Genomic DNA, 57,671 nt, shown 5'->3' with positions numbered 1-57,671 from the left:
CCGCCAGAGCCACCCTGGCGGCGCAGCCCCCGCCTGCCGCGACTCGCCGGCGGCAGCACAGCCACGCGCCGCCAAGCAGCGCGGCGCCCCACAGCCCGGCCAGCAGCAGCAGGCCGGGTGCAGGCTCTACCGCCAGCCCGGCACGGGCCAGCTGGCGGTAGAACAGCGCCGCAGCAGCCATAGGCGCGGCGCCGGCAAGCAGAAGCGGCGCGCAGAGCTGCCGCTTCCAGAGCAGGACCGCGGCGCCGGCGAAGGCCGCGGACAACCACGCGCCGCGCGACTCGCTGAGGAGCAGCGCGGCGGCATAAGGGAACAGCGGCAGCATGCCATACACTCCAGTAGCTACGGACTGTTTGATCGCTGATGGCCTGGACTTAGCCGATTCCATCAGGGAAGCAGCAGCAAACAGGCGCTCCAGCAGGAAAACAGCCATCACTGCTCCAAACGTATTCGGATACTCGAGCAGACCTGCCAGTCTGGCGCCTGTGGCGCTGACTTCAGGCGCTGAAGTATATGCTACCGCATAGGGGAGCTTGAACCCGGCACATACTGCAAACAATGCGCTTAAACTGATGGCCATTCCCATCGCATGCCACATCGCCCCCAGAAGCCGGGCACCCTGCCGGTATCCCGCACAGAAATAGGCCAGTACGGCAAAAGAAGCATACAATCCCCAGCGGAGCAGCTCATCCAGTGTCCCCTGCGCAGATATAGGCCCCCGCAGCCCTGTCCATGCATAAAGAACAAGGATGGCCAGCGGACAGCCCAGCAGGGTCAAAGCGGCCTTTTTCACCACAGGGCCCCCGGATTCTTGACCTCTTCCGTCAGTCCTCTTGTGCAATTCAAATACAGCCAGCACCGGGGCGACAAGAAGCCCGCACAGTGCAAACCACACCGTGAGAAACGGATATATCTCCCCGGTAAAAAACAGCCCCCTCAACAGACAGGCTGCCACCCCCGCAGTAAATACCGTACCTGCACAAACATACACTATATTCAGCTCCGGGCTGTTCAGCCGCTTATTCCACCGCATTCGAATTTCTCCTGTATGAATCAAGTTACCTTTAGTATTTCCAGATTTAGTCTGAAACAAAAGATAACGTAGCTGAATATCCGGATCATCTATAGCGGGGCCATGTTAATCCATAAATTTAAAACAGGACGGTTGTTCCCTCCGGGAACCATCCGTCCTGTCATGGTATTAACTATTCATCCTATTAAAGGGTTTAACCCTCCAGGCTGCTTTTTATCGGCAGCAGATCAGTGCAGGCGCGTTCAAGATACGGTTCCGCACCAAGAAAGTCACGGAATGCACTGTATTCGCGCCATTTGGCGGCATTGTCTCCGCTTGCGCTTTTGACAGCGCGGATCAGGATGTTCTTCGGCGTATGTTCCATATCGATGAACTCCAGCAGTTGTGTCCGGTAACCCATGAGGTCCAGGAGCTTCGCCCGGATCGCGTCGGTAGCGAGGGCGGAGAAGCGTTCTTTCAGAATTCCGTGCGACAGCAGCGGATTCAGCACCTCACTTTCGATCTGGGCAAACAGCTCGTGCTGGCAGCAGGGAACTGACAGGATCACCGATGCGCCCCAGCGGACGGCTTTTTCCAGTGCAGCATCAGTAGCCGTATCGCAGGCATGAAGTGTTACGACCATATCGACCTGATCCAGCTCGTTATAGTCCGCAATATCACCAACCAGGAAGCGTAGCTTGTCGTAGCCGAGCCTTGACGCAAGCGCGCTGCAATGCTCAATGACATCGGCTTTGAGATCGAGTCCGACAATGTTCAGCTCCCGCTGCTCGCGGATGGCCAGATAATGATACAAGGCAAAGGTCAAATAGGATTTGCCGCAGCCAAAATCAACAATGGTCAATGGACGGCCAGCCGGCAGATCGTTAAGCACATCCTCCACCATCTCCAGGAACCTGTTGATCTGGCGGAACTTGTCGTATTTCTTAGCCAGCACCTTTCCTTCGCTGTTCATAATGCCCAGCTCCACCAGAAACGGCACAGGTTCTCCTTCATCCAGCACATACCGCTTGCGGCGGTTATGGGCCAAGTCCGGAGCCTCCTGCTTGCTCGGCGATTTGGTCAGAATCGAAACCTTGTACTTTTTACTGATCAACACTTGATAATCTGCCTCAATGGTACAGAGCAGTCCTTGGCGGAACGTCTCTCTCAGCAATGACATCAATTCCTCCGCAGCAGCCTCAGCCGGAATATTGCGGTGTTCAACCTTGGGACCGGTATAATAGGCAAACTGATAATTCAGCTTGCCCTTTAATTCCACAGGTTTCACCTGAACCTTGGTGTAGGGGGTCTCGCCTTTGCTGCGCAGCTGGCTAAGAGTTGCCGTAATCAGAGTACGGCCGCTTATGACTTGTTCAATCAATGCATTCAAAGATTCCACAGGGTACATCTCACTTTCGTCACGCAAAAATAAATTATAGCGTTATACATTTAGGTCATAGTTATTCATAACATGGGAGACAATTGTTCTCCTGAATTTTCTTAATGTAGTATAGCATTTTTTTAGTGGAACTGTAGCCGTCTCTCCCATTCATCCCTGCCTTCTCTAACCTCTTGTGCCGGAAGACCGCCGAGTTCCAGTTCCTCCGGGCTTTTCAGCAACAGACGGTCATACAGTTCTTTGCCTTCCCGGGCAACATTCTCCCCTTGCTCCCAGAGTCTGTAGAGGCTGTCCTCTGCTTTGGCATACCGCCCGATGGATTCCAAGTAGGTGAGCAGCAGCCGTTCTGTTTTTGCCGGAAGCCTATACGCCTGCGTTTCTATTAACAGCTCATCAATGTCAGCCGGCATCTGCAGCAATTCACGTTCTGCACCATGAAGATCGGCGTACAAAAAAAGATGCAGTGACCTCATCGCTCTGAACAAAGCCGCATCTTGGTTTCCAGCCGCAGCATAGATTTGTCCTTCTTCTTTAAGCAGCCGCGCCACACCCTGAAGCTTATCGGATTCCACAACGCCTCCAAGCAGATACATATCGATAATATCCTCTACGGACAGTGAATTCAGCAGCCGGGAATTCAGGCGGAAATGCCGGATCAGCAGCTCATCGACCTCCCACAAAGCTTCGGTTGTCTTTTTCTCCTGCTTAAGTGTCATTACCTTGGCAACCATCGCCGTCATATCCTCAATCATCCGCACGATGTAGTCTTTTCGGAACATATGGCACACTCCTTCCATAGCTGCAGCGCATGGACTGCTATGCTTCTCTTAACGGCCACCCCTTACGGCTGGGCTGCCCTTTGAATTCATCTTAAACCATTACACATCTATGCGCTACTTAACTAGCCTATGGCCGAAGAGATCAGGAATAGTGTTCCAATAACAGAGGCAGCACCCGCGTAGTCTGGCGGGTGCTGCCTCTGTAGGTTTTCTGTATGCTTAGCAAAAGGTCTTGCGGTTTGTTCCAATCTCTAGTTATGTGCGCACAGCCGCATGCACGTAATCCTTAATGATTTCCGACAAGCGTCCGGGAGCTTCATACATGCTCATATGTCCTACTCCTGGAATGGTCGCCTGGGTTACATTCGGTTTGTCCGAGGTAAACGTCCGTTCAGGGGGTACCTTACTGTCCTCTGCACCGGCTACCAGCAGCACTGGCAGCATTGTAGCTGAGATGACGTCGCGGCGGTCAGGACGCTCACGCATCGCCATCGCTGCACCCACCGCCCCTTGCGGAGGCGTTCTGTAACCGATCTCCTTCGTGCGTTCAAGCAGTTGCGGAGCGGCCCCTGGTGCAAAGAGACCTGGTACCAGACCATCCACAAACGCAAAGATTCCTTCATTCTGAATCGTGCTTACACTTTTCAGACGGTTCTCTTTGGCTTCTTCACTGTCCGGGTAGCCACTAGAGTGTATCAGCCCGAACCCTTTTAGACGGGATGCGTGACGCTGTGCAAAGGATAGAGTGATATATCCGCCAAGTGAATGCCCCAGCAGGTAACACTCCGGGATCTCAAGCGCATTAAGCAGTGACAGTACATCATCAGCCATCTGATCCACAGTATACGCCCCGAGCGGGGCGTCCGAGGCCCCATGGCCCCGCAGGTCCGGAGCGATCACCCGATAATTACTGCTAAGAGACGGGATTACCTGCTCCCAATAAGCGGAGCTTCCACAGAAACCGTGCAGCAGCACAATAACGTCACCTTTGCCCTGATCACTGTAACAAATATTGCTTCCCTCACAACGAATGTTTTCCATGTCAGCTTCCCTCTTTCTATGTAATAGCCAAACGCGGCTCGCGGACAGCTAAACGATCCGAGGCTTGAGACGGTTTGCTTGTCTTAATTATTAAGCCATTTCTTCACTCTTGAAACGCTTTCCGGTCATCCATTCCGAATCCGGCCGCTGCAGCCAGGGCAATTTGCCCGGCCATTCCCATCACTCTGTTCAGCGGAGTACTCTGCAGTGTCCGGTAAGGACGTGGTCCGTTCACGTCTACAATGGCAGCCAAGCTGTAATGTCCCACAGCCGGAAGCATCAGTCCCACCGATTGTGCCGGACGCAGCGGCTCAGCAGCCGTCAGGAAATAGCCAAGCGATGCCGGAGGACCGAGACATGCGTCAATAGCAATAATAATCTGCCCTGTAGGAATCTCTGCTATCCGTGCCTCCAGATTATCCGCGTCACAAGGTGACGGCAGCGTGCCGCTTACATGCGGAAATCCATGCTCCAAAAGCCGGCTTCCGGTCAGCGGTCCAAGCGCATCCCCAGTGGACCTGTCCGTTCCTATGCACAAAAATGTGATCTGCTCCAGCGGATGCCGGAACGCGATCTCCCGGAAGAAGGAAGTCAGCCCGGAAGCATCCATTTTTTTGCGTTTTCTGCTCTCCTGCTCCCTGATTGCCAATCTCCCCGCCCCTTTCTACGATTCATTCCGAATATATTTCTATTAATTTAACATGATATCCATGGAATGGACAAAAAAATGGTGTTTGCACCCCCAAACATGATAGAATATTTGAATTAATATGCAGAGAGGACTGTTAACCCCAATGGATCTATCCCAGCCTACCCAGGAAAATGTTGAATATATGATTGAGGGCATTAAAAGCAAGCTGAAAATGGCAAGTGCTGCAGCCATGCAGGCTTCAGCCTTCTCAGTAAAGAATTATGAGGACATTCTTGATATTTACGAAGTGGCTATGGGCAGTGACAGACTAAGCATTTCCCAAGTCGAAGCGCTGGTTTCCGAACTCGGACGCCTGCGGGCGAAATAAAAAATGTGATACAAGTACGAACAAGAGTCCCATGCCTTACGGCCATCAGCAGATGGACACCTAAGGCATGGGACTCTCTTTGACTTGCTGAAAGTTGAATCTAAGGAAGGTCAATCAGCAGGAACTCCGCGCTCATGTCACTGCCCGTTCCTTTTAAATTCAGATCGCATGATGCGGATGCTCATGCATGCCTTGCCCCGGTCTAAGCTCATTGTCGTTATGGGCCAGCAGTGCCCCAAAGTGCGCATTGCTTGGATCATCGTAATCGGCAAAAGAAAAGCAGAATTCACTGTGTATCCATTCTTTATTCGAAGTATGGCACTCTGCTGATGTAATGACTTTGATCATAATTGTGTGCACCTCCAATGATGTATGAACCTTATCCTCAAATACAAGGGCGCTTTGACACTCCCACAGCTAAAGCAGTGGGATTCTTGGGTGATTAAGTCGAAGGGCATTTCTGCGATCGAAGTCTGACCCCAAGATTGGGCTGTGCCATCAGCCCTCCTAAGACAGTGCGTTTTAGCATCTTAGGCTGATTGACTATGACCACCAATCACAGGTGCGTGAATAATATTCATTGCACCGACTCTATCTCGATGAGTATGAAACCCACATGGACACGAATATTTTCTATCTATCGCTTTATTTAGCGTAGAGCAAAATGGACATTTTTGCGATGTATACGCAGGATTCACATATTCCACTTTGATCCCTGCCATATTTGCTTTGTATTCAATGAATTGTGCCAAGCGATAGAATGACCATGTGTGCACATTTTTTTCGTTTTTACGACTTGTTCTTGTCGTTTTTCTGATGTTTGTCAGCTTCTCTAAGTGAATGACAGACACTTGTTTCTCTATGGCAAAATTCACAATTTGTCTACTTACTTTGTGGTCCTTATCTTTCATCCATCTTTGTTCTTTATGATCCAGTTTACGAATTGCACGTAGCTTTTTCTTCTTTCCTAAATCTTTTCGTTCACTACGGAACTTGCGTTTCATATATTTGTTTTCTCTACCATTCCCAAAAAATCTCGTCTTTCCTTCGCTAGTCACAGCAACAGCAGGGACTTTCAATCCTAAATCAATGCCTATTACCCCTTCGCCTGCTGTTGTCTCTGTAGGAATTTCAAGTGAAACTTGAGCAAACCATTTTCCTGATTTCTCAACGATTCTCATAAGACCACATCTTGCATGTTGAAGAAATTGTTTATCTCTTTCTGTTAAATGAGCAGGAAAAACCGTCTTTTTCACTTTGTTGTCCACGATGATAGGAAAAGCAATAGAGGAATGGCCAATGGAATAGTTTTGGTTGTTGATATAGTAGGTTGGTTTCCTTAATATTGGACGCTTCATTTCCTTCTTCGTTTTCTTAAATACGCTTTTAGCATCACGAATCGCTTGATTTAGTACAGCAGAAGGGAGTTTAGCTTCTACATCTTTCGTGGTGAGTTTGGGGAATGAACCTTCTTTTTCTGCTTGTTCTGTTAATGAATTAATCGTTCGAATATATTCTCTACTTAATAACTTCAATTCGATGGAGTGACTTGGAAAGAATCTTATCTTTATAGTGACCGACTGTATAAGTTTTCACCTCTCCTTCATTTGTTTCGCTCTTTTGATTGATTTATACTCGTCAAATGTTGATTCTCTGATTAATGACCAACCCCCTAGCCAAAATATTTGTCGTATATATATTTGAGACTTATCGCAATTGTTTCGATCACCCCCTTGTTTTTTGTTGTTCAACATATCTTTTAATAGTTTCGCTAGACACATTTCCTGCGGTACTTACAAAGTATGAACGTGTCCAAAGTGAAGACAAATGAGCTAAATGTTTAAACTCCTCTCTTAGTCGTTTAGATGTGACTCCTTTAATTTTTGCCATAATATCAGCAGGACTACATGTCGGCAAAGCATTCAAAAATAGATGTGCGTGATCTTTATCTGTTTCGATTGCGATAATCTCTATTTTCAAATCATCACAAACCTCTTTAATCAACTCCTTAAATCTACTTTCAACATCAAATTCAAGAAAGATTTTCTTTCGATACCGTGGACAAAAAACAAAGTGATAATGGATTAGCGATACGGTTGTGTTGGTTCTTCTATAATTATCCATACATTAATTGTATCAGTTTATGTTCAAAACTGAAACATGATAACCAAAAAATGTTGGAACATTAACGTGTCTTAGGACACGCCTGTTCCAATCTCGCTATCATCCCACACCTAAAGGAGTGGGCTTTCTCGCTCAAAAAATTCTGTAATTATGTATTCCTTACCCTCTTCCTTTCTTTGTCAATCAAGGAAGCCAGGATGGTTTGTTTGACTTTAAAGTTTCGGCAGTTTGTAAAGTCGCAAAATCCCCCGTTTTTATCACAATAGGTCTCTTAACATCACAAATGCTGAAGCATGCTCCGGGAATCTTTGCCGTCCTTCTTTGCTGTTTCAGCCCATACGCCCAAGTTTATATACGAAGTAAGAACGTTCAGGCCACCCTGAAATCCGGTTACCGGCGGCGAGGGAAACCATCTACACTATATGCTCTACTCCCTGCCGCCAGGAACTGGAATACAATAATCGAATGAGGAGTGATTGGTTATGAATAAAGCAGAGACAGAATATCCGGTAGAGAGCGGAAACACATTTTTCAAAGGTATTTTCATCGGAGGTTTGATTGGAGCTGCCGCTGCATTGCTGTTCGCTCCTAAGCCAGGCCGTGAAATGCGCAGTGACTTGTCTGAGAAATTCTCGACCGCTACGGACAAAACCAAAGAGGTTGCAGGTGTCGTAACGGATAAAACCAAAACGATTGCTGCTACCGCCCTAGAAAAGACTACTGACCTTGCCAGCACGGTATCCGCCAAAGCTTCTGATATTTTCACTACAGTCAGTGATAGTAAACAACAAATTGCCGCTACGTTATCCGAAACAGGTAAAAAAATCGGCGAAACGGTAGGAAGCGCATCCGCCGATATCATTTCTGATGTCAAAGACGCTTCAAAGGACGTTGCCGAGGAAGCCTCCGCTTCTTCCAAGGATATATCGGATACGGCACAGGAAGCCAAGGAAGAAGTTAAGGCTTCTTATAAATCTTCTTACTAAAAGCGGTGATCCGCGGCTTGATCTAGATCCGGAAACAGCCAGCTCACTTGCAGCTGGCTGTTGTTATGTAATATTTGTTAATTTATCAAAGTCCGGTTACGGGCTATAGAAAGCAGGTAACCTTATGGGAGATGCGGGGAACAACACGAAAACCTACGATGTAGAGGAGCATCCCTTCGAGCTTAGGCATGAAGTGAAACGGCTAAACGCCAGGCTTGACAAAATTGCCGATTCGCTGGAAAAATTGGAATTTAAGGATATCCTTGAAAACTATACAGACCCTAAAAAACGGATTATCACCAATCTCATGGCAGGCATATCCCGTGGTCTGGGACTCTCCCTTGGCACCTTTGTGATTCTGGGCTTACTGGGCTATATTCTCAGTCTGTTCCTGAATGTGCCGGTAATCGGAGAATACCTCGGAGAGATCAAGAAGTACATTGATGCCAACAGCTGATCCATTTAAATAATGATATATATAAAATGGACATGCCCTCCCCGCACGGGAATCAGGCATGTCCATTTTGTTATAACCCAAATTTATATTAATAGGATGAATTCGCCATAATCTGCTTCAGCTTTTCTGTAGCCCGCTTTTGAATCCGTGATACGCTCATTTGCGACACTCCAAGCTTCTGGGCGATGGCACGTTGGGATTGCCCGTCCTGGAAAGCCAGCAGCAACACCTGCTGTTCCTGTTCCTTAAGCTGCCCGAGGGCCTGCTGCAAATCCATGCGTTTCTCTACGGTCTCATAATCATTGGCTTCAGAGCTGATAATCTCACCAAGTGTAGCCCCTGTCTCCTCTTGGGATAGAGGCGAATCCAGGGATACGTAATGGTAGCATTCCCGACCGGCTAGTACTTCCACAGTTTCTTCTACGGTAAGATCAAGATAATGAGCAATTTCCTCTACGGCAGGAGAACGTTCCAATCTGATGGTTAGCTCATCAATCGCCTGCTGGACAAGGGCACCCTTTTCTTTGATCCTTCTAGGAACCTGTATGTACCAGGATTTATCGCGCAGGTAATTTTTCATGTGCCCGATCATGCTTTTCATGGCATACGGTTCAAAAGGAATTCCCAGACTGATGTCGTATTGCTGCAGCAGCCTAATCAGCGCCATTTGTCCTACCTGATATAAGTCTTCGTACAGATCTGGACGGTTGCGGGCAATTTTACCGGCAGCCATCTTCACCATGGGTTCATATTTACGGATCAAAACTGTTGCAATTTCATTATCTTTGGTCTGCTGGTATTCCCAGATCAGACTTACCGCTTCGTTCATGGACTCGGGGGGAGTCACTTTTTCGTTCATACTTTCTCCTCGCTGAAATTAAGCCGCTTGGTCAGGGTGACGACTGTCCCTCTCCCTGCTTCGCTCACTACGCTAACGTCATCCATGAGCGCTTGCATTAAATAAAAGCCCAGCCCGCCTACCTGAACATCATTCAGCTCTTTATCATGCAGCGTCATACGTTCCTCGGACTCTTCCAATCCGTCAAAGCTCTCCCCCTCATCTTTGACGGTGATGGACAAGGCTCGTGTTCCAACTTCAAAGATTACATCAACCATCCCGTCTTCCTGCCCGTAAGCGTAAAGAACCGAATTGTTGCATGCTTCGGATACAGCCACTTTCATATCCTCAATGTCTTCATAAGTAAAGCCCATTTTGGAGGCAATGCCATATAAATTCAGTCTGACGATATCGACATATTCTGCACTTGCGGGTAACTGAAGAACTACTTTTTGCACGTCATCACTCATCCTTAGTTCGATCCTTTCCTAGTGGGAATTCTCTTGGGGGGCAAAAAACTTGGAGATTCCTGTCATATCAAATAGCTTCTGTATTTGCGGCGGAACTTCCTCAACTGAAAACTTAACGTCCATTCCATGTCTTGCTTTGAGAATCGAGAGCAGAATACCAATGCCTGTGCTGTCGATATATCTCAATTCCTTCAGATTAATCACAAGGTCAAGCCCAGTATCCCCTACCAGTGGTTCCATCACCAGACGAAAGTCGGGAGCTACCGACAAATCGAGCTCGCCAACTAAGTAAACCGTGCATACATTGCCTTCTGTTTCGGTTCTTGCGTGGAACTTTTCGCTTTTATTTGTATTCATAGACAATCTCTCCTGATAAATGTTTTCTTTACCAATAACCCTAAAGCTATACGGTTGAAACAAAAAACGCCACATTCATACATTGGTACTTAATGGATTATGCCTTGAAAAGTGAGGTGTTCCGTATCTCAGCCGGATTGTCACTGGAGGCATAACGTAAAATAATTTGTTTCAAGCTGCTCATTTTCAGCGGCTTGCTGATATACCCATCCATTCCAGCAGCAGAACAGCGGTTCTGGACCCCCTCCATTACATTCGCGGTCATCGCAATAATGACAGCATGGGTAGCATTATGTCCAGAGCCCTGCCTGATTCTGGAGGTGGCCGTCAATCCATCCATAACAGGCATCTGCAGGTCCATAAATATGAAATCATAATCCTCGCGGAGAGACAGCTCCACTGCCTGATGACCATCCTTGGCAACTGTGGAGTCATAGCCCAGCTTGTCCAGCATACTTACCATCAGGCGCTGATTGATCGGATGATCATCCACTACAAGGATCTTTTTCTGCCAATGTTGACCGGTTTCTACAGCAGGATGCTCCTCCTCCTGAAAGGTTCTTCCAAGTTCATCATCCGGCACTGTGGTCTTAATTGTAAAAACAAAGGTCGCCCCTTTTTCCTCCATGGATTCCACACGGATTTCACCGCCCATCATTCCAACCAGGGATTTGCAGATGGCCAGTCCCAGACCTGTGCCGCCGTATTTGCGCGTCATAGAAGAATCCAGCTGAGAAAACGGCTGGAACAGCCGGTCACATTTTTCCGGAGAAATCCCAATGCCTGTATCCTTAATGGTGAATTCTACGGTCATCTTATGATCTTCCGAAGACACCCTGGAGGCTACAAGGTAAACACCGCCTTGATTGGTAAATTTAACGGCATTCGCGACTAAATTGATTAATACCTGACGCAAACGGGCCATATCCCCGTAAATCAGCCTAGGCAGCTTTTGGTCAATAAAATAGGCCAGTTCAAGATTTTTTTTGCCAGCTTCCGCAGAAAATAAGCTAAATACCTCCTGGATAGTGGTCTGTAGCTCAAATAACTGTTCTTCCATTTCCATTTTACCTGATTCCATCTTGGTGAAATCAAGAATATCGTTAATAACGGTAATGAGCGTATCGGCACTTTTGCGGATGATCTCCGTATACTCTTTCTGGTCTGGAGCAAGCTCCGTCTCCATGAGCAGGTCAATCATGCCCACCACACCGTTCATCGGCGTGCGAATCTCATGGCTCATCATAGCCAGGAATTCCGTCTTGGCTTTGGCGGCAATCTCCGCCTCTTCCTTGGCTTTGGTCAGTTCTCCGTTAATTCTCTCCAGCTCTTGCGTCTTTTGCTGCAGCAGCATGGTCTGCATCTGATGCTTTTTGGTCGTAAGGTGCATATCGACGAAGCCTTCGATTTTGGACTTCAGAATTTGGGGGATGAAGGGCTTGACCATATAATCAATCGCACCAGCCGAATATCCCGCAAACAGATGCTCCGCCTCTTTGCTGTTGGCTGAGATGAAAATAATTGGAATATCCTTTGTCTTCTCTCTGGCTTTGATCAATTTGGCAGTTTCAATTCCATCCATACCCGGCATCTGTACGTCCAGTACAATCACTGCAAATTCATGTCTTAATAAACACCGCAGTGCTTCTTCACCGGAATTCGCTTTGACAAGCTTATAATGCTGGCTTTCAAGCACTGCTTCCAGCGCCAGCAGATTCTCAGGACGGTCATCGACAAGCAGTATATGAATCGGTTCTTGAACCCCCATTGGCCCCTCCTCACCCGCTATTTGTTCTTACGGTATATTTTTTCCACTCTGTCCAGGGGCTCATAACTGTCACTGAACCTGGTAAAATGTATAGACTCTTTGGAGCCCAGTACCAGAACTCCGAAACGGCTTAAGCTTTCATGGAACAAGCCATGCACATGATCCCTGAGCTCGTCGTTGAAATAGATCATGACATTCCGGCAAAATATTACATTGAACTCATTAAAAGAGGTATCTGTAGCCAGATTATGCTCTGCAAAAATAATATTTTTGCGCAAATAAGGCTGCAGAATCACAGAATTATATTTCGCTGTATAATATTCGGAGAATGCGCGGGTTCCTCCCGCTTCCATGTAATTCTTAGTATACTGCTTCATCTTACTGATCTCGTATACCCCTTCTTTGGCCTGCTGCAGGGAGCGTGCGTTCATGTCCGTGGCATAAATGCGCGCCTTGTCGTACAGCCCTTCCTCATGCAGGAGGATGGCCATGGAATACACTTCTTCTCCGGTGGAGCACCCGGCATGCCAGATCCGGATATAGGGATAGGTCCGAAGGAGCGGGATGACCTTCTGACGGAAGGTCAGGAAGAGGCCGGGGTCCCGAAACATCTCCGTTACCGGAATGGACAAGCTGTATACAAACCGTTCAAAACAGTCCCGGTTATGCAGCACTTTCTCCTGCAGGGCGGAAATGCTGGGTACATTCTCCGTATGCACATGATGCCAGATCCGCCGCCTCAGGGAAGGCAGCGCATAATTCCTGAAATCATATCCGTAAAGGCGGTGTACACCGCTGAGAAGCAGTTCAATTTCAATCTGCTCAAGCTCCTGTTTGATCCCGGTCTGGGCAGATTGCTCTTCATACCCGCGTTCCATAGCTGTCATTATTATCAAGGCTCCCTTGCACCTAACGTATCTCTGGATGGGTTGTAATTTAGTACTGTAATCCTATTACCCCAAAAGCGGGCTTACGAATACAACCACACACGCATTAGAGAAAGAAGCTGCTCAGTACTGATAGGTTTCTTCATATAATCAGAGGCGCCGGCTTCTATACACTTGGCCCGGTCCTCTTTCATTGCCTTAGCCGTAAGCGCGATAATGGGCAGTTTCTGATATTGCGGCATCTGTCTGATCCGGCGCATGGCCTCATATCCGTCCATTTCCGGCATCATCATATCCATCAGCACCAGATCAAAATCCTCCTGCTCCACCAGCATGTCCAGCGCCTCACGGCCGTTCTCTGCGAACTTAACTTCCATATGATACCCTTCCAGCACACTGGAAAGGGCGAATACATTGCGGATATCATCATCAACCAGCAATATTTTTTTACCGTCGAACAGTTCTTCTTTATTGTGCAGCTTTTGCAGGATTTTACGCTTGTCTTCAGGAAGATTGGCTTCCACCCGATGCAGGAACAACGTGGTTTCATCCAACAGTCTTTCCGGTGAACGCACATCCTTAATAATAATAGATTCAGCATACTTGCGCAGCTTAGTTTCTTCCTTGCTGTCCAGGTCCTTGCCGGTATAGATAATAATCGGCAGATCATTTAGATCTTCATCATCACGAATCTGGTCCAGCAGCTCGAAACCGGTCATATCGTCCAGCATCAGATCGAGAACCATACAGTCATATCTTTGCTTACGAAGCTCGCTCAGCGCTTCATGCCCAGTGGAAACTGCGGTGATGGCTACATCATCATGCCCGATAAGCTCCATGATGGAGCGGCGCTGAGTAGCGTCATCCTCTACAATCAGCAAATGCTTCAGGGTACTGGCTGTATAGTTCTCAATTTGTGAAAATGCACGGTCCAGCGCTTCTCTTGAGGATGGCTTTCTTAAGTAAGCCATCGCCCCCATCATCAATCCCTGCTTCACTTCATCATTCACAGAAATCACATGAACAGGAATATGGCGGGTCTGTGAAGAGCCCTTGAGCTCCCGCAGAATCGCCCAGCCATCCAGAACTGGAAGCTGGATATCCAGGATAATGGCATCCGGCAGATACGTTTGGGCCATAGTCAGGCCAATATCTCCCTGAAGGGCTACCAGACCCTTGAAACCGCGGCTCCGGGCCATATCAAGCAGAATCTTGGCGAACTTCTCATCATCTTCAATAATCAGCAGGATCTTATCCTTGGAAGACAAATGATCACGGTCATCCTCCATGATAATAGGCTCCATAGGCGCAGCTGGAGTGTCTTCTGTACGTTCTATCCGGTACTCACTGTTATATTGAGATATCACCGAAACCTCACGCTCCCGGGAGGCTGCAGCCTCGAGCACTCCAGGAAGGAGGCTGTAATGACCTTTAACCGGCAAGTACAAGGTGAAAATACTGCCTTGACCTTCACGCGATTCCAGTCCAATGGCTCCACCCATAAGACGTGCAAGTTCCCGGCTAATCGATAGTCCCAGTCCGGTACCGCCATATTTGCGGCTGGTTGTTCCATCCACCTGCTGGAACGCTTCAAAGACAATGTCTGTCTTGTCTGCAGGAATCCCAATCCCGCTATCCTTCACAGAAATCGCAATATATTCGAACTCATGCGGAAGGAAGGCGGGCAGATGCTCCTTATTTGCGGCGCTTACCGCAAATTCCACAAAACCCTCACTCGTGAACTTGAAGGCGTTGGACAGCAGATTCCGCAGAATTTGCTTCAACCGGTGACCGTCTGTGAAGAGGGAATCCGGCAACGGCTCATCGAACAAAAGGCGCAAAGACAATCCTTTTTTCACAGCCTGCGGTGCAAAATTCTGCTTCACGAAGGTTTTCAGCTCGGTTAGAGGTATTTCCTCATAATTTAGCTCCATTTTACCGGCGTCCACTTTGGAGAGATCAAGAATCTCATCAATCATTTTAAGCAGATCCGCGCCAGACATATAAATCGTATGCGCAAATTCCACCTGCTTCTCCGTCAGATTCCCATCCTTATTCTCTGTAAGCAGCTGGGATAGAATCAGCAGACTGTTGAGTGGAGTGCGCAGCTCATGTGACATATTGGCCAGAAACTCGGATTTATATTTGCTGGTCACGGCAAGCTGCATCGCCTGCTTCTCCAACTGGCTGCGGGCATGCTCGATTTCATCCTTCTTCTCCTCCACCTCCTGCACCTGGTCCTCCAATGCACGGGTCTTAGCGATCAACTCGGTATTGTAATGCTCCAATTCTCCCTGCTGCCGCTGCAGTAATTCTTGAGAGCGTCGAAGCGCATCCGTCTGCTCCTCCAGATTTTCATTGGAGCGGCGAAGCTCTTCCTGCTGTGTCTGCAGCTCCTCCGACTGACATTGCAATTCTTCAGTAAGCGCCTGGGATTCCCGGAGCAGCTCCTCCACTACAAGCTGGCGGCTGATATTATTTAGAATCACACCCATGCTGATTGCAAGCTGATGCAGCAATTCATTCTGCAGGACACTAAATGGAGTAAAGGAGGCAAATTCAAGAACCCCCATCAATTCATCTTCGAAGAGGACCGGATAGATCAGAATATGATCCGGATGCGAACCCCCAAAACCGGATGTAACAGAAATATAGTCTTCCGGTGCCTCTATAAGCTTAATTGGAGTTTTATCCAGCGCGCTTTGCCCCACAAGCCCTTGACCCATTTCAAAGCTTGCTTTGAGTTTGGCGCTGCCCTCTCCCGCATAAGATGCGCTACTGACAAGCAGATTAGGATTGTTCTGATCCTTCAGGTAAATTGCCCCATATTGTGCACCAAGCACCGGGGTGAACTCACCAATGAAGGTCTGGGTCACCTGTTCCAGCGAATTGACGCCACGCAGAAGATCTGTTACACGGGCAATATTTGCGTTGAGCCAAGCCTGATCGCTCTGCGCCTGTGCATAGGCCTTCTCCATCTCCTGCTTCTGTTCAAGATCTTTGGCCATGTTCTGAAATACCCGGGCGACATCCCCAATCTCATCTTTGGAGGTAACCCTGATTCGGCGGATAGCCCTCATTTTGCCGTTGCCGAAGCTCTTAATCATCATGGAAACGACATTAAGCCCTCGTGTGATGCTTGGAATCACCCATAGAATAACCCCAAGCCCCAGCAGCAGACCTATAACCATAATTAAGGTCACCATCTGGATGGAGCTCTCATAAGCCTTCTTAGCGTTGGTATTCTCCTCCGTCATTCTGAATGCGTTGTAATCCGACAGGGCATTCAGGCTGTTCAGCACCTCTTCCTGAATGTTCTGCCCTTCTGCATTCCGGTAGGCGTTGGCATTCTGAAAATAGCCGGCGGAAAGCATATCAAGCACTTTGTTCTGATAATTTATATAACCCGAATAGGCTGATTCAATCCGTTTCAGCAGCTGCATTTCTTCTGTTGTTTCCATCGAATCTTCGATATTCTGGAGGTACCCTCCGGCTTTTTTGACTTTAGCATCAAGCTCGCTTTTTTGGGAACCAACCGAGAGCTTGTCCGCATTGAGCATGGAGGTCGTCAGTATACGCGCCATATCGTTCACTTCACCCCGGAGTCCGGAGGATGAGCGGCCCTTGCTGTACCTGTCCTGAAAGCTGTCCAGCTGGCTGCTCATATTATTAAGCCGGTCGTATCCAATGAAGGTTAACAAAAGCATAATGGCCAGCATTGCGCTGAAGCCGATCAGCAGTTTAGCCTTTATTTTCATTCCGGATCTGTTCCTTTCTTCAGCGAAATCCATACCAGGCATTTGTCATCATCACGTTCCTGGTCAGGAACGTCATGGAAGAAGGAGGCGCGCATCAGCTGCTCGTGCCACTCATGCCCTCCGTTCAAATAACCAACCATAAAATCCAGCTGTTCTTCTTGTCCGCCCTCTGACATTTCGAGCAGCCCGTCGGTATAGAGCACCAAGTGGCCTTCATCCTCAAAGGTCAGCGTTTGCGGCTCAATATCAATGCTGTCAAATAGGCCAACCGGATGACAGTTGCTCTCCAGCAAAACAGGACTTAGGGAGCCGCCTTCGAAGAAGAGCCCCGGCGGGTGCCCCGCGTTCACGTAATCAATACGCTTCATCCGGGTATCTATAACCAGATAAATCGCCGTAAAATAATACTGCACCAGCTGTTTCTCAATATATAACTGGTTAAACCGCCGGTTCAACTCTTGAATAACTTTCTCCGGCTGCACATACGTCGTTACGGTATCCTTGAGTACAGAAGCAAGGAACATGCAGAATAGGGACGAGGAAATACCATGTCCCATCATATCCAGCAGTATAACAGCATACCGGCCGTCTCCAAGCGGATACCAGGCATACAAGTCACCTGCAAGCTCTGCTGAGGGCTGGTACAGGGCATGAACTTCAAAAGCCTCTTCCTTGAGCGGCAGACTCAGGACTGCATTTTGTACCAAAGCAGCCAGCTTCAGCTCATCCTGTATCCGCTGGTCCCGCTCCACATGCCAATCCTTTTCGCGCTTTAGGCGGAGGGCCAGCCGGATACGTGCCATCAGTTCAACCTTGTTAATGGGCTTGGTCACATAATCTACAGCACCCGCATCAAGCGCTTCGGCCAATTTCTTGGAGTCACCAACCGCAGTAACCATAATAATCGGGATATCTCTCAGATGCTCATATTGCTGGACTACCCGGCAGGCCTCAATTCCATCCATTTCCGGCATCATCATGTCCAGCAGAATCAGGTCAATATCCGACTGTCTCGGCCGCTTATCTTCAGTCCCTGTGCCGATCCCCAGCAGCTGTAGCATCTCTTTGGCTGAAGCTGCAGTTATAAAGTTCCGGTAATCTTCCTTCTTTAGAATTTCACGGATTATGATTACGTTAGTCGGATTATCGTCTACGATTAAAATTCTCAATTTTTCTTCACCCCACACGAATAGTATTTCAACCGTAAAATTCAGAAATATTCAACTCTATCATACGATATCTAAAAGTCCAGTTTCCATAAAGCAAGATATTGGAATAAATCCATGTACTTGTATTCAACAAAGTAACCTCCAGCCCCACCACTTGCAGTGGGACTGGAGGTTACGCTATTGGACTATAGGTCTCTCCATGTGAATGCCATCGAATTAATGCAGGTTTTTTTTGGCGATAACAAGAACCTTGCCCGTATCAAGCTCTTTCTCGTAAAAGCCAGCTTCTGCTGCACTGAAACCTAATGAAGTAATCTTGTTGCGGAGTGCATCACCCCGTGAACGAAACATGTTGGCAATGGAGCCGAACAGCCCCTCTTCGTGTAAACCTACCTCATTCGTATCTGCCGCATCCACAATTCGCCCTTCGCGATCCGCATTATGGCTGATCACATAAATGTCATCCCTAGTGTAACCACTGTCGCGCAGCCGATTCACTTCTTCTATCGCCTGAATACCATTCTCAAGCAACTTGGCATAAGCCTGCGTACGGATTGAATCCATGAAATCACGCTCCTTGTATTATATAAGAGGGCAACGCTAAAAAGATGACTGACTTTCATTAACCATCTTTCCACGCGTTTGAAACGCCTCAAGAAGAATTCCCGTCAAACAAATCAATACCGTTCCATTCACCTGTCTGTGAATTGCGGTATATCTTAAGTGCGGTGCTTCCTCTCATATATACATCCCCGTCTTCAGCTACAAAATCCGGAGAGCCCAGGAGTTCAGGCAGATTATTCTTCTGCGGTTCAATCCGCTGTCCATTCAAGTACAGTCCGTATTCCCCCGCTTCAGCCGGAGTGACATGCACGTATAGAACAGCCCCATCACAAATTCCGGCGGACATATCCGAATAATGGTACTCCTCGCACCCCTGCCAAGGATCCGGGGTAACAGAGAGCGGCGTACCTTTAACCTGCAGCAGCTCCTCTTCCGGCATATACAAGGGCACCCCGGCAAGGGAATCAAAGGCAGTGACATAGGGGCTGGCATTTACACTGTGCTCAGTAGCGAGCACTACCGGCGACTGCGGGAACAACCAAGCGGCAGGAACAGACTCCTTCTGCGGAGATACAGATAAATAGGGAGACAGGAGACTTAGCAAAAGAAGGATAACGTTCATGGAGCATCCCGCCTTTCATGTTCTGCTGCTTGGTATGGCCGTCCCGGCTGCGTGTTCTCAGTCTTATGAATTAATGACGGAATTTCTGCCAAATGGTAGCGGCTGTGTCTACACCTTTTAACGCCATGGCTATTTTTCCAGGTGACTTCTTGGCATTTGCACTATCGTATGACTTCACGGTGCGTTCTTCTGCCGGACTAAGCGGAGTACTTTCTACCGATACAGCTTTAGCCTTTTCCTTCAGTTCACGCGACTTGCGGTACTTCTCAATGACGGTTACTGATACCTGCTTCATGGTCAGCGTCAGTTCATTCATGACGTCACCTAGGTTTTTCACGGAATCGACAATCGGATCAATCTTTTGAATTTTGCTCTGAACATCTGCGGTAATATCGTTCGCGTGTCTGACTGTGGTTTTCACTTCATAAGTAAGTTCGTCAATCGTTTTCTGCACTTCCTGCAGAGTCTGGCTGACCTTATCGAGGGATTCCTTCGCTGATTTCAAGGTTTTAATTAAAAAGTAGACGAGTACGGCAAATGCAATCGCCACGAGTGCGACGCTTAGATCAATAATCATTTCCAAAACCCCTTCCAAATCGTTGAATGTCTGCTTGCTCTGCCTTATTACTGCATAGTTACCCTTACGTGAATAGCCCGAAACAAAAGTCAAATCCCCCCTCCTTGTTTGTTTCAAAACAAAACTCCCCGTTTAAACAATGACTACATTCGACTACACCCTACACACCGAAAGGATGACACATCATGTTAAAATGGTCGGTAATTCTGCTTGTTATTGCTTTAATCGCCGGTATTTTCGGATTCTTCAATGTTGTAGCTGCCGCTGTAGGCATCGCAAAAATACTGTTCTACATCTTCCTGATTCTCTTCATTGTTTCACTGTTTATGGGACGCAGGGGAAGATCGATGTAAATAGCATTAGCCGCCTTTAAGATCTTCTCCATATACAGGCACAACCTGAGCCCGGACTCCTGATGGAGTATCCGGGTTCATTGTGTGTGAAGCGGCATTCTGCGGCCTTTTCCCCACTGAACCTCATACCCGTTTCGGAATTCTCTTCTATCCTATTCACGCTGCAGAACATGTAGGCCTTGCACCAAAGACCGTTACTGCGAAAATAAAAAAATAAGACGTTTGGTTCATAGGGCCTTCTTTCTGTTTACAAGCTTATTAGCACGAATAAGGAAAAACCTGCTACAAACAAACCAATCCCAGGAGGAATCACAGATGAAAAAATTCGCCAGTATCGCAGTAGCCATGGGTCTTGTAGCTTCTTTTGCCGCAACGGCTTCAGCCGATGAAGTATCGGGTACCACCACAACCGTAACAGGCAACACCTACGGTGGGAAATTCGAGACTGTAATCACACAAGCAGATATTAAGCCAGCTACGCCTATGATTATCCTGACCAAAGCAACACCTTTCCACCTTTCCATGGACAGCATGACTCCAGCGGGCTGGTTGAGTGCACAGACCATTGATACCACTGGGGCTGTCAAGACCGACAGTTGGGGCAATGAATGGAGAGAAATTTACACATGGCTGGGTACAGCCTGGATCAAGGTGCCTGCGTCTGCTTATGTAATCACTCCAGCGATGTAATGATTCCATAATTGTACCTCCGGCAGGAAGAACATGCTATGAAGCATATTCTATGCCCGGCCGAGCGCCCGTAAATCCCAGCCTTTTCGTACTCTTTACGGGCCTACATACGATAAGCCGTGCAGATCTAAATGATCCTGCACGGCTTATTTATGTCAGGGGCCTGCAACGGGGAATATCAATGAACATAAAAACAGAGGCTATCCCTTTAGTAGAATCAATCTACTAAAGGGATAGCCTCACAAAACACCCGCCCTAGTTCACCCGTCACAAACTTGTCCTGCTGTCGCTTCGCATCTCTACTATTCTATATTTTAGCGGATGACCGAGCCCCCGTAAAGGAAACGATTCACCCAAGAAGCGCTTAATTTATCAACCCGTACTCCGCCTGAAGCCACTGAATAGGTCTGAAGCAGCTGACCATCCCCCAAATACATAGCTACATGCGTAATTCTGGCCGTCAACTTGTCAATTCCGGCATATGCGGAAACCGAGCTGCCTTGGTAATCCGTGAAGAACATCAAATCTCCACGCTTCAGTCCGGAAATATCGGTGACTACCGTACTGTTCTGCTTAATCCAGTCACCCTGCTGCCGGGAATCGGCAGGAAGCTTCAGATTGGCTGCATCCATAAAAATCTGCCGGATAAAATCGGAGCAATCAAAGGTGCTGGTATCGCTGCGGCTGGAGCCGAACTCATAAGGGGTTCCAAGGTAGCCCATCCCTGCAGCAATTACACTCTCAATGACTGCCGCCTGTGGCGGAGCCGTAGGCACCGGTGCAGGTGTTGGTGCTGGCGTCGGTACTGGTGTTGGCACTGGTGTCGGCACTGGTGTCGGAGCAGGAACCGGCAATGCCGTACCTCCATCCACTAAAATGTATTGATCCGACGAGCTTGTATATCCAACATTACCATTAGCCGTTCTTACCTTGTACCAGTAGCTATTCGGTGCTTCCAAAATGGCAACCTGATCATCTTTATATAGATATCCCGTAATCTGCCCGCTCGTTGAAGGGGTATCCCGAAGACGGACTGTAGCTTGAATCACTGCTGTTTGTACTGCCGGAGCTGCGGCCACTTGGATATACTGCTCTCCCCTGCTTGTATATCCAACGTTACCGTCTACGGTTCTGACTTTGTACCAATAGCTGTTCGTTTCTTCCAGGATAACAACCTGGTCGCCCTTATTTAAATATCCCAGCACTTTTCCAGTTGTTGATGGAGCTGTACGCAGACGGACAGATGATACAATAACACCTGTTTGCGCTGCGGATGCCGAAACGGATGATTGGGCAGAAACAGAAGCGGCTTGCGCCTGCTGAGGATTGAACATCCCCAGTGATACCGCAAGTGATGCCGAGACCAGCAAAAATGATGCCAGCCCTTTATATGATACGATCATAGCGTTCCCCCGCTTAGCATAATGAGAAATTCAACAACGGCGCGCGCTTCGTTTGTTGCTTTCTGCCCTCATTATAGGCTTGACCGGGAAATGGAACATGCTCCAAATTTCACAAAAAAGCTTGCCAACTTATGGTAACTACCGGGTCTATAGTCTCGAATTCTCCTTGGATTTGGTGGAAATTACAGCTAATTAGAAGAAATTAAGGAATCTCAAGGCTTCGGTTCGACATGAACCTGCACATTCATGATGTTATGCAGCTTGCTCATCCGCTCCTCAATAGAGTCACTGATGGCGTGGCCTTGCTTCACTGTAATCTGGGCATCGACTTCCACAACCACATCCACCAGCACATGATTCCCGTGAACACGGGCCTTTAAGTCCTTGATACCTTCGACTCCGGGTGTGCGGGCAATCGTGCTTCGTAGATCCATCAGCTGATCCTGGTCGAATCCGTCCGTCAGGCGGTACGTTGAATCACGGAAAATATCCCATGCCGTCTTCAGTATCAGCAAACCGACAGCGACGGCTGCGGCGGAATCAATCCAGGGCAGACCGAATTGTGCCCCGGCAATTCCTACCGCGGCACCAATGCTCACCATAGCATCCGAGAAATTATCCTTCGCTGCAGCCATCAGTGCGTTGTTATTAATCTGTCTGGCGAGCCGTTTGTTATATATGTATACACCCATCATGGCTGCTGCACAGACGACTGCCACCCCGGCTGACCATAGCTGCGGCGTGGCCTTGGCTCCCTCAAACAGGGAGCGGACGGCCTCCACAATCACCTGGATGCCAACCATCGCCATGATAAAGGAAGCCAGGAGCGCCGCTACCGTCTCCGCACGGAAATGTCCGTACGTATGATCGGAATCAGGCGGTTTCCGTGAAATACGCAGACCGATCAGCACCGCAAGCGAAGCAACAATATCGGTGAGGTTGTTGAACCCATCCGCAAGCAGCGCACTCGAACCGAACACATAGCCGCTGATCAATTTGAAGGCCGATAGAATAAGATAGGCGATAACACTAATTAGAGCGCCCCGTTCACCTTTACGTATATCATCATAAATATCAACCAACCTTCATCCCCCCCTATTACTCTCTATACTGTTCCCGTGCCCTGGCAGATCATTCTTTGAATTATTCTTGCCCTTGTGGCAGCATTTAAAAACAATTAGAATAAAGGAAAGGACTTGCTACCTAAGGGGGTTAACATAATGAGCGAGAACCATGAAAAACCAAAAATCAATCTGGCGGATGCCATCCGTCAAAAACTGGAGCAGAAGAAACAGCACGCTTCCGGCAAGCCTGGTTCCACCTTTCAAGCCGGTTCTGCCAAACCGCTGAAAAGCCAGAATAACAAAAAGCCCAACAATCAGCGCCGCCGTACTGGCGGTTCCTAAGTAAGGTACTTGTTTATATTTGGAACATAAACGGCTGCGTTATCCCTTTCGGGACGACGCAGCCGTTTGTCTTATGAACATTGCTTGTTCAAGGCTTCTATATCATTCTTACACTTCTACAGGATACATCCGGGCACGCATTTCCTTGATTTCCGGATTCTCCAGATACTCATCATAGGTCATGGAGCGGTCGATAACCCCTGCTGGTGTAATTTCAATAATACGGTTGGCGATGGTCTGAATAAACTGATGGTCATGGGAAGTGAACAGAATCGTGCCATCAAAATCAATCAGTCCGTTATTGAGTGCAGTAATCGATTCAAGATCCAAGTGGTTGGTGGGCTCATCAAACACGAGCACGTTGGCACCGTTCAGCATCATCTTGGCCAGCATGCAGCGAACCTTCTCGCCCCCGGACAGCACACTTGCTTTCTTCAGCGCTTCCTCACCAGCGAACAGCATCCGTCCAAGGAATCCGCGCAGGAAGGTTTCGTCCTGATCCTTGGAGTATTGACGCAGCCATTCTACCAAATTCATGTTCACTCCATCAAAATAGCTGGAGTTGTCTTTCGGAAAATATGCCTGTGTTGTTGTCACGCCCCAAGTATATTCGCCGGCATCCGCCTCTTTCTCGCCCATAATCACATCGAACAGCAGTGATTTTGGCTGAGAGTAAGGACCGACAAAAGCAATTTTGTCGCCTTTGTTGACCACAAAGCTGATCTCATCCAGCATCTTCTCGCCTTCCACCGATTTGCTCAGCCCGCTGATGGTAAGCAGTTGCTTGCCGGCTTCACGCTCAGGTTTGAAGTTGAGGAACGGATATTTGCGGTTCGACGGGCGGATATCGTCCAGCGTAATCTTCTCCAGCTGTTTCTTACGGGAGGTCGCCTGTTTGGACTTGGAAGCGTTGGCGGAGAAGCGCTGGATGAACGCCTGCAGCTCCTTCATCTTGTCTTCCTTCTTCTTGTTCGAGTCACGCTGCAGCGCCTGGGCCAGCTGACTGGATTCATACCAGAAGTCGTAGTTGCCTACATACATCTGGATTTTGCCAAAATCGATATCGGCAATATGCGTACATACCTTGTTCAGGAAATGTCGGTCATGGGATACGACGATAACAGTACCTTCATAATCCATGAGGAAGTTCTCCAGCCAGCCGATGGATTCCAGATCCAAATGGTTGGTAGGCTCATCGAGCAGCAGGTTATTCGGACGTCCGAACAGGGCTTGCGCCAAGAGTACCCGGACCTTCTCGTTGCCGCTGAGTTCGGCCATTTTCTTATCATGCATTTCACGCATAATACCAAGCCCGATCAGCATAGCAGCAGCATCAGGTTCTGCGTCCCAGCCGTTCAGTTCAGCAAATTCGCCTTCCAGCTCACCGGCGCGTAGTCCGTCAGCTTCGGTGAAGTCGCTTTTGGCATAGAGCGCATCTTTTTCCTTCATAATGTCATACAGGCGGGTATGGCCCATAATTACCGTTTCCAGTACCAGATACTCGTCATACTCAAAATGGTTCTGTTTCAGTATGGCCAGACGTTCGCCGGGTGTGATATGCACATCGCCGATGTTGGCTTCAATCTCTCCGGACAGAATTTTCAAAAAAGTGGATTTACCCGCGCCGTTCGCTCCGATCAGGCCGTAGCAGTTGCCGGGTGTGAATTTTATGTTGACATCCTCAAATAGTGCGCGTTTTCCGTAGCGGAGTGTTACGCCGCTTGTACTGATCATTAAGCATTACCATCCTTTTCACTTAGGGTTCCGGCTCATTATAGCATAAAAACAAGGAAAAAAGCCCGAAGATCCGCCTATAAAGTATAGTTTTGCCCAATAAACGGATACATGTAATCTCTATTGGGCTGGTGTCCGCTCCGCCGGATGTACAATCAGCGTTTCCCCATAAGCCAGTGTACGTATACGTTTCCCGTCAATTCCATGTGCCAGGCGTGCCTGTTCCATCCGGTCCAGCGCCTCCCGGGCCGTATCATCCGCCAGCCGGAAGGTTCCAAAGTGCATGGGGACCATCAATTCCGCGCCTACATCCATAAAGGCCTGAATGGCCTCCTCGGGAGTCACATGCTGCGAGCTCATGAACCATTCCGGCTCATAGGCACCGATTGGCATCAGCGCCACATGCAGCTTGAAGCGGCTGCCAATTTCTTTGAATCCCGGGAAAAAGCCGCTGTCTCCAGCAAAGTACAGATTGGGAGGCAGCTCATGCGCGGCTCCGTCACCCCGGGGATGCTTGCCGGGCTCAGCAGGCTGCAGCACAAACCCGCCCCAGTGGGAGGTATTGGTATCAAATGGCGTCCGCCGCGTCCAGTGCTGTGTCGGAACAAAGGTCAGCTTCACGGCTCCCAGGGTAAGCTCCTCCCACCACTGCATTTCCAGGCAGTTCGCAAAGCCTTTGCGCACCATCTTGCGCTTCAGTCCCACCGGCACCACGAGGGTGGTTCCCGCCCTGTACAGCTTGCGTATAGATGCCAGATGCAGGTGATCATAATGCGAATGGGAGATCAGAATGAGATCCACCGGGGGGATGCCGCTGAGCGGAATACCGGGCTGGCAGATCCGTTTCTCAAACCCCAGCCGCTGTGCCCATACGGGATCGGTAATGATATTCATCCCTTCATATTGAAGCAAAAATGTCGAATGCCCAATCCAGGTTATTGTCGTATCAAGACGATTCTTAATTAGATAGTCCAGCTTGGGCGGATGATTCGGCACTTTATAAGAGTAGTCCTTCTTCTTCATCCGCCGCTCCTCGCGCCACTGGCGGAGCTGCTTGAGCGTTTTGTCGGTACTGACATTGTCAATGTTATTGTAGCGTAATCTGGCCATTCCGCATCTCTCCTTAACAAGTTGCCGGAAAATATACTTTATTCTAACTATAGGATTCTACGAATGGTTTTGCAAAATCACGTAATACTCAACCCTTATGCTACAAAGTTTAACCATTTGGTCCCAGGCTTAAGCGGAACGGTGCTGCAACTCTTTTGTAATGAGTGGCCAAAATGAGGTAAAATGCGGGTAAAGTACTTACGGTGCTTACGCCGTTTAAAGAGGAGCCAAGCGTATGAAGATTACATTTATTGAACCGACTCCCAGTCCCAATACGATGAAGCTTCATCTCGATGAGACTCTGGAGGCCGGAGTCCGCCGTACCTATACACCGGAGAGCCAGCGTTCCGCCCCTTCCTGGGCGCGGGAGATGCTCACTATTCCTGGAGTCACCAGCATTTATCACGCGGCCGATTTTGCTGCTCTGGAGCGTAGAGGCAGTGCCGACTGGGCAGCGATTCTACGCGAGGTTCAGACCCGTTTCGGTGCGGAAGGCCTGAGTGCCGACTTCAATCTGGAGGAAGAAAATGCCGGTGCCCACTTCGGGGAATCACAGGTATTCGTGCAGATGTTCCGCGGGATCCCGATCCAGATCCGCGTCAAGACCGGCGCGAGTGAGGAGCGCATCGCCCTCGCCGCCCGGTTCACGAAGGCGGTAACGGATGTGGCCAGCGCCGTAATGATCAAAGAGCGCAAGCTCACCGATTACGGCGTGCGCTATGGCGAGCCAGGCGCTATCGCGCGCGAGGTCGAGCAGGAGCTGGAAGCGGCGTATCCGCAGGAACGCCTCGACTCCCTCGTGCAGCAGGCCATCGCGCACGGGGCTGGCGGCGAGTTCATCGAGCAGCGGCAGAAGAAGGAACAGGCCGAGCTGCTGCGAGACCTGAAGGACGAGGACTGGCGCGTGCGCTACGCCGCGCTGGAGGATCTTCAGCCTACGGCAGACCTCCTGCCGGAGCTGCGCACGGCGCTGCACGACCCCAAGCTGCATATCCGCAGGCTTGCGGTCGTGTACCTGGGCGACATCCGCACGCCCGAGGCGATGGAGCTGCTCTATGAGGCGATGGCAGACAGCGCCCCGGCCGTGCGGCGCACGGCTGGAGACACGCTGTCCGACATCGGCGATCCGGCAGCGACGCCGGTGATGACAGCGGCGCTTACAGACAAGAGCAAGCTCGTCCGCTGGCGGGCGGCACGCTTCCTCTACGAGGTCGGCACAGCTGAAGCTCAGGACGCGCTGAGCCTTGCTGCGGACGACCCGGAATTCGAGGTCGGCCTGCAGGCCCGAATGGCGCTGGAGCGCATCGCATCGGGTGAAGAGGCTGCCGGTACCGTCTGGCAGCAGATGTCGGAGCGCCGGAGAACCTGACGTTAACCTGCCTTAAATTGTCATTGCTTGCTCAGCCAAGTTGCATTATACTAATCCCTGTTGTGTTCATATCGTTACAAGATAGCCTCATCATACCTAAGATGAGGTAGAGGTCGCGGATATAAAGAGTACGCGCGTGGAGACGCTATAAGAGCCGTCTGTGAAACGCCGCCGAAAGGAATATCCGCCGAAGTCTGCGCCGCTGCTCTTATTAAGCAGTGCAGGCTGGGGCCGTCGCCGAAAGGCACGGAACTGTCACAGGGCTTGGCCCGTCAGGAGACTGCGGCCAGGCACTGTGTTGCGCTATCTGAACAGGGAGTATGGTGCGGAGCTGTAAATACAGGAAACCGCAGAATCCGTCTGCGGTTTTTTTGTGCTTGCAGGATGGATATGCTACTTGGTTAGAGCCCTTGAACAGAAACATCACAATTAAGGGAGTGTTCTATTCATGAAAGCTAAGAAAGACGAACAGCAGCACATAACGGCACAGAGCAGTAATCCTGCCGCTCCGGGGCTGCGCAAAACCTTCAAGGCCAGACATTTAACCATGATCGCGCTCGGCGGCTCCATCGGAACCGGGCTGTTCCTGGCCAGCGGCGGCGCTATCGCCTCTTCCGGACCGGGAGGCGCGCTGCTGGCCTATACAGCGGTCGGCATTATGGTGTATTTTCTTATGACCAGCCTTGGAGAGCTGGCAACCTACCTGCCGGACTCCGGCTCCTTCAGCACCTACGGCACGCGGTTTGTCAGCCCTGCCTTCGGCTTCGCCATCGGCTGGAACTTCTGGTACAACTGGGCCGTCACCATCGCTGCCGAACTGTCCGCTGCCACAGTGATTATAAAATACTGGTTCCCGGACAGTCCTTCCGTGCTCTGGAGCCTTCTGTTCCTGCTGCTGATGTTCGGACTGAACTTCCTGTCATCACGCGGTTACGGCGAATCGGAGTACTGGTTTGCAATTATCAAAATTATCACCGTAGTCGTGTTCCTGGCTGTCGGTGTGCTGATGATCTTCGGGATTATGGGCGGCAAAGCGGTAGGCCTCAGCAACTTCCAGCTTGGCGGGAGCTCCTTCCATGGCGGCTTCTTTGCCTTCGTCGGAGTCTTCATGGCTGCCGGTTTCTCATTCCAGGGTACTGAACTCGTCGGGGTTGCAGCAGGGGAGAGCGAAAACCCGCGCCGCAATGTGCCACTGGCCATCCGCCAGGTATTCTGGCGCATCCTGATCTTCTACATTTTCTCCATTCTTGTGATCGGGCTGCTTATCCCTTATACCAATCCGGATCTGCTCCGCGGCGGCATCGATGATATCGGTGTCAGCCCGTTCACCATTGTCTTCAATAAAGCAGGACTTGCGATTGCCGCATCCGTCATGAATGCTGTCATTCTCAGTTCTGTACTGTCAGCCGGAAACTCCGGTATGTACGCTTCCACCCGTGTCCTGTATGCAATGGCCAAGGATGGCATGGCACCGCGTGCGCTCGGCAGACTGAACCGCCGCGGAGTGCCCGTAGGCGCTCTTCTCGTGACTACTGCCGTAGGCATGCTGGCTTTTCTGGCCTCATTCTTTGGTGACGGTGCCGTCTATAATTGGCTGCTTAATGCTTCGGGGATGTGCGGATTCATTAACTGGCTGGGCATTGCGGTGTGTCATTACCGTTTCCGCCGGGCTTTTGTAGCCCAGGGCCATTCGCTGGATGAGCTGCCTTACCGGGCCAGATGGTTCCCCTTTGGGCCGTTGTTCGCACTGGCGCTATGTCTCATTGCCGTATTCGGACAGAACCTTGGTGCTTTCACAGGAGGCACCATCGATTGGTACGGCATCCTCGTCTCCTACGTCAGCCTGCCGCTGTTCCTGCTAATCTGGATCGGTTACCGCTGGTTCCGCCAGAGCCGCATTATCCCGCTGAATCAATGCGATCTGAGCACTCACGCAGATTAACAGGTGAATTTAATAGTCAATAGCAAAACAGGGATGTCCCGCAGCCAAATGGCTCGGTGGCATCCCTGTTTTGCTGAACCGCTGAGGGTTATTTCCAGGTCACATATACCTTCAAATCCCCGGTGTTATCAAACGGAGTAGTGTTATACGATAGGTTCTCCAGGCCTAAGCCGTACAATCCCTGCAGATCGATTTTGAGCAGTCTTTCGGTGCCCCGGTAACGGAACAAAAGGGACTGTTTACCTGACGCCACCGCTTCCTTCACGAGGGTATTCAACTCTGACGCAGAAGTAATCACCTGTCCCTCCTCATACAGACGGTAGTCGAGCTTCTGCTGAAGGTCCTTGTATACAGACACGTTCTGCCCTCCGCGGCTCACCAGCTCGGACAAGGTCTGCGCGTAGCCGACGGATGCTGCCGGATAGGACTTGGTCCAGCTGTGATCATGCCGCATCTGGGCATCAGTCCGCAGATAGTAAAGCGTACTGATACCGCCCTCCGGGCTTGGTGTTGGATCGTCCCAGGTGGTATCCAAGTGGTACCAGCGCCCGTCAAGCTGGACCAGGTTCCAGGCATGCGATTGGGCAGGTCCACCTGCCGGTCTTGCTGTACCTTCAACAATTTTATTAGGGATACCCGCACCCAGAAGCAATTTATAAGTTAGCAGAGAATATCCCTGGCAGACAGCACTACCGGTCTCTAATCCTTCGTAAGCTGTATATTTGCGGTACGTAGCATCATATTGCAGATGCAGCACCACCCAGTCATGAATAACCTTCACCTTCTGGTGATTGTTCATCCCAGGAGTAATAATCTGCTGCAGAATCGTTTTCACCTGCTTGTTCACCAGAGCGGTCTGCTGCAATGTCTCCCGGTACTCCATCTGCACCGTTATGTTGGCTGAGCGGCTGCCCCCCTGGTAAGAAAAAGCGTAGCTGTCAATAATATAGTAGAGGTAAGGGTCACTGCCCATAGCCTGGTCAATGGCCTTTTGCACCAAGGATTTCAAATTGGCGGTCTTTCCTTCATATACGAATGTGATGTTCTCTCTCCGGTTATTCATTGCTGCAGTCAGCTTCTGGGCCATTTCCGTTCCCGATTGAAGCACGGTTTGAGTGCTGGCCGCATAAGCCTGGTCCCAACCCCAGTATAGTGCCGGCGGCAGAGCCGCACATAGAAGCACGCCTCCCAGAATGGTCTTCATCAGCGACAAATGCTTTTTCCCCATAGATCCTGTTCCTCCTGCATGCCCTATAATGGCTCACCCAATAGTATGTACTGTATAGTAGATGCCGAAAATCCAGTCTGCACAACCGTAGCATCCCATATACCTTGCATTTTATTCTTGGAGCAATTCCCATCGTAAAATCTTGCTATATATTCTCTATTATCGGTTCGTCACAGCCGCAGAATAAGGTCCGCAGCTAAACAATGTCCTTAGCGGTTGTAAAACATATAAATCTGAATATGCAAAAAAACTGCTTCCCGGCAGTTCCTCTGCCAGAAAGCAGTATACAATGTCCGCCGCCATATTACCACAGCTTCAGTTCTGCATGAATGCCCTTTTACACGCTTGCAATAATACTGTCTCCAGCCTTCATGTACAGCGGAGTTCCGGGTTCTGCCACCGTGCCGCCCTGTAGCTGAAGCTTCAGCTCACGCGAATAGCTCAACCGGCATAAGCTATCCTGCCCGGCTGTAATCTTGGCAGAGACAAGTACATGGTCCTGCCACTCGATATCCACCACGAAGCCCCCCCGGGCTCTGAGCCCTTCCACCCGGCCGTTGTTCCAATGATCCGGCAGTGCGGGCAGCAGGCTGATTTCACCCAGATGGCTCTGCAGCAGCATTTCCGCAATCCCTGCGGCAGCTCCGAAATTCCCGTCAATCTGAAACGGCGGATGGGCATCGAACAGGTTCGGGTACACGGAACGGGTTAGCAGCGTACGCACAAAACCGTATGCGGCGGCTCCATCCTTAAGCCGGGCGTACAGATTGATCAGCCATGCGCAGCTCCAGCCGGTGTGGCCTCCGCCGGAGGCGATCCGCTTCTCCAGTGACAAGCGGGCAGCTTCCAGCAGATCCGGAGTTTCCTTCTCATTAATCATATTCCCGGGATACAGCCCATACAAATGGGAGACATGACGGTGCCCCGGCTCAGACTCGGTGAAATCCTGGAACCACTCCTGCAAGCGCCCGTCTCTACTGATCTGCAGAGGGAACATGCGGGCAGCCGTCTCTTCCAACTGAAGCCGGAAGTCTTCGTCAACACCGAGAATATTTGCGGCTGTGAGGCAATTTCCGAACAATTCGCGGATAAGGCTCATATCCATAGCCGAACCCATAGAGATACTGCACGGCCGGCCATCTTCCGTTACAAAACGGTTCTCCGGCGAGGTAGAGGGACTCGTAATCAGCATGCCATCCGGCCCTTCCGTCAGCCAGTCCAGACAGAATAACGCCGCCCCTTTCATCAGCGGATATGCCGTCTGTGCAAGGTATTCGCGGTCCGGGTTAAACGCATAATGTTCCCACAGATGGCTGCTGAGCCATACCCCGCCCATTGGCCAGAAGGCCCAGCTGGCATCCCCGCCCGAAGGGGATGAATGACGCCACAGATCCACATTGTGATGGGCAACCCAGCCACGGGCCCCATAATGAATAGCGGCTGTTCTTGACCCGGTGACACTGACCTCACGAATCAAATCGATCAAAGGTTCATGACATTCACTCAGATTGCAGACCTCAGCCAGCCAATAGTTCATTTGTGCATTAATATTGGTGGTATAGTTGCTGTTCCATGGCGGTGTTAGATGAGGATTCCATATTCCTTGTAAATTGGCAGCCTGGGTACCCGGCCGGGAACTGGCCATCAGCAAATAACGGCCATATTGAAATAAAAGAGCCTCCAGTGCCGGATCGGACTGACCTTCCCGGTATGCAGCTAAACGCTGGTCCGTCGGCAGTGCAGCTGCTTCCCAGCCCCCGAGATTGAGGTCCACACGGCGGAAGATGGCCTGGTGGTCATCCACATGACGTTGCCGCAGTTCCTCATGCGGCCTCTGCGCAGCCGCCGATAATCGCTCTGCGCAAATTTCCGCAGGACTTGGAATTGTCGTAGAGATTTCAGCCAGGTCGGTGCGGATATGCGCCGCCTTTTGCTTCAGCTCTTCGTAAGTTGTACCCGCAGCAAGCAGCAGTACTACGCTATCCGCGCCGGAGATTACAATCTTTCCTTCTACTGTCTGCACACTTCCGCCGGTAACCTTCGCCTCCAGCTGCAGTTCGAAGCCAATACCTAGTCCCTCCTCATACTGGACCGGGTACGGATGATCCCCAAAATAATTATCGGCTACATACGTAGGACACTGCCCGCACATCGTCAGCTTTTGCTGTCCGCTGCTTTGTACACTATGTTTCAAGAGGCTATCCAATGAGATGACCAGCTCAAGCTTCCCCTTTATCTCACTTGCCACCCGAACCACGCAGACTCCATCCGGAGCGCTGATAAAAGTCTCACGGGTAAATATACAATCATCCGTTCGATAGGACACGGTGGCAATGCCGCTGTCCAGATCCAGCTCCCGGCGGTACCCCTCAGTATTCTCCACTCCCGGATGCTCCAGATACAGATCGCCCAGCGGTAAATACGGCTGTGTGTTTACACCAAGCATACGCGTGTTAATAAGATCCTCAGCCTCGCCATAGTTGCCTTCTGAGACCAGCCCGCGCACCTTCTTCAAATAACGCTGAGCTTCGTAATTGTTGCTGTCACGGGGAAACCCTGCCCATAATGTATCCTCATTAAGCTGAATGCGCTCCTTGGCTGCTCCGCCGAACACCATAGCTCCCATATACCCGTTGCCGAGCGGCAGCGCTTCTTCCCAGACCGCCGCAGGCTGGTCATATTTCAATATCCAGGTGTGTGCTTTGCTCTCCTCCGCCATTCCCTCTCCTCCTCCAAGTCCCTAACTACAGGCAAAAGGCCCTGACCAAAGTCGGGCCTTTGCTTTACATTAGCAGATAGCAGATAAATGCTTCAATTACTAATTTGTTGATTTACAGATCCTTACCAGTCCACAGGGATACTCTTGCTTTTACGAGATCAGTGTATTCAGCTTCCATCTTTTCAGCACCGGCTTTGTTCAGCTCAGCGATGAATGCATCATATACCTTATCGAAGTCAGCTGGTTTGGACAGGATAGCTTCTGGAATACGTTTACGGATAATATCCTGCGTTTTCTTGAAGGTAACCTGATAATCGCCATCTGTAGGAGTAGGCATGTTGTACAACGCGCCCCATTCCTTAACCGGGAAGTCGGATTCCTTAGGGAACAAGTCCTTCCATGTTGTAGCTTTGTAAGCCTTCAAGGTTTCTTTCTCAGCATCTGAATATGCAGCTACGATTTGTTCAGGGAAGTTAGTAGTGTAGTAGTTGCCTGTGGAATCCTTCACACCGTCACCATAGTGAGCTGTCAAAGCTGTGTACAGGCCAATCCCTGTTTCTTTGGCAAAATTGTTAGCGTCATCTGTTTTCTTCTTTTGGACATCAGCAGGAATTACACGTTTGCCGTCTGCGTTAACCGTATATTGTTTTCCTTCAATCCCCCAGTTCATCAGCACCTGGCCTTCGTCAGAAGCGAGCCAGTCCAGGAACTTAATGGCGCGAACCGGATCTTTACAAGCGGTAGTAATGGCGATTCCAGATGCATCAACACCTGCAGATTGGAAAGAGTGGTCTTTGTACTCATCGGTCAAAGTCACAGGGAAATGAGCATAAGTATACTCGTCTTTACCTGCTGCCTTCAGAGCATTCTCACCGTCTTGGTATTCCCATTCCTGGGAGATCAGACCGAGCACGCGTCCGCTGGCCACTTTAGCTTTATATTGGTCATCTTTTTGTACAAAAGTATCTTTGTCCAGCAGCCCTTCGCTGTACATGTGGTTCAACCAACGGAAATATTCTTTTTCAGCTGGACGTTTGTAGTGAAGTTGTGCTGCATATGTCGTTGGATCTACATAATATTCACCATCATCCGGTGCCCCAGTGGTTAGGAATGCCGGGTTGGTAACCGTGATCATGATTTTCCAGTCATCTGCATTCAGCGTAAGCGGAATGGTTGGCTGACCGTCGGTTTCAGGATGTTTGGCTACATAGTCTTTAAGCACCTTTTCATAATCTTGAACGGTTTTCACTTGAGGATATCCAAGTTCTTTCAGTACACGCTGCTGAATTTCAAAACCGCCTCCGGCGTCAAAGGATTGTTGGTCAACCCCGGCATTTGTAGGAATGGAGTAGATTTTTTGATCGTCTTTGCTGTATTTCAAACGCTTCATATTATCGCCGTAGACCTTTTTCAAGTTAGGCGCATACTTGTCGATCAAATCTGTCATATCGATAACCAGACCTGCATCAACCAGTTTACTTAGATTACCTTTAGCAAAGATCAGATCAGGCACGTCACCGCTGGCTGCCATCAGAGAAATCTTTTGTTCACCGCCGCCGCTGCCTACATCATATTCAGCATTCAGGGTTACACCGGTTTTTTCCGTAATGACTTTACCTACTTCATCCTGCATTTTGTTCCAGTTAGGGCTGGCATCAGCACCAAAGAATGAGAATGTAACGGGGCTGGTATCTGCAGTTGTATTGGCTGCACTATCGGTAGCAGTTGCAGTCGACGCATTATTTCCGGTGTTAGCCGCATTTTTACTGTTGTCAGCGTTGTTGTTTCCGCCACAGCCGGCAATCAGCATGGAACTCATGAGCATGAGCGTGAAAGCAGTCTTGATACTCTTGCTTTTCATTTTTTATCCCCCTTGTAATGTGTGTTTCATCTATGCATATCAGGATAGTCCTGAATATACCATTGATAACGCTTGCAAAACCAATATAAATATAATTCCAATTCTTATTCTTTGAAAAAGATCATTGGGAATGGTTCCTGATCCGTCCATTGTTGAATCAGGAAACACGATCCCATGAATCTGTTCCATGCTTGGCCTAAGCCTTAACTGCACCTAACGTCATACCGCCTACAAAATACTTTTGCAGGAATGGATACACCACAAGAATCGGTACTGTTACTACAATAGTAATAGCCATCTTGATGGATTCAGGCGATATTTGCGCCATCTGCTTCGCCATATCATTAGCATTGACCATGCCGCTGCCCTGGTTGGTTGTTGCCAGCACCTTCATCAGCTCATACTGGAGCGTAGTCAGATGCGGCTTATTACCGTTATACAGATAGGTGGAAAACCACTCATTCCATTGTCCTACAGCCAGGAACAAAGTGATTGTTGCTAGTACGGGCATACAGAGCGGCATGATGATCTTGTAATAAATCACGAAGTCATTGGCGCCGTCCAGCTTCGCCGATTCCTGCAGGGCGAAAGGCAGCCCGTCCATGAAGGAACGGATGACGAACACGTTGAAAGCGGAAACTGCACCCGGCAAAATGTAAATCCAGAACGTTCCAATCAGATTCAAATCTCTCATCAGAATGTACATAGGTACCATACCGCCAGAGAAATACATCGTCATTGCCAGGAAATACGAAACAAATTTCCTTGCTCTGAACTCCGGACGGCTTAGTGTAAAGGCCAGCATCGAAGAGCTTATAAGCCCTAGAATCGTACCGGATACAGTCCGGAGAATTGAGATTTTGAAGCCTTGAATCAGCCCTGTGTAGCTGAAGATCTGTTTATAGTTATCAAGCGTCAGAACCCTCGGCCAAATGTAAATGCCCCCTCGGACGGTGTCTGTAGATTCATTTAAAGAAATCGCGAGCACGTTCAAGAAGGGATACAACGTCACGAGCATTATGATCCCAAGAAAAATGTATAGAAAGATGTCGAACACACGTTCAGACTTTGTCATTTGAAAAGCTTTGCCTGCCACCCTTATCCCCTCCTTACATGATGCTTTCTTTAGTGAATTTCTTCATAACACCGTTGGCTGTAAGCAGTAAGATTACACTGACTACCGAGGTGAACATGCTAATGGCTGTACCATAGGAGAACCGCCCGATCTGAATCCCGTACTTAAGCGCATAGATATCCAACACTTCGGAATAATCCGTAACGAGATTGTTGCTGAGCTGGAACTGCTTTTCGAAGCCAATACCGATCAGATGTCCAATGGACATAATCAGCAATACCGTAATAGTGGTACGAATACCCGGCAAAGTAATATTGAACATTTGCTTGATTCTTCCGGCACCGTCTACTTTTGCAGCTTCATAGAGTTCTTTATCGATCCCTGTAATCGCTGCCAAATAGATAATCGCATTCCAGCCCGTTTCTTTCCACAGATCCGCTGCCGTTACAACACCCCAGAACATCTTAGCCTTCGCCATGAACTGAATCGGCTCGTCTATGATATGAAGATGTGTCAACAGATCGTTGACAATCCCTCCGTCGATCGCGAGTGTCTTATAGACAATCCCGCCAACAACAACCCAGGATACAAAGTGAGGCAGGTAGGATATGGTCTGAACCGTTCTCTTGAAAACACTCCCCCGCAGCTCGTTAAGCATTACCGCAAAAATTATCGGAACAACGAATCCGAATACGAGTCCAAGTCCACTCATGGCCAGGGTATTTCTCAGAACAAGATAGAAACGTTCATCATGGAAAAGCTCCTTAAAATTCTTAAGCCCTACCCATTTCTGATCTCTAAACGACTTGATCGGTTTATAATTCTGAAATGCCATCAACCATCCCCATAAGGGCACGTAACTGAAAACAAATACCCAGATCACGAACGGTAGAGACATCAGATACAAGTACTTTTGCTGCAGTACGCTTTTCCAAAATCCACTATTCCGTTTCGTAGGTGGGACAGGGGTTACGCTTTCATTAACTGTAACACCATTCTCCGTGAGCGCTTTCACGTTCAATATTCCCCCTTCGTTTTGTATACACATATCATAACGTACACCACTAGGGGAGAATACCCGACAGATTTTACGTAAAACCAGTGCTAATTAGACATTCAGTGAAAGCGCTACCCTTGAGACCTCACAATCGGGGAATTGAGAAGGAAATTTCTGTCCCTATCCCCTTTTTACTGGATATATTGAGCCCGTGTGATTCCCCATAATACATTACCAGTCGCTGATGAACGTTGCGCAGCCCGATGCGGCTCTGAGGCTCCTCCTCTGCCTGGGAGATGACAGAGATAATCTCGATAAGCCGCTCCTCTGACATACCGATTCCATCGTCGGTAACGCATACCTTAACTTCATCCTCATGGAGTGTTATGCTGACATGGACATGCACCGTGCCCGCTTTGTTCTCCAGCCCATGGACCACCGAATTCTCAACCATGGGTTGAATGATCAGGGGCGGAATCAGGATATCTGCGGCTTTGGTATCGAACTCTATTTCATATTCCAGCCGCTCTTCGTAGCGGAACTTTTGAATCTCCAGGTACGAACGCATCATTTCCACTTCTTCTTTGATCGGTGCCCGGTCCCGGCCCACTTCCAGGTTTTTACGCATAAGCTTGCCCAGCAGCCGTACAATGTTGGCGATCTCCTTCTCCCCCTTAAGGTGGGCATTCATACGGATCGATTCCAGCGCATTGAACAGAAAATGCGGATGAATCTGACTCGCCATCATTTTCAGCTTGATCTCTCTCTGGGCGATCTCCAGCTTGTTGTTTTTCTCATTGCTCTCCACGACTTGTGACAGCAGACGGTTAATACTGGCTACCATATAATTGAACTGGCGCGAGAGTTGGCCGATTTCATCGGTCCCGTCCATTTGCGAGACTACGTTCAGATTGCCGAGGGCGACTTGATTCAATTGACGGCTCAGCCGCAGCAGACGATTGGTCATCAGAAAAGAAATAACATACACCAGCACCAGTGCAATCAGCAGGACACCGCCAATGATCAGCAGCCCCAGAAGACTTACCTTGTTCGCAGAGCTCAGTATACTCTTGGTTTCAAAGACAGAGATTACTTTCAGCCGGCTTACACTAAGCTGCGGCCGGATCTCATCTACGATGACATAAGAATCCTTGCCCTTGACTGTTGTCCGGATGACATTTTTGTCCGTTTTCTGCAGATCCATCCCGATATCAAACGCGGCGAGCGTGCTGCCCACCAGATGCGGATTCTTGGCGGCCACAATATATCCCTGCTCATCTGTAATAATCGTCTCAAACGGCTCCTGGTAGAGCATCTGGTTCAGTTCATCCTGTACCACCTGCACCATCAATATTCCCGTTTTCTGATATTCGGGGTAAAAAACCTGCCGGACCAGACTAAGCTTGTTGATCGTTCCTTTAGTACTGTTGATATAGGCCTCTTTGTCCGGGATATACATCCAGTTGAGACCCGGGCCCTTCATGGCACTTTTATACCAGTTCTTCGATTTGATCTCTGGAGTCAGCGGAGCGATAGACATGTTATCTACAAGCGTAGGGTTATCTATAAAAAAGCGGATGTTGGAAATCTCCCTGTACTGCAGAATATAATCCTGGAAATCCGTATAATTCAGATAGGCCTTCGTCAGCTCCAATATGCCGGGGTATTTTGTATTGACAAGCTTTTCAAGATTACTGTCAAAATAAAGCAGATTGGAAATGTCCGTCGGCACCCGCAGTTTGGTTACCATTTGACTCTTGATCTTCTCCACATTATTCGTTGCCTGTTCAATGGCTCTGTCCAAGGCCGCACTACGGAAATAGCTGGTCAGTATAATCCCGACGATTAACACGGGTATCATCACCACAATAATGTAGAAAAAAATCAGCTTGTACTTCAGCTTTAAATTATTGATCATTCGCACCAGCCCTTTAATGCCAATCCCTCCTCCCAATGTTTCCGCCCAAACCATGAGAAACAGGCTGCTCCCCGCATCTGCTGCAGCGTGGGAACAGCCTGTACCTCTTAACGACTATTATACAGATATATATTCATTTCAGCAGATCCATTTATTGTTCCTTACGGAAAGCGGTTGGGGACACACCGACATATTTGCGGAATTTGGCATTAAAATAATCGGAATTCATATATCCAACTCTTTCAGCAACCTCGTATACTTTCATTCCCTGATTCAAAAATTGCTTGGCCTTCTCGATTCTGACTTTGTCCAAATAAGTATTAAAGTGCTCGCCCACCTGATTTTTGAACATTTTACCTAAATATGCGCTGTTGTAATTGAAGACTTCGGCAAGCGATCCCAGCTTCAGGTTCTCATTATAGCGGCGTTGAATCAGATCGGTAATCCGTTTGATCTCGTCGCCGCGGCCGCCGCTGTTCATCTGCCTGGAGATTTGCTCCATATAATCTGCGACCTGCTTCTCTACGTCAATCAGATAATCGCTGCCGTATACCTCGCCTATAGGAGAAGGATGACTAAGAATGAAGCTGCGGAAATCGGGGTTAGCCGCTTCCAGACGGGCGATAGTACTGCTTACAATTCGCATCAGATTTTCCTTAATATAGGTTTCATCACGCTTTGCTGCAACCAGTTTACGGACAATTTGCCCCACCAGCATGGGAATGGCCTCATTGCTTCCGGTCTCTATGGCCAGCAGCAGTTGTACCTCTACATCCCGTTCGGGGTCCGGCTCCTCCTCCGGTTCCGGCTCAGGTTCCGCCCAATCATCGGTTGTTCCACTCAGAATAATACCCTTCCGGCCAAAAAAAGCCTCTTCCAGCAGCCCGGCGGCCGCTGTAAAAGACCGTGATGCCTCCTCGGGTCCGGCTGCGCTCCCCCCTGCAGCCGCGCAAAATTCGAGCCCATACCCGGTAATGACTGCATTCAGCTTCCGCCACAAGGCGGCACGGCCAGCATCATCCTGGAGCGGTTCCTTCAGAAGGATGCCTAAATAAGGCGGCAAAGTGAATATTAATCCCGTATCCGGCTGCCACTGCTGCTCAAGCTCGCTTCTCACCTGCTCTTCACGGATATCTCCGCCCTTATGCAGTCCCTTGAATTCCAGGAGCACGACCTCGCAGCTATGCCCTTCCAGACCAAGCTCCACAGCAGCTTCAGCCCTGGGGGCATCTTCCTCCTGCGGCTGCAGCAAATGACGCAGCAAAGTATCCTCATTGCGCACAGTTTCATTGTTCTGCCATTCGCTGGCACGTTCCTCCCGGGATATGGTGTCCCGCAACTCCTGCAAATAGGAGATCAATTCCTCTTCATCCACCGGTTTCAGCAAATACCCGTCAATATGATAGGAAATGGCCCGTTTGGCATATTCGAAGTCCGCATAACCGCTGAGGATCAGCACATGACAGTTAGCGTTTTCTTTACGCAGTTCGCCAACCAGCTCCAGACCATCCATGCCCGGCATACGGATATCAGCAATCATCAGCATGGGTGCAAGTGTCCGGAATTTATCAAGTGCTTCCAGCCCACTCGCGGCTGTCCCGACTACAGTATAGCCATACTCCTCCCATGGAATCAGTGTACGCATCCCTTCCCTCAGTTTGGGCTCGTCATCTACAATCAGCACTTTTATCATCTGCGGTCAACCCCTAAGGCAGAATCCCGGAAGGCCCTTACGGACCCTCCGGCAATTCCAAGATATAGGCCCGAGCTTGCCCAGGCTCTGACTATTTACGGTATTGTGCCAGTTTATCATTTAGTGAACGTGTCTGCCCATAAACTTCCTGATACAGCCCAAACAATCCATCATAGGTTGCGGCTTGCTGAGCATTCGGTTTGTACACTTCTGCAGGACGGATGAAGGCTTCTGCGCATTCACCGAGAGATTCGAACCAGCCGGCACCGTAAGCTGCCAGCATAGCCGCACCCATAGCCGGTCCCTGCTCGCTCTCCAGCTTGATGATCGAAGCATTAAAAATATCCGCCTGCATCTGCAGCCAGGCTTCATTCTTGGCACCTCCGCCAATCGCTACAACCTCAGTAATTTCCTTGCCGGAGTCACGCACGATATCAATAGATTCCCGCAGCGAGAACGTAATTCCCTCCAGTACCGAACGGGTGAAATGAGCCAAAGTATGCCCGGAATCCATGCCGATAAAGCTGCCGCGGATATTAGGATCCGGATGCGGAGTGCGCTCACCGACAATGTATGGTGTGAACAGAAGGCCACCGCTGCCGGCTGGGATGGAATCGACTCCTTGAAGCAGTTCATCAAAGCTTTTGTCCCCTGCAAAGGTTTCTTTGAACCAGGTGAGACTATAACCAGCAGCCAGTGTAACCCCCATGATGTAGTAGGCATCCTTCTCCCCATGGTTGAAGAAATGGACCTTGCCTTCCAGGTTCAGGTCTTTATTGCTCTCATAGGACAGGATCACACCGGAGGTCCCGATGCTGCACATGGTCCGGCCTTCACCAAGAATGCCGGCACCGAGTGCACCACATGCGTTGTCTGCGCCACCAGCGAATACTTTGGTGGACGGGAGCAGGCCGGATGCTTCAGCAATTTCCGGAAGCAGCGTGCCAGTCAGGTCGAATGATTCCACAAGCTTTGGACAAAGGGACACCGGCAGGCCGAAGGCCTCAGCGATTTCCGCACTCCATGTTTTGGAGGCCACATCCAGCAGCAGCGTGCCTGCGGCATCGGAATAATCCATGGCGTAATCACCTGTCAGCCGGTAACGAACATAATCCTTCGGCAGAAGGAATAGCTCAGCCTGTGCCAGCACCTCCGGCTCGTTCTCCTGCACCCACAGAATCTTAGGCAGAGTGAAGCCTTCCAGAGCTCGGTTTCTGGCAATTTCGATCAGCTTGGCGCCGAGCGTCTTCTCGATCTTCCGGCATTGCGCCGTAGTCCGGGTGTCGTTCCAGAGAATCGCCGGACGCAGCACCTTGCCTTCACGATCCACCAGCACCAGTCCGTGCATCTGGCCGGAGAAACTGATGCCGTCCACTTGCGACGGGTCCACTCCGGATACTTCAATCAGACGGTGTAAGCTGACCAGCGTCCCCTGTACCCAATCCTCAGGATTCTGCTCACTCCAGTTCGGCTGGGGACGGCTCAAGGGATAGGATTCGGAGTGCTCAAAAGCCACCTTTCCCTGCGGGTCTACCAATACAGTTTTTACAGCACTGGTTCCAAGATCGACACCGATTACATATTTCATCGTTATCCTCCTCAAAATTGCTTGTCTATTCAATAGAAAAGGGGCTGCCGAAGAATGCTCTCTTCAGCAACCCCCGTTGCGTTAGTGATCTGCCCAATCTACGGACAGCACCGGTAATCCGGTGTAGTCTTACTCAGCTGTCAGGATGTACTGGTTCAATGTAGCTCTGAGCAGCTCTTGACGTCCGGACTGGTTCGGACGCGGAGTTTCATTGTTCAATGCATAATCAGCCAGCGAAGCCAAGGTTGCTTTGCCGGATACGATGTCAGCGCCTACGCCTTCAGTGAAGCTGCTGTAACGTTTAGCGATGAAGTCGTCGAATACGCGGTCTTCAATCAGCTTAGCGGCAACTTTCAGACCCTTAGCATAGATATCCATACCGGAGATGTGTGCCAGGAACAGGTCCTCAGGTTCGAAGGAAGGACGGCGTACTTTGGAGTCAAAGTTAATACCGCCTTTGCCCAGTCCATCATTCTTCAGTACTTCATACAGGGTCAGGGTTGCATCGTAGATGCTTGCAGGGAATTCATCTGTATCCCAGCCGAGCAATGGATCGCCCTGGTTCGCATCCAGCGATCCCAGCATGCCGTTGATGCGGGCTACACGCAGCTCATGCTCGAAAGTATGGCCGGCAAGTGTCGCATGGTTAGCTTCAAGATTCAGCTTGAAGTGTTTATCAAGGTTGTACTTCTGCAGGAACGCGATCGTTGTTGCTGCGTCGAAGTCATATTGATGTTTGGTAGGCTCTTTCGGTTTAGGCTCGATCAGGAACTGGCCGTCGAAGCCGATTTCCTTAGCGTAGTCTACAGCCATGCTGAACAGGCGGGCAATGTTGTCCTGCTCAAGGCCCATATCTGTATTCAGCAGAGTTTCGTAGCCTTCACGGCCGCCCCAGAATACATAGTTGTCAGCGCCCAGACGTTTACCAACTTCCAGACCTTTCTTAACTTGTGCAGCTGCGTGTGCATACACATCAGCGTTGCAGGTGGAGCCTGCACCATGCATATAGCGCGGGTTGGTGAACATGTTGGCAGTGTTCCACAGCAATTTTTTGCCGGATGCCTTCATGCCTTGTTCAAGGATGTCTACGATGGTATCGATGTTGCTGTAGAACTCGCGCAAAGACGCGCCTTCAGGAGCGATATCCACGTCATGGAAGCAGTAGTAATGCAGGTCCATTTTTTCCATGAACTCAAATGCTGCTTCTGCACGGGCTTTTGCCTTGTCAATCGTGTTCAGCTTATCCCAAGCGCGGACTGCAGTTTCAGCGCCGAACGGATCGGCGCCGCCAGCTGTTAGTGTATGCCAATAAGCCATTGCAAACTTCAGGTGCTCTTCCATGGTTTTGCCGGCTACGATTTCTTTCGGGTTGTAGAATTTGAATGCATAAGGGTTGGTGGAACGGCTTCCCTCGTAAGAGATCTTGCTCACTGATTCAAAATAAGCCATTTGTGTAATCCTCCTCGATATTTTGCTTCGCCCGCAAGCGTTTACAGCAACATCTTAACACATCTTTTTGACTTTGTATATTGGTTAAACAAAGTTTTTTTGTAACTTATAATTTCTCGAATTGGAGCGCCCCGCAGCCCCTGCGGACAATCCTCTCTCTTATTCTTCACTAACATAAAGTACCCCCCGGCCCCTGTGCCTATGCGTCTATTCCATTAGGCCCGCAGTCCGGCAAGCTCTAGATTGCTGCTCCCGCTTTCTCCTTGTTCAGCATGGTTGCAAGAACTCCTGAAGCCAATTCATATCCAGCGCCACTGTTGCATTTTAGCGCGCATCGCACTAGACTAAGTGGCATACTCTTATGAGAACGTTGCCAAGAAGGAAGTGTAGTTAGTGAAGGTTACGGGTGATCAGGCGCTGGTCAAAAAAATCAATAAATCGATTATTTTACATACGATTCGGATGCAGTCTCCGGTATCGCGGGCCCGGGTATCCGAAATAACCGGACTGAATAAAGCCACCGTATCCAATCTCGTGGCCGAGCTCTGTGGGCATGAACTGGTCACCGAGGCCGGGCCGGGTGAATCAAGCGGCGGCCGTAAACCGCTGATGCTGCATTTCAACAGCAAGGCTGGCAGTGTAATCGGCATCGAACTGCAGGTGAAGCAGTTGAAGGCGGTCTTATGCGATTTGGACGGGAGCATTCTTCACGAATTGGACCGCCAGCTGGAAGTCCATAACCTGCCTTATGTATTGGACAAAATGAAGAGCATGATCTCGGAGCTGATTGCAGCAGCCCCTTCCTCGCCATACGGCATAGTGGGGATTGGGGTAGGGGTGCCAGGGATGGTGGATGAGCATGGTGTGGTGCTGTTTGCACCCAATCTGGGCTGGGAAATGGTAGATCTGCGGGGCATTCTCGAGCAGTCTTTCGAAGTCCCGGTGACGATCGACAACGAGGCGAATGCAGGCGCCCAAGGGGAGCTGAACTTCGGAGCGGCGCGTGATGTGCGCCATCTGCTCTATATCAGTGCAGGCTCGGGGATTGGTTCTGGAATTATTATCGGCGGAGAGCTGTACAAGGGTGCACGCGGATATGCCGGTGAGACCGGCCATATGACCATAGAGGCGGAAGGCAAACCCTGCAGCTGCGGCAGCCGTGGCTGCTGGGAACTATACGCTTCAGAGAAAACTTACGACAATCCCGGGCTGGCGCTGCCTGCCCGCAGTACATCCGAGCTGGTCCGGCATGCACTGGAGGGGCAGGAAGACACATTGCGCCATTTCAATACCATCGGCGAATATCTCGGGATCGGTGTTACCAATCTTATCAACAGCTTTAACCCCGAGCTGATCGTGATTGGCGGGGCTCTATCTGAAGCCGAGCCTTGGCTGGGCGAGCCGCTGCGCAGAGTGGTTGCCGAGCGGACCCTGCCGTATCATAAGCAGCAGCTCGAAATCATCTTTTCACGGCTGGGGAGCCGCGGGACCATGGTCGGAGCGGGTTTTTCAGCAGTGATGCATTTCCTTGGGAACATCCGGGTGACGCTCTAGGCAAAATTGACGTAAAATTGCCGCAATTATAGGGGCAGCAGTACAGAAAAAGGAAGATCAATCCTTTATAATAGGGGATAAAAGTGTGACAAATGTCACTACAATCTTTTTTCTGAATGGAGAGAGAGTCCATGACTTATGTTGATACGTCTGATATTTCGGCGCAGATGTTCATCACTGTGCTGCTGCTGCTGCTCATCATCGCTCCACTCATTAGCCTCGGCGTTCTTCGCCTGTTCCAGTCGAAAAAAAAATCAGGATTGCTGCTTATTACCTGCGGAATTGCTGTCTATGCCCTGTTTCAAATCATTATGTATATTTACAGCTAAACCGCTCCACCCCCGGGTACTTTTCGCCCAAACTGCTAATCTTAAATCCGCAATGGCTATAAAAACCCACAGCTTCCCGGTCCGTCTCAGCCTGAAGCGTTTCGATGCCGCCGCATTTCCGGAGTTCTCCGATCATTGCAGCACCAATTCCACGGCCCCGCCAGCGGGTCTGAACGGCGATATGCAGGATTTCCGCTTCCGTTCCCGGACCTCGCCGGATGCCGATCAATCCCGCCAGTTCACCATCTATGAAGGTGCCCTGCAGTTCCCGTGAATCTTCAGCAAGATAGCGGTCCACTTCCTCCCGTACACGCTCCTCGTCCGCCATCATGCACTCTGCAAGCAGCCGTTCAACAGCATTCCTATCCCAATAATTTTCCAAACTGATCAACATTCCTCATCGCCTCCTTATCCTAATATGTATACAAAAAGCCGCCTCCAGCGCGGAAGCGGCCCTTGTTTCCTCAAGCAGAGGAGTACCTGGTCTGACGATTATACAGTAGCCAACGCCTTGTCGAATTGGGTTTTATTCATGCCAACGATTTTGAAATCGCCGATGACGGTTACAGGTACAGCCCGCATCCCCATATCCCACACCTGCTGGGCAAAATCATCATTTTGTTCAATGTTGCGCTCCTCGTAGGAGACGCCCTTCTCACTCAGGAAGCTTTTGACCTGACGGCAATGGGGACAGTTGGTCGAGGTGTATACAATTACGTTTTCCATGTTCTAATCTCCTCCTAAAAGCTTTATCGACTTACACTAAAACACCAGCTTACTATATTATAGCACCGTGGTGCCTGCAATACCAAGGGCATATTACAAAATAACTGCACTGTGCTCCAGGCTCTCAATGTACTTCTCAGCATCCATAGCTGCCATACATCCGCTGCCCGCTGCGGTAATCGCTTGTTTGTAACGGGTATCCTGTACATCTCCGCAAGCGAAGACGCCGGGAATATTAGCTTCGGAAGTGCCTGGATTCGTGACGATATAGCCGTTCGCATCCGTCGTAATCTGTCCGCCAAGGAATGCCGTATTCGGATGATGCCCAATAGCGACAAACACACCGCTGGCCTCAATGAACTCTTCTTCCCCGGTTTCATTGTTAAGCACCTTAATTCCGTTCACACCTCTGTCGCCGGCAGTTACTTCCAGCGGAGTGCGGTTCAGGCCCCAGGCAACCTTTTCATTGTCACGGACCCGGTCCTGCATGATTTTGGAGGCACGCAGTTCTTCACGACGGTGCACAAGGGTTACTTTGGAAGCAAAACGGGTCAGGAAACCCGCCTCTTCAAGAGCTGAGTCGCCGCCGCCGACCACCACGATCTCTTTACCCCGGAAGAAAAATCCGTCGCAGGTCGCACAAGTGCTGACACCGCGTCCGATATTGTCCTGTTCACCCGGGATGCCCAGGTATTTAGCTGTTGCTCCTGTCGAGAGAATCAGAGTATCCGTAGTCAGTGCGCCCATCCCTTCAACATTCAGCTTAAAAGGGCGTTCCCCAAGCTCTACACTGTTCACCCAGCCTGTAACAAACTTGGCACCAAAGCGTTCAGCCTGCTTACGCATATTATCCATGAGCTCCGGACCCATGATGCCATCGGGAAATCCCGGAAAATTCTCCACTTCCGTGGTGGTGGTAAGCTGTCCGCCCGGCTGAGGCCCTTCAATAACCAATGGATTCAGATTGGCACGGGCCAGGTAGATGGCCGCAGTCAATCCGGCAGGGCCGGTTCCGATAATAATTGATTTATACATGACTATATCCTCCTTGAGATGGACGGCTAAGGCACCGCTCTATATTTCCTTAATTAAAATTATTATAATGTAGTACTAATTATGCTCATCTCAAGGGAATCTGTCAATATGCCAGACACGATGTAATCGCTCTATTTTGTGAACAATTCAATTTTAAGCAACCTATTAGGAGAAATGGGTAAACAGTAAGGATTCCAGACCTTTTTTAACGCAAAAGTCTCAGTCCGTTCAGGATGACAAGGATCGTGCTGCCTTCGTGGCCAACGACTCCAAACGGAAGGGCAATCCCCTGTAAAAAGTTGCTCAGCATCAAGGTAGCTATGACCGTGACGGCAAAGATCATATTCTGCTTCACGATCCGCTGGGTACGGCGGGCCAGCTTAATTGTTGAGGCGATTTCCTCAATATTGTCATTCATCAATACCACATCGGCAATCTCCAGTGCTGCGCCGCTTCCGTTCATGCCCATCCCCATGCCAACTGTGGCTGTAGCGAGTGCCGGAGCATCATTCACCCCGTCCCCCACCATAATTACATTCCCGTATTGTTCACGCAGTGCTTTGATGTGCGTCACTTTGTCCTCAGGCAGCAGTCCTGCGAATACAAGATCCACACCGGTCTGCCCGGCTATCACTTCTGCTGTTGCCACGCGGTCACCCGTCAGCATAGCCACTTTAATGCCAAGCTGCTGCAGCTTCCGAACCGCCGCAACCGCCTGCAGACGCACCGTATCCTGCAGCGCAATCATCCCGGCAATCCGTTCGCCGTCGAGGATCAGCGATACTGTCTTGCCTTCACTCTCCAGCTGCTTGCGGAGCGATCTCCACTGCTCGTCCTGGAGTTCATTACGTTCATCCAGCAAATTGGACTTGCCGATTCTCCACAGCTGCCCTGCGATCAGTCCTTCAATCCCCCAGCCGGTAACCGATGTGCTCTCTTCAATTACATGCAGCACAAGGTGTTCTTCCTCTGCCTTGCGGACAATTGCCTCTGCCAGCGGATGGCGGGACAGCTTCTCAATCGACGCGCTGACCCTCAGCAGCTCATTGCGGTCATACTCTTCTCCGGCTATAAAATCAGTCACCTGCGGAAGCCCAGCAGTCAAAGTCCCGGTCTTGTCAAAAGCAACTACCGAGGTTTTCGCCATATTCTCCAAATGGACGCCGCCTTTGAAAAGAATGCCTTTACGGGCACTTTTAGAGATTGCCGACAGCATGGCTGGCATAATGGATGAAACCAAGGCGCAAGGAGAAGCCACTACAAGAAACACCATTGCTTTATAGAAGGTAGCGCTCCAGCTCCAGTCCAGAACTAATGGCGGCAGTGCAATCAGTACGATCGTCGCAGCAACCACTACACGGGCATAGATGGACTCCAGCCGTTTGATAAAGCGTTGCGATTCGGGCACCTCGGTTTCGGCTTCTTCCACCATTTTGATAATTTTCGAAAACAAAGTGTTCTCCGCAGACTTGGTCACCTCTATATACAGCGGGCCTTCCCCATTGATGGTTCCGGCAAACACATCGCTGCCCGTACTTTTCTCTACAGGCAGGGATTCACCCGTGATGGATGCCTGGTTGACCGCCGATTCTCCCCGGTAGACGGTACCGTCTGCCGGAATAAGCTCACCCGGACGCACAAGCAGCAGATCTCCTACAGCGAGCAGATCAATCGCTACCTCACTCATGATCCCTTTTTCGATACGAACGGCAGTGGCCGGCTTCAGAGCCAGCAGTGATGAGATATCCTTCTTGCTGCGCTCCATCGTATAGCTCTCCAGGGCCCCGCTCAGCGCAAAAATAAAGATCAGCATCGCGCCTTCATTCCAGTACCCGATTGATGCAGCGCCCAGTGCGGCAGCAATCATCAGAAGGTTCACGTCCAGATCACGTTCCTTGACAAGTGTCTCCACGCCTTCTTTCGCCTTGATCCATCCGCCTACCGTGTAAGAAACCACATACAGAAGAACCGAGAACACCTCCGACCAGCCACTGACGGCCCAGGCGATCAGCATGAGGAGCCCGCTGCCAAGTGCAGCCTGCATTTCGGAATTGTGGAGCATGGCTTTGGGATCAAAACGGCGCGGCTGCGGAGTACGCGGCTGCTGCGCGCCTTCTCCCCGCGCCATGGATTTAGGCAGTTGTTTGGATGTAGCTTGCATAAGTAAATCACACTCCTGATTCATTTTTTTGAAATACTGACTGAGAATGAGAGCCATTCTTAAGGCCCTTAAAATGACACATGCTGCCCCGGCTCAGCCGGGACAGCATGGTAAATGAGAATGATAATCGTTGTTGCCATTGTACAATTTTATTTCCTTAGTGCAACTTATAGTTATAATATATCACGATCTGCGAAAAAGTAAAGCCGGAACCAGACCTGATTTGGGATGCTTATTCTTAGACTCCAGGTGCGTAATTCCCTCTTTTAGGATATTAATCTTTAACAGGATGAATAGCTATATACAGTTAACTAATATAATGTAAAAAAGCAGCCCGATCATGTTTGGATCTCGGGCTGCATGCTTCATGAATTTATGGAGACTATAGTGTAACTTCTACTTTTACTGCTGCTTTTCCCGGATAGGCGGGTACGATGTTACCTTCCAGCCGCTGGCCATCGACACGGATTTCCTTCACACCCTTGCAGCTGTGAGAGCTGTTGGTCACGGAAATCTCATACAGGCAGCCGCGGAATTTCCGGCTCACCTTGAAGCCTTCCCACTCCGCAGGAATGCATGGATCAATGGATAGTCCTTCCAATACAGGCTTAATTCCCATAATATACTGGGTTGCGGCGATATACATCCATGCGGCAGTACCGGTCAGCCAGGAGACGTTAGCCAGTCCGAACTTGTCAGACTCAGGTCCGAACAGATTGGACGCATAGACGAACGGCTCTGCTTTGTAATGCCATAACCCGGCCTGCTCCATAGCGACGTTCGGAATCAGCTGGCGGTAATATTTGTAGGCCTGATCGCCTCTTCCCAGCAAGCATTCGGCAATAATAGCCCAGGTGTTGGCATGGCAGAAGACCGCTCCATTCTCCCCCGTGCCTTTATTATAATTGGTCAGCGGGTCCGCAGGATCCGGGAAGGTCGTGATGGAAGGATGCAGCTTCTTAATGCCCAGCTCTGTATCCAGAATATCACGCACACTGTCCATGGCCTGCACAGCTTTATCCGGGTCAGCCATGCCGGAAAGGGTGGCCCAGGTTTGCGCATTGAGCCAGATTTTGGCCTCGTCATGCTCGTCTGTCCCCAGGAAACGCCCGTCATCCATCACCGCCCGCCGGAACCAGCGTCCATCCCAGCCCAGACTGTTCACCAGCTGCTTCTGATTCTCGTACAGAGCTTCATAGTCTGCCACATGCTCTGGATGACCGGAGGCCACAGCCAGATCCTTCATGCGCAGAAGCACTGTTCCGAGCTGCATCGCAGTCCAGATGCTCTCCCCTTTGCCCTGGCGGCAGACCCGGAAAAGCTGGTCGTTCCAGTCCGAGCGCAGCATTAACGGAAAGCCGTTGGGTCCCCTATGAGAGGCAGTGTAATCGATGGCACGTTTCAAATGCTCATATAGCGTGCCTTCACCGCCATCATAAAAGGGAAGGCTCTCCATCAGAAACCCTGCATCGCCGGTCTCCGCAAGAATATCCCATACCGCAAGCGCCGTCCACAGATGGTCATCGGAATGAATGCTGGTCACCGGGTCCCATCCCTCATTCGGGAAGAAATAATGGTTCACATGCCCATCCTGATATTGCTGCCCCAGCAGCAAACGGACTTTCTCTTTTGCCGCCTCGGGATCAAGCGGGACGACTGCTAATATATCCTGGGCTGTGTCGCGGAAACCCACTCCCCGGAAGGTACCGGTGGCATAGAAGGAGATATTGCGTGAAAAGAGGAAGTTCCGCTGTGCCTGATACGGATTCCATAGGTTGATCATCCGCTGCGCATCTTGATCCGGCAGCTCGCAATTCCATCCGCCCAGATAATGGTCCCAGTTCTCCTTAAGTCCCGCATAAGAGCGGGCGACGAAATCCTCCTCACGCGAATGTGCGATGGCCCGCGCCACTTCTGCTTCGTTCATCGCCGTCCCGAGAAAGAAATTCACGGTGCGGGTTTCGCCGGGCTGCAGGGTTACCTGTACCTGGAGCGCACCGCAGGGGTCCCCGCCCAGGAGTGTTGAGCCCTTGCAGCCTCCCTGCTCAACGGCAACAGGATTGGACTCACTCCGGTAGCTGCCGATAAATTCTTCACGGTCACCGTCATAGCTGTACAGCGGCGCATCGGACATCATATACACCAGCGGTGTCTCGTCCGGCTTCGGCTGATTTTCCACACCGTATTTGTAGACAAGTGCTTCCCCGGGGTGATATTGCACGGATACCTGATGCTTGTTGTAGCACTGCCACTGCAGCTCCCGCATGAATTCCATCATCCCAAACTCGGCGTAAGCATACACATTCAGTATCTTCACCGTGGGACTGTTGTTGGTCAGCGTCAGATTCCAGATTAATGAGTTCTCATAAGGTCCGACAAAATAGACCGTCCGTGCTGAAATTTCATCCTCCCTCGCCTCGAAACGGGTATAGCCCAGACCGTGACTGCTTTTCCATTCCTGCGGCTTCTGGAAGGCTGGCTCATAGGTAGGACACCAGTAACTGCCCGTTCCGGCATCCTGAAGATAAATATAAGGACCGGAGCGGTCGGTTGGCAGATGAAAAAAACGGTAGCGGGTAATCCGCCAGATCTGGGGCGACTTATAAAAAGCAACTCCACCGCCCGCATGGGACAGCATGGTGTGGAACGTGCCGTTGGACAAGTAATTCATCCATGGCGTCGGCATATCATGACGCTTGAACTCCACTTCCTTCGCTTCGTCACGGAACGAGAAATACGTGTCCAGCTCCTCCATGCGGGCAAGCTTAACTTCACCAGCAGTTTTCGCGGCAGCCTTCTTGAGCTCTTCGCGGCCTGACTGGCCGGCTGGACTTAAGGTTCCGGGTTGCTTCATCATTGATTTGCTCCTCTCGGGTTCGCAATACTTACTTGGGCTCAACCTCATCCATCGTCATGCGGAACTCCAAATCGTTCATATACGTTCCGTCCCTGTTCAAGAAGACCATGCCAAAAGCAATATCCTCCTCGCCTCCCTGCACAATAGCAATCAGCCGGTTGGTTCCGCTTCTCAGTTCAATCTCCTTCTCCGGTGCGGCAACCTGTTGACCGTTCATATATATCTCAAATGCACAGTCCGATTTCACCCGCAGGGAGCCGGTGCGGATGGCTGAAGTTCCTGTACCCGCTTCGGGAAGATGTACAAAGCAGCTCAGGAACAGCGGACGTCCTGCCGTGTCAGGAATCAGCAGTGCTCCGCCTTCGCGCCGTTCTTTTTTCTTCATCCAGCCGTACAGGCCTTCGCCCAGATTGTTCAAGGAAAATTCCGGATCGGTGTAGTATTCCTTCATGGCCTGGTAATCCACATAAGGCGGGCAGTACAGCGTCATTGCCGCTTCCACCGCCCATTCCGCATCGCCTTTATCGCGGATCAGCAGTTCGTCCGCGAAGGACGCTCCGAGATTAGCGAGCAGGCGGGTATAGAGCCGCAGGCTTTTCTCGCTGTCGGGCTCCATAAGCAGCTGCGAGCAGATAATCTCCCCCTCCCCTGCGGTCAGCCGGATCAGAAAGGCTCCTGGCTCGCAGGCCTTGTCGCGGTTCAGCTCGACCAGCGCCAGCCTGCTGTATTCTCCGGTGTGCTGCCCGGCAAAGTAATCCTTCCAGGCGGTCCCCTCCACGCTGGTACACAGTACCTCAGCGTCCGGAACTTCCAGCCTGTACGCCGCCAGCTCCCGGTTCACTACGTCCCGGGGCGAGAGATGCACCTTGTCGAACCCGAACAGGTCGACAGGGCTGATTCCGCGAACGGCGGCGTGAGCGTAGTCCGCCTCCAGGTGGTACGTCCCGTGCGGTGCGATGCGCACGGGGCGGTCCAGCAGGCGGGCAAGCGCCTCCTGCCCGCCGGGTTCTGCCGGCAGCACGAGCACTCTGCTGCCGGCACTTGCAGCCTGCCGGACGGCTTCCGCCGCGCCCGGGCCGTTCAGCAGCGCGGCCTCCACCACGAGGAGGCCGGGATTCAGGCTGGATAAGCCTGCGGCGCTATCCAGCCTTGTGCCCTTCAGGCGAAGCTTGCCGAGCACAGCTTCCGCCGCCCCGCCGCTGCGGACCCATGCCGCAGCAGGCACCGGTGCCGCAGCCGCGTAATCGGCGCGGCCCGCGTATTGGAGCAGACTCCGCAGCAGCAGACAGGCCTGGGGGATCTGCTGGATATGGTCCATAATCTCCAGCTGATTGGCCAGGAACATTCCTGCTCCGCTGCGGTATTCCAGAAGCGGCGACCACAGGTCTCCGCCGTCCCCGAAATCACCGCTGCTGCACTCCAGCAGGAGGGTAAAGTCTCCCGTTACAGGCTTTTCAAAGGCAGCCTTCATAATCGGCACCGGTCCTTCCTCGCGGAGCTGCTCATGCCAGAACATGAGATCCTCATCTCCAAGACCTTGGAGCACGGGATGTCCATAATCCCCCGCATGGGCACGGATGAATTCTCTGCGGACCAGCGGAAGCTTGCCAAGAGAGAGATGAAGCTGTTCCAGCAGCAGCAGCCTGCCGCCTTTCTCTACAAAAGCTCGCAGCTGACGGTCCAGCTCCCCGTCCCCATCCTGCATTTTACTGCCGACGATCAAGAGGATGCCGCCCGGCAACTGCTCTATGGCTTCTGCCTCCACCCGGATCAGGTTGGGGACCAGAACGCAGATGGATTGATAGTCCTTTTCGGAACCTATATAAACAGCGGGAATTCCTAATTCGACCGGCTTGGTCTTAAGGCTGCCGGACAGCAGCCGGTACCTAAGGTTAAGCTCATGCTTCAGCTCTCCACCGTGGAACAGCCTGGCTGTGAGCACTGCTTCTCCTTCGCGGGCGACGGCATCCGGTATCCACTCCAGGCGGATACTCCGGCGTTCGGCAGGTTCTTGACGGAACCCGAAATTCTGTGTATGCACCACCCGCCCGTCCTGCTGCACAGTACATTCAATGGTCACCGCTTGTTCCGCCAGCGTATCGTTATAGACATCGAAGCTGCGGCGGACCTTCGAGTCGTCGAAGAAGCAGCGGTTATACTCGGCAGCAATTATCGTTACCGGCCTGAAGGCCTCCGACATGACCGCAAAGGATGGGTTGACCCGGTAGGCCGGATATTCCTCCGGCAGCAGCCCGTTATTCAGTGAAAGCGAGTATGCCGGAATAAGCGCAGGCTTAGGGCCTGGCGTTGTCAGGTCGGCAGGCGGCAGGAAAATATTCCGGTCAGGCATTGCCCGCATAAAATAATGGGCGAAGTTGAAGGTGGAGATGCCGGATACCCCCTGTCGCCGCGCGTATTCTATGAACAGCCGCTCCTTCTGTGCAAGGCCGGCAGCACTCGCGTCTGTATCGCGATATGCGCCAAGTCCCGTATACATGCTGCTGTTCTGCGGGCAAATGTACCACCAGCTGCCATGCTCTCCAAAGGTAAGCGGGACTGTGCGGTCCCACTGGGAGATCGTGCCGTCAATGTTATAGTGGCGGCTCTCCACTTCTGTAAGCTCCTTGGAGAGTAGGCGGTTATCCCCTTCCACCATAATCGGACGGGTGGAATCCAGCGCTCTCATAATATCTATCAGACCCGGAATGTATGGTTTGTAGTCATCCCGCCCGTCCACCCACCGCATCTCGTTCTGTACACTCCACAGGATGACGGAAGGATGGTTTTTATCCCGCTGCACTAGCCGCCGTACATGAGCCTTGCAATTGGCTATGAAATCCGGATGGGCGGCGTCCATTGTTTTGGCAGAGCCATAGATGGCGCTCTCGTCAACGATGAGCATCCCCTCTTCATCGGCAATCCGCAAATAATCCGCAGGATATGGCTCGGCATGCAGCCGGATGCTGTTGACACCTGCCTGTCTGCACATACGGTACCAATTGCGGATGTAGTCCTCTGTCTGCTGTGCCGCCCCCTGGAAATGCCAGGAGTCTCCGCGCAGGTTGACCGGAATTCCGTTCAGCATAAACTGCGGGCCTTCGCACCAGAATTCCCTGAAGCCGAACGTCTCGGTCCGGCGGTCGAGGATTTCCTCCCCTGCCCGAAGCTCCAGCTCCAGCGCATACAGAACCGGAGTTTCCGGGCTCCACAACTTGGCTTCCTGCCAGGGTAAAACAAACCGGGCTTCCCGCCACTTCCGGTGATCTGTGTTTTCACATAATTGCCGGCCTTTCACAGCCTCCTGAGACACCGCTGTTGCACCAGCCTCTGCTTCAAGAACCGGCAGCTCCCCTTTTCCATCCATAGGCAAGGTGCCCGTTCGATGCTCCTTCACTTTAAGGATGACCTGCAGCGAATCCGCCGTTGAGGTAGCGGGCTCCATTCCTATCAGTGCATCCACCTCCAGGAGGCCTTGGCGGAAAAGGGTGCGGATTGTGATATCCTCCAGCGTTACAGGCGGATAGCCTTCGAGGAATACATCCTGCCATATCCCCCTTGAGATCCTGCCGAACCAGGAGCCGGCAAGGCCCGTAATCTTCTTATCCCCGGAGGGAAGCACCGTTTGATCAAAGCTTCCGCAGACCACATGCAGGTGCTGCTCCTGACCTGGCTTCACCCTGGTGCTGATATCCAGCCGCAAGGGCAGATACCCGTCCTCCCAGATGGCGATCCGCTCCCGGTCCAGATATACAGCCGCTTTCTGCATCATTCCATCGAAACGCAGGACCACCCGCTGCCCCAGCATGTCCTCCGGGATCTGAAAGGACCGGTGCAGCACACCGGCCTCCGCTGCATCCCATTCGCTTGGATAGCCGTATACATCCAGCGGGGCGAACCCATACTCCGCGATTTCCCCGAACCTTCTGCCGAATGGCTGCGGATAGCTGTGGCGCCAGCTTGAAGGAACCTGGATCTTGCGGGCTTCATACACCAGTCTCTCAGGAAGTGTCCGGCAGAGCGGCTGATCGTAGAGCGGCATGAAATCCCATTCACCGTTTAAACATAACGAGGTGTGCATCCTCTATTCACTCTCCTTTTTGCCGGCTGGGACCGGTACGTTAAGCACGATAGTGAGCTTTTTCCAAATTTCCTGGTCAGCCGGGGCATCCATCCATTTCATAAAATGCGGGTCCATTACTTCCCCCCATTGATCCGGTCTGAGATTCGTTGCGAGCTTTCCCGCATAAGGCGCCGGCTCCACCGTACTGGGCAGCTCGGCATAAAAGAACAGCAGGTTCTCATGAAGTCCGATGATTCCATATTTGTCACCGTCTCCCGGGCGCTCCTCCTGATATTGATAGTGATAATAGATATAGCTTGAAACCTGCTCCGGCTTCAAAAGCGCCACCCGTCCAAAGGGAGCACTCTCCTGTTGAGTGCGCTTCCAATGCTGCCCGGAAACCGGCTGCTGGTAGTGGAAAATGTCCATCATGGGCACCCACCATCTGGGCTGCTGTCCTCCCGGCCAGACCTTGAGCAGCTCCTCCCCATCTGCAAACAGCCGCTCCGGTTCATGCCGCTCTCCGCCGCATTCGTAATAAAGAAACAGCTCGTTCCCTTCCTGGAATACGCTTAGCCGCGAAATAT

General features: G+C 50.6%; 48 protein-coding genes and 1 riboswitch (2 of these 49 cut by a window edge). Of the genes, 10 read left to right on the top strand and 38 right to left on the bottom strand.

Going from position 1 to position 57,671, the window contains the following annotated elements; all coding sequences use genetic code 11:
- The 5 genes from A3842_RS28460 to yyaC all read right to left on the bottom strand — a co-directional run.
- Window positions 1-1,033, bottom strand: the 5' portion of a protein-coding gene (locus A3842_RS28460; protein ID WP_074103535.1) for an O-antigen ligase family protein. The gene continues 1,139 nt to the left of window position 1, outside the view; only the first 1,033 of its 2,172 coding nucleotides appear in the window; its start codon is at window positions 1,031-1,033; its stop codon lies off the left edge, out of view.
- A gap of 193 nt (window positions 1,034-1,226) precedes the next feature.
- Window positions 1,227-2,420 carry a class I SAM-dependent methyltransferase gene (locus tag A3842_RS28455; RefSeq protein WP_074084971.1) on the bottom strand — a complete coding sequence of 398 codons (1,194 nt, stop codon included), beginning with the start codon at window positions 2,418-2,420 and terminating at the stop codon, window positions 1,227-1,229.
- A 113-nt stretch (window positions 2,421-2,533) separates the two neighbouring features.
- Window positions 2,534-3,190 carry a DUF6483 family protein gene (locus tag A3842_RS28450; protein WP_074103534.1) on the bottom strand — a complete coding sequence of 219 codons (657 nt, stop codon included), beginning with the start codon at window positions 3,188-3,190 and terminating at the stop codon, window positions 2,534-2,536.
- Window positions 3,191-3,445: 255 nt separating this feature from the next.
- On the bottom strand, window positions 3,446-4,231 hold the full coding sequence (locus A3842_RS28445; RefSeq protein ID WP_074103533.1) for an alpha/beta fold hydrolase: 786 nt from the start codon (window positions 4,229-4,231) through the stop codon (window positions 3,446-3,448).
- Window positions 4,232-4,334: 103 nt separating this feature from the next.
- The gene (gene yyaC / locus A3842_RS28440) at window positions 4,335-4,841 is read right to left on the bottom strand and encodes a spore protease YyaC (RefSeq protein WP_083606855.1); all 507 of its coding nucleotides are present in this window, start codon (window positions 4,839-4,841) and stop codon (window positions 4,335-4,337) included.
- A 184-nt stretch (window positions 4,842-5,025) separates the two neighbouring features.
- Here yyaC and A3842_RS28435 point away from each other — a divergent pair, with 184 nt between their 5' ends.
- Window positions 5,026-5,250, top strand: a complete 225-nt coding sequence (locus tag A3842_RS28435) for a DUF1128 family protein (RefSeq protein ID WP_074084975.1) — start codon at window positions 5,026-5,028, stop codon at window positions 5,248-5,250.
- Window positions 5,251-5,409: 159 nt separating this feature from the next.
- Here the strand turns inward: A3842_RS28435 and A3842_RS28430 are convergent, their stop codons facing one another.
- From A3842_RS28430 to tnpA, 3 genes are all read right to left on the bottom strand, one after another.
- Window positions 5,410-5,598, bottom strand: a complete 189-nt coding sequence (locus A3842_RS28430) for a cupin domain-containing protein (RefSeq protein WP_256701909.1) — start codon at window positions 5,596-5,598, stop codon at window positions 5,410-5,412.
- A 182-nt stretch (window positions 5,599-5,780) separates the two neighbouring features.
- Entirely contained in the window at window positions 5,781-6,836 is a 1,056-nt protein-coding gene (locus A3842_RS28425; protein WP_074103531.1) for an RNA-guided endonuclease InsQ/TnpB family protein, read from the bottom strand.
- Between the two features lie 139 nt (window positions 6,837-6,975).
- Entirely contained in the window at window positions 6,976-7,374 is a 399-nt protein-coding gene (gene tnpA / locus A3842_RS28420; protein WP_074103530.1) for an IS200/IS605 family transposase, read from the bottom strand.
- 482 nt (window positions 7,375-7,856) lie between these two features.
- Between tnpA and A3842_RS28415 the strand changes: the two genes are divergently transcribed.
- Window positions 7,857-8,360: a YtxH domain-containing protein gene (locus A3842_RS28415; protein ID WP_074084977.1), complete on the top strand. Its 504-nt coding sequence runs from the start codon at window positions 7,857-7,859 to the stop codon at window positions 8,358-8,360.
- 124 nt (window positions 8,361-8,484) lie between these two features.
- Window positions 8,485-8,817 carry a DUF5665 domain-containing protein gene (locus tag A3842_RS28410; protein ID WP_074103529.1) on the top strand — a complete coding sequence of 111 codons (333 nt, stop codon included), beginning with the start codon at window positions 8,485-8,487 and terminating at the stop codon, window positions 8,815-8,817.
- An 88-nt stretch (window positions 8,818-8,905) separates the two neighbouring features.
- Here A3842_RS28410 and A3842_RS28405 read toward each other — a convergent pair whose 3' ends face one another.
- From A3842_RS28405 to A3842_RS28360, 10 genes are all read right to left on the bottom strand, one after another.
- The gene (locus A3842_RS28405; protein ID WP_074084979.1) at window positions 8,906-9,676 is read right to left on the bottom strand and encodes a sigma-70 family RNA polymerase sigma factor; all 771 of its coding nucleotides are present in this window, start codon (window positions 9,674-9,676) and stop codon (window positions 8,906-8,908) included.
- Window positions 9,673-10,125 carry an anti-sigma B factor RsbW gene (gene rsbW, locus A3842_RS28400; protein WP_074084980.1) on the bottom strand — a complete coding sequence of 151 codons (453 nt, stop codon included), beginning with the start codon at window positions 10,123-10,125 and terminating at the stop codon, window positions 9,673-9,675. The genes A3842_RS28405 and rsbW overlap by 4 nt, the downstream gene beginning before the upstream one ends.
- 18 nt (window positions 10,126-10,143) lie before the next feature.
- On the bottom strand, window positions 10,144-10,482 hold the full coding sequence (locus A3842_RS28395; protein ID WP_074084981.1) for an STAS domain-containing protein: 339 nt from the start codon (window positions 10,480-10,482) through the stop codon (window positions 10,144-10,146).
- A gap of 97 nt (window positions 10,483-10,579) precedes the next feature.
- Complete coding sequence (locus A3842_RS28390; RefSeq protein ID WP_074103528.1) at window positions 10,580-12,250, bottom strand: response regulator; 1,671 nt, start codon at window positions 12,248-12,250, stop codon at window positions 10,580-10,582.
- Window positions 12,251-12,267: 17 nt separating this feature from the next.
- Window positions 12,268-13,137: a CheR family methyltransferase gene (locus A3842_RS28385; protein ID WP_074103527.1), complete on the bottom strand. Its 870-nt coding sequence runs from the start codon at window positions 13,135-13,137 to the stop codon at window positions 12,268-12,270.
- A gap of 83 nt (window positions 13,138-13,220) precedes the next feature.
- A complete protein-coding gene (locus A3842_RS28380) occupies window positions 13,221-16,895 on the bottom strand; it encodes a response regulator (RefSeq protein ID WP_074103526.1) in 3,675 nt (1,224 codons plus the stop codon).
- Window positions 16,892-18,064, bottom strand: coding sequence for a SpoIIE family protein phosphatase (locus tag A3842_RS28375; RefSeq protein ID WP_074084985.1), 1,173 nt, complete (start codon window positions 18,062-18,064; stop codon window positions 16,892-16,894). The genes A3842_RS28380 and A3842_RS28375 overlap by 4 nt, the downstream gene beginning before the upstream one ends.
- A 216-nt stretch (window positions 18,065-18,280) precedes the next feature.
- Window positions 18,281-18,628, bottom strand: a complete 348-nt coding sequence (locus A3842_RS28370) for a YflT domain-containing protein (RefSeq protein ID WP_074103525.1) — start codon at window positions 18,626-18,628, stop codon at window positions 18,281-18,283.
- 88 nt (window positions 18,629-18,716) lie between these two features.
- Window positions 18,717-19,250 (bottom strand): hypothetical protein, encoded by a 534-nt coding sequence (locus A3842_RS28365; RefSeq protein ID WP_074103524.1) that lies wholly within the window; start codon window positions 19,248-19,250, stop codon window positions 18,717-18,719.
- A gap of 70 nt (window positions 19,251-19,320) precedes the next feature.
- The gene (locus A3842_RS28360; protein ID WP_074085079.1) at window positions 19,321-19,827 is read right to left on the bottom strand and encodes a DUF948 domain-containing protein; all 507 of its coding nucleotides are present in this window, start codon (window positions 19,825-19,827) and stop codon (window positions 19,321-19,323) included.
- A gap of 185 nt (window positions 19,828-20,012) precedes the next feature.
- Here A3842_RS28360 and A3842_RS28355 point away from each other — a divergent pair, with 185 nt between their 5' ends.
- Entirely contained in the window at window positions 20,013-20,180 is a 168-nt protein-coding gene (locus tag A3842_RS28355; protein WP_074084988.1) for a DUF1328 domain-containing protein, read from the top strand.
- A gap of 315 nt (window positions 20,181-20,495) precedes the next feature.
- The gene (locus tag A3842_RS28350) at window positions 20,496-20,870 is read left to right on the top strand and encodes a hypothetical protein (protein WP_074084989.1); all 375 of its coding nucleotides are present in this window, start codon (window positions 20,496-20,498) and stop codon (window positions 20,868-20,870) included.
- A gap of 314 nt (window positions 20,871-21,184) precedes the next feature.
- On the opposite strand, the gene A3842_RS28345 is transcribed toward A3842_RS28350, so the two are convergent.
- Together A3842_RS28345 and A3842_RS28340 are read right to left on the bottom strand one after the other, a co-directional pair.
- Window positions 21,185-22,273 carry a C40 family peptidase gene (locus tag A3842_RS28345; protein WP_074103523.1) on the bottom strand — a complete coding sequence of 363 codons (1,089 nt, stop codon included), beginning with the start codon at window positions 22,271-22,273 and terminating at the stop codon, window positions 21,185-21,187.
- 212 nt (window positions 22,274-22,485) lie between these two features.
- The gene (locus A3842_RS28340; RefSeq protein WP_074084991.1) at window positions 22,486-23,355 is read right to left on the bottom strand and encodes a cation diffusion facilitator family transporter; all 870 of its coding nucleotides are present in this window, start codon (window positions 23,353-23,355) and stop codon (window positions 22,486-22,488) included.
- Window positions 23,356-23,493: 138 nt separating this feature from the next.
- On the opposite strand from A3842_RS28340, the gene A3842_RS28335 reads away from it, so the two are divergent.
- On the top strand, window positions 23,494-23,679 hold the full coding sequence (locus tag A3842_RS28335; protein WP_074084992.1) for a hypothetical protein: 186 nt from the start codon (window positions 23,494-23,496) through the stop codon (window positions 23,677-23,679).
- Between the two features lie 108 nt (window positions 23,680-23,787).
- On the opposite strand, the gene A3842_RS28330 is transcribed toward A3842_RS28335, so the two are convergent.
- Together A3842_RS28330 and A3842_RS28325 are read right to left on the bottom strand one after the other, a co-directional pair.
- The gene (locus A3842_RS28330; RefSeq protein WP_074084993.1) at window positions 23,788-25,413 is read right to left on the bottom strand and encodes an ABC-F family ATP-binding cassette domain-containing protein; all 1,626 of its coding nucleotides are present in this window, start codon (window positions 25,411-25,413) and stop codon (window positions 23,788-23,790) included.
- 120 nt (window positions 25,414-25,533) lie between these two features.
- Window positions 25,534-26,523, bottom strand: coding sequence for an MBL fold metallo-hydrolase (locus A3842_RS28325; RefSeq protein ID WP_074103522.1), 990 nt, complete (start codon window positions 26,521-26,523; stop codon window positions 25,534-25,536).
- 235 nt (window positions 26,524-26,758) lie between these two features.
- Between A3842_RS28325 and A3842_RS28320 the strand changes: the two genes are divergently transcribed.
- Both A3842_RS28320 and A3842_RS28315 read left to right on the top strand, forming a co-directional pair.
- Window positions 26,759-27,892: a virulence factor gene (locus A3842_RS28320; protein ID WP_074103521.1), complete on the top strand. Its 1,134-nt coding sequence runs from the start codon at window positions 26,759-26,761 to the stop codon at window positions 27,890-27,892.
- Between the two features lie 99 nt (window positions 27,893-27,991).
- Window positions 27,992-28,206, top strand: a riboswitch (Lysine riboswitch).
- Between the two features lie 134 nt (window positions 28,207-28,340).
- Window positions 28,341-29,834, top strand: coding sequence for an amino acid permease (locus A3842_RS28315; RefSeq protein WP_074103520.1), 1,494 nt, complete (start codon window positions 28,341-28,343; stop codon window positions 29,832-29,834).
- Between the two features lie 88 nt (window positions 29,835-29,922).
- On the opposite strand, the gene A3842_RS28310 is transcribed toward A3842_RS28315, so the two are convergent.
- The 9 genes from A3842_RS28310 to xylA all read right to left on the bottom strand — a co-directional run bounded on the left by A3842_RS28310 (window position 29,923) and on the right by xylA (window position 44,362).
- Window positions 29,923-31,062 (bottom strand): transglutaminase domain-containing protein, encoded by a 1,140-nt coding sequence (locus A3842_RS28310; protein ID WP_074103519.1) that lies wholly within the window; start codon window positions 31,060-31,062, stop codon window positions 29,923-29,925.
- Window positions 31,063-31,399: 337 nt separating this feature from the next.
- Window positions 31,400-33,781, bottom strand: a complete 2,382-nt coding sequence (locus tag A3842_RS28305; RefSeq protein ID WP_074103518.1) for a glycoside hydrolase family 95 protein — start codon at window positions 33,779-33,781, stop codon at window positions 31,400-31,402.
- 112 nt (window positions 33,782-33,893) lie between these two features.
- On the bottom strand, window positions 33,894-35,642 hold the full coding sequence (locus A3842_RS28300; protein WP_074084999.1) for an ABC transporter substrate-binding protein: 1,749 nt from the start codon (window positions 35,640-35,642) through the stop codon (window positions 33,894-33,896).
- A gap of 196 nt (window positions 35,643-35,838) precedes the next feature.
- Entirely contained in the window at window positions 35,839-36,738 is a 900-nt protein-coding gene (locus A3842_RS28295; protein ID WP_178382428.1) for a carbohydrate ABC transporter permease, read from the bottom strand.
- A 13-nt stretch (window positions 36,739-36,751) separates the two neighbouring features.
- Entirely contained in the window at window positions 36,752-37,732 is a 981-nt protein-coding gene (locus A3842_RS28290; protein ID WP_074085000.1) for an ABC transporter permease, read from the bottom strand.
- 127 nt (window positions 37,733-37,859) lie between these two features.
- Window positions 37,860-39,686 (bottom strand): sensor histidine kinase, encoded by a 1,827-nt coding sequence (locus A3842_RS28285; protein ID WP_074103517.1) that lies wholly within the window; start codon window positions 39,684-39,686, stop codon window positions 37,860-37,862.
- 97 nt (window positions 39,687-39,783) lie between these two features.
- Window positions 39,784-41,325 carry a response regulator transcription factor gene (locus tag A3842_RS28280; RefSeq protein WP_074103516.1) on the bottom strand — a complete coding sequence of 514 codons (1,542 nt, stop codon included), beginning with the start codon at window positions 41,323-41,325 and terminating at the stop codon, window positions 39,784-39,786.
- A 91-nt stretch (window positions 41,326-41,416) separates the two neighbouring features.
- Window positions 41,417-42,913: a xylulokinase gene (xylB, locus tag A3842_RS28275; protein WP_074103515.1), complete on the bottom strand. Its 1,497-nt coding sequence runs from the start codon at window positions 42,911-42,913 to the stop codon at window positions 41,417-41,419.
- Window positions 42,914-43,042: 129 nt separating this feature from the next.
- Complete coding sequence (gene xylA, locus A3842_RS28270; RefSeq protein ID WP_074103514.1) at window positions 43,043-44,362, bottom strand: xylose isomerase; 1,320 nt, start codon at window positions 44,360-44,362, stop codon at window positions 43,043-43,045.
- Window positions 44,363-44,755: 393 nt separating this feature from the next.
- Here xylA and A3842_RS28265 point away from each other — a divergent pair, with 393 nt between their 5' ends.
- Both A3842_RS28265 and A3842_RS28260 read left to right on the top strand, forming a co-directional pair.
- On the top strand, window positions 44,756-45,916 hold the full coding sequence (locus A3842_RS28265; RefSeq protein ID WP_074103513.1) for an ROK family transcriptional regulator: 1,161 nt from the start codon (window positions 44,756-44,758) through the stop codon (window positions 45,914-45,916).
- A 131-nt stretch (window positions 45,917-46,047) separates the two neighbouring features.
- On the top strand, window positions 46,048-46,245 hold the full coding sequence (locus A3842_RS28260; RefSeq protein ID WP_074085005.1) for a hypothetical protein: 198 nt from the start codon (window positions 46,048-46,050) through the stop codon (window positions 46,243-46,245).
- Here A3842_RS28260 and A3842_RS28255 read toward each other — a convergent pair.
- The 7 genes from A3842_RS28255 to A3842_RS28225 all read right to left on the bottom strand — a co-directional run.
- Window positions 46,226-46,639: a GNAT family N-acetyltransferase gene (locus tag A3842_RS28255; protein ID WP_074085006.1), complete on the bottom strand. Its 414-nt coding sequence runs from the start codon at window positions 46,637-46,639 to the stop codon at window positions 46,226-46,228. The genes A3842_RS28260 and A3842_RS28255 overlap by 20 nt on opposite strands.
- 98 nt (window positions 46,640-46,737) lie before the next feature.
- Window positions 46,738-46,971 carry a glutaredoxin family protein gene (locus A3842_RS28250; RefSeq protein WP_074085007.1) on the bottom strand — a complete coding sequence of 78 codons (234 nt, stop codon included), beginning with the start codon at window positions 46,969-46,971 and terminating at the stop codon, window positions 46,738-46,740.
- Between the two features lie 93 nt (window positions 46,972-47,064).
- A complete protein-coding gene (gene trxB / locus A3842_RS28245) occupies window positions 47,065-48,006 on the bottom strand; it encodes a thioredoxin-disulfide reductase (RefSeq protein WP_074103512.1) in 942 nt (313 codons plus the stop codon).
- A 205-nt stretch (window positions 48,007-48,211) separates the two neighbouring features.
- Window positions 48,212-50,167, bottom strand: a complete 1,956-nt coding sequence (locus tag A3842_RS28240; protein WP_074085009.1) for a heavy metal translocating P-type ATPase — start codon at window positions 50,165-50,167, stop codon at window positions 48,212-48,214.
- 382 nt (window positions 50,168-50,549) lie between these two features.
- Entirely contained in the window at window positions 50,550-53,024 is a 2,475-nt protein-coding gene (locus A3842_RS28235; RefSeq protein WP_074103511.1) for a GH36-type glycosyl hydrolase domain-containing protein, read from the bottom strand.
- 28 nt (window positions 53,025-53,052) lie between these two features.
- The gene (locus A3842_RS28230) at window positions 53,053-57,102 is read right to left on the bottom strand and encodes a glycoside hydrolase family 2 (protein WP_074103510.1); all 4,050 of its coding nucleotides are present in this window, start codon (window positions 57,100-57,102) and stop codon (window positions 53,053-53,055) included.
- Window positions 57,103-57,105: 3 nt separating this feature from the next.
- On the bottom strand, window positions 57,106-57,671 hold the 3' portion of the coding sequence (locus A3842_RS28225; RefSeq protein WP_074103509.1) for a hypothetical protein. It continues 103 nt past the right edge of the window; the window shows 566 of its 669 coding nt (coding positions 104-669); its start codon lies off the right edge, out of view; it ends in the stop codon at window positions 57,106-57,108.

The sequence above is a fragment of the Paenibacillus sp. P3E genome (assembly GCF_001909045.1).
Taxonomy (GTDB): Bacteria; Bacillota; Bacilli; order Paenibacillales; family Paenibacillaceae; genus Paenibacillus_AQ; species Paenibacillus_AQ helianthi.
This window is presented reverse-complemented; position numbering and strand designations above follow the sequence as displayed.

What these genes read in the sequence shown, in the direction of transcription:
- A3842_RS28325 (WP_074103522.1), bottom strand. Translation starts at nt 26,523, where the DNA reads ATGGCCAGATTACGCTACAATAACATTGACAATGTCAGTACCGACAAA.
- A3842_RS28350 (WP_074084989.1), top strand. Translation starts at nt 20,496, where the DNA reads ATGAAAAAATTCGCCAGTATCGCAGTAGCCATGGGTCTTGTAGCTTCT.
- trxB (WP_074103512.1), bottom strand. Translation starts at nt 48,006, where the DNA reads ATGTATAAATCAATTATTATCGGAACCGGCCCTGCCGGATTGACTGCG.
- A3842_RS28355 (WP_074084988.1), top strand. Translation starts at nt 20,013, where the DNA reads ATGTTAAAATGGTCGGTAATTCTGCTTGTTATTGCTTTAATCGCCGGT.
- A3842_RS28310 (WP_074103519.1), bottom strand. Translation starts at nt 31,062, where the DNA reads ATGGGGAAAAAGCATTTGTCGCTGATGAAGACCATTCTGGGAGGCGTG.
- A3842_RS28330 (WP_074084993.1), bottom strand. Translation starts at nt 25,413, where the DNA reads ATGATCAGTACAAGCGGCGTAACACTCCGCTACGGAAAACGCGCACTA.
- A3842_RS28390 (WP_074103528.1), bottom strand. Translation starts at nt 12,250, where the DNA reads ATGGGGGTTCAAGAACCGATTCATATACTGCTTGTCGATGACCGTCCT.
- A3842_RS28230 (WP_074103510.1), bottom strand. Translation starts at nt 57,102, where the DNA reads ATGCACACCTCGTTATGTTTAAACGGTGAATGGGATTTCATGCCGCTC.
- tnpA (WP_074103530.1), bottom strand. Translation starts at nt 7,374, where the DNA reads ATGGATAATTATAGAAGAACCAACACAACCGTATCGCTAATCCATTAT.
- A3842_RS28435 (WP_074084975.1), top strand. Translation starts at nt 5,026, where the DNA reads ATGGATCTATCCCAGCCTACCCAGGAAAATGTTGAATATATGATTGAG.
- A3842_RS28385 (WP_074103527.1), bottom strand. Translation starts at nt 13,137, where the DNA reads ATGACAGCTATGGAACGCGGGTATGAAGAGCAATCTGCCCAGACCGGG.
- A3842_RS28315 (WP_074103520.1), top strand. Translation starts at nt 28,341, where the DNA reads ATGAAAGCTAAGAAAGACGAACAGCAGCACATAACGGCACAGAGCAGT.
- A3842_RS28320 (WP_074103521.1), top strand. Translation starts at nt 26,759, where the DNA reads ATGAAGATTACATTTATTGAACCGACTCCCAGTCCCAATACGATGAAG.
- rsbW (WP_074084980.1), bottom strand. Translation starts at nt 10,125, where the DNA reads ATGAGTGATGACGTGCAAAAAGTAGTTCTTCAGTTACCCGCAAGTGCA.
- A3842_RS28450 (WP_074103534.1), bottom strand. Translation starts at nt 3,190, where the DNA reads ATGTTCCGAAAAGACTACATCGTGCGGATGATTGAGGATATGACGGCG.
- xylB (WP_074103515.1), bottom strand. Translation starts at nt 42,913, where the DNA reads ATGAAATATGTAATCGGTGTCGATCTTGGAACCAGTGCTGTAAAAACT.
- A3842_RS28300 (WP_074084999.1), bottom strand. Translation starts at nt 35,642, where the DNA reads ATGAAAAGCAAGAGTATCAAGACTGCTTTCACGCTCATGCTCATGAGT.
- A3842_RS28370 (WP_074103525.1), bottom strand. Translation starts at nt 18,628, where the DNA reads ATGGATTCAATCCGTACGCAGGCTTATGCCAAGTTGCTTGAGAATGGT.
- yyaC (WP_083606855.1), bottom strand. Translation starts at nt 4,841, where the DNA reads ATGGATGCTTCCGGGCTGACTTCCTTCTTCCGGGAGATCGCGTTCCGG.
- A3842_RS28345 (WP_074103523.1), bottom strand. Translation starts at nt 22,273, where the DNA reads ATGATCGTATCATATAAAGGGCTGGCATCATTTTTGCTGGTCTCGGCA.
- A3842_RS28280 (WP_074103516.1), bottom strand. Translation starts at nt 41,325, where the DNA reads ATGATAAAAGTGCTGATTGTAGATGACGAGCCCAAACTGAGGGAAGGG.
- A3842_RS28285 (WP_074103517.1), bottom strand. Translation starts at nt 39,686, where the DNA reads ATGGTTTGGGCGGAAACATTGGGAGGAGGGATTGGCATTAAAGGGCTG.
- A3842_RS28250 (WP_074085007.1), bottom strand. Translation starts at nt 46,971, where the DNA reads ATGGAAAACGTAATTGTATACACCTCGACCAACTGTCCCCATTGCCGT.
- A3842_RS28365 (WP_074103524.1), bottom strand. Translation starts at nt 19,250, where the DNA reads ATGAACGTTATCCTTCTTTTGCTAAGTCTCCTGTCTCCCTATTTATCT.
- A3842_RS28405 (WP_074084979.1), bottom strand. Translation starts at nt 9,676, where the DNA reads ATGAACGAAAAAGTGACTCCCCCCGAGTCCATGAACGAAGCGGTAAGT.
- A3842_RS28455 (WP_074084971.1), bottom strand. Translation starts at nt 2,420, where the DNA reads ATGTACCCTGTGGAATCTTTGAATGCATTGATTGAACAAGTCATAAGC.
- A3842_RS28410 (WP_074103529.1), top strand. Translation starts at nt 8,485, where the DNA reads ATGGGAGATGCGGGGAACAACACGAAAACCTACGATGTAGAGGAGCAT.
- A3842_RS28305 (WP_074103518.1), bottom strand. Translation starts at nt 33,781, where the DNA reads ATGGCGGAGGAGAGCAAAGCACACACCTGGATATTGAAATATGACCAG.
- A3842_RS28360 (WP_074085079.1), bottom strand. Translation starts at nt 19,827, where the DNA reads ATGATTATTGATCTAAGCGTCGCACTCGTGGCGATTGCATTTGCCGTA.
- A3842_RS28395 (WP_074084981.1), bottom strand. Translation starts at nt 10,482, where the DNA reads ATGAATACAAATAAAAGCGAAAAGTTCCACGCAAGAACCGAAACAGAA.
- A3842_RS28335 (WP_074084992.1), top strand. Translation starts at nt 23,494, where the DNA reads ATGAGCGAGAACCATGAAAAACCAAAAATCAATCTGGCGGATGCCATC.
- A3842_RS28260 (WP_074085005.1), top strand. Translation starts at nt 46,048, where the DNA reads ATGACTTATGTTGATACGTCTGATATTTCGGCGCAGATGTTCATCACT.
- A3842_RS28240 (WP_074085009.1), bottom strand. Translation starts at nt 50,167, where the DNA reads ATGCAAGCTACATCCAAACAACTGCCTAAATCCATGGCGCGGGGAGAA.
- xylA (WP_074103514.1), bottom strand. Translation starts at nt 44,362, where the DNA reads ATGGCTTATTTTGAATCAGTGAGCAAGATCTCTTACGAGGGAAGCCGT.
- A3842_RS28430 (WP_256701909.1), bottom strand. Translation starts at nt 5,598, where the DNA reads ATGATCAAAGTCATTACATCAGCAGAGTGCCATACTTCGAATAAAGAA.
- A3842_RS28415 (WP_074084977.1), top strand. Translation starts at nt 7,857, where the DNA reads ATGAATAAAGCAGAGACAGAATATCCGGTAGAGAGCGGAAACACATTT.
- A3842_RS28380 (WP_074103526.1), bottom strand. Translation starts at nt 16,895, where the DNA reads ATGAAAATAAAGGCTAAACTGCTGATCGGCTTCAGCGCAATGCTGGCC.
- A3842_RS28255 (WP_074085006.1), bottom strand. Translation starts at nt 46,639, where the DNA reads ATGTTGATCAGTTTGGAAAATTATTGGGATAGGAATGCTGTTGAACGG.
- A3842_RS28445 (WP_074103533.1), bottom strand. Translation starts at nt 4,231, where the DNA reads ATGGAAAACATTCGTTGTGAGGGAAGCAATATTTGTTACAGTGATCAG.
- A3842_RS28235 (WP_074103511.1), bottom strand. Translation starts at nt 53,024, where the DNA reads ATGATGAAGCAACCCGGAACCTTAAGTCCAGCCGGCCAGTCAGGCCGC.